We start from the raw sequence: 57,671 nt of genomic DNA on the forward strand, positions 1-57,671 counted from the left end.
ACCGTGTGGCCGGAGGCGACCGTCTTCCGGTTCGAGCCGCCCTCGGTGTACGTGGGTCCGGCGGCCGCGACCTGCGCGTTGCCGGTGTACACCAGCTGGCTGGTCAGGAAGCCCACGTCCGCCCCGGAGGAGGACTCCGAGTTCTCCTGGACGGTCTCGACGGCCCGCCGGTTCTCCTCCAGCTCCGCGCTGTGGTCGAGTCCGTCGAACACGGGTGTCCCGGGGATCAGCTCGACGCGCGCCCGCACCCGCCGGCTGCCGATCCGGACGCTGTCCCAGCCCCAGCCTCCGGCCCTGACCAGGGTCGACGGGGCGGTGGTCGTCATCTCCCCCTTCAGCGCCCGCGTGGCGCGGCCCGTCACCAGCTGCCGGATCCGCTCCCGGCTCGCGTCGTCGAGCCCCAGCTCCCGGATCCGCCGGTCGAACGCGAGCAGCACGTCCGTGGGGTCCAGCGCGTTCACCGCGTACGTGCCGAAGGCGGCGCCGCGCATCCAGGGCTGCGGCGTCCAGAGCCGGTCGGTGTAGCGGGGGACGTCGCCCAGCCCGTCGTCGATCAGCCCCATCCGGTGGGCGCTCTTCTCCGGCAGGTGCCCCAGCAGGCCGCCCGGGCTGGTCAGTGCCGTCCCCGCCGCTCCGGCGAGGGAGCGCGGCACGAGGGCGCCCGCCGCCGCGGCCGTGCCGATCCGGCCCGTGCCCAGCCGGCTGGAGAGCAGCGCGAACCAGTGCTGCACGTCGCCGGCCACCAGCACCTGGTGGGTGAAGCCCTTGCGGTTCATGTCCGCGACGACCGTGCGCACGACGCTGCGGCTGTGCGCGCGGGACGTCGAGAGGGGGTTGGCGACGATTCCGTACGCGCCCATGAGGCCGTGTCCCGGATTCTGCGGGACGGAGTAGACCAGCTGGCCGCCGAAGACGAAGCCGGTGCTGTTGCTGACCTTGCCGGCCGCCTGCCGGGTGCCGCCGAGCGTCATCTCGGTGTCCATGGACATCGGCGGGGTGAGGACGCGCAGGCTCCCGACCGTCGTCGCGTACCGGAAGGTTCCCCACAGCTCGCCGTACGGCCCCTTGCCCAGCAGGCCGCTGCCCGCCAGGCCCAGCGGCCCCGAGCTCTGGTCGAAGCTCGACGTCAGGTACTGGGGGGTGAAGGTGCGGACGATGGCGTCCCGGGTGGGGGCGCCCTCCTTCACCAGCTGCCAGGCGCTGCCCGACGCCGTCCGCAGGACCCGGTCCACCTCCGCGACCAGCGTGGGTGACAGCACCACGTTCACGATGACGAACGGGTGCTGCCGGAACTCCTCGAACTGCGGTGTCCCGCGGTCGGCGAGCCGTCCGGCCGGCTGGCTCGCGTCGGGGCCCGCGGGCAGCACCAGGTCGCCCTTCGCCAGGGCGAGGGCCCGCCCGGCGGCCAGGGGCGTGGGGGCGGGCTCGTCGGACAGATACGGGTTGAGCGCCCCGTCCGCGTACGGGTCCGCGTCCGGCGTGTGCTGTACGGGGACGCCGATGAGCACCTGTCCGGTCATCGGGCCGCCGCCCCGCAGGCGGCCCGACGCCGTCCGGCCGAAGAGCACGTTGACCGGCTCGTCCAGCACCAGCAGCCCCGGCAGCCCGAGGCCGAGACCGCGGATCAGGCCGCGGGGCCGCCAGTAGCCGCTCATGGTCGCGGTGAGGGACAGGTCGTAGCGGTACAGGTGGGTGGGCTGGTTGGTCACCGACATCGGCTCGTTGGTGACCGTCGAGCCGAAGGAGGTCTCCGACTCCCACTGCCAGCCCTGGCGGGCGCCGAGGGTCAGCCCGAGCGTGTTCCGGGGCAGGCCCGCCATCTCGTCGACGTTGTTGTCACGGCCCGAGAACGTGCCCTCGAAGCCCAGGTCCACGCCCCGTTTCACGCTCGTCTGGCCGTCGATCCGGTCGATGCCCTGGGCGCTGAAGCGCATGCCCTCGACGTCCTTGCCCTCGTAGCGCCGCCCGGTCAGCGTTCCGTGGACCCGGACTGTGTAGGAGGTCTGTCCGACGGAACCGGGGTCCGTGAGCCTGATCGGCAGGCCGATCGTGGTCAGCGCCTCCAGGTTCGCGGTGACGTTCTGCTGGGACAGCACGCCGAGGACCTGAAGGGTGTTCTGGAGCGCGATCCGGTACTTGACGGGATCGGTCCACCGGGGCGGCATCGGCAGGCTCTGGGCCGCCTGGAGCACTTGGTCGGGCTTGCGCCTGAGCAGGTCGTTGAAGCGGGTGCGCCAGCCCTTCGGCAGGTTCGGCGGCAGCAGCTGGTCGAGGGGCACCACCAGGTCCTGGTTCAGGTTCGAGACGGCGTCGACCACGCCGTCCGCGAACTGGTCCAGCAGGGTGCGGCCGACGCCGTCCGCCGTGTCCGGGGTGACCCGGGTGCGCAGGCCGTCGTCGAAGGCGAACTCCTTCACCCGGTGCATGCCCAGGGTGCGCGGGCGGTCCACGGTCAGGTAGGGCGGCGCGAACGGCGGGGCGGCGCCGTTGCGCAGGGCGAGGGTGGTCCCGTCGTCCCATCCGGCCAGCCGCCGCGCCTCGGAGCTGGTCATCCGGTCCAGGCTCCAGGTGAGGAAGCGCGTCGGCGGCGCGTCGTCGCCGGCCCGCCGCACCCGCACCGACTTCACGACCAGGAAGAGCGCGGTCCTGGGGCCCTTCACCTGTCCGGCCGACTTCAGGGTGCCGGCCGCGCCGAGTCCGGCCGACCAGGTCCTCGCGTACGCGTACTGGGCGGTCGGTCCGAACTGGAGCCGCAGGTCGAAGGGGGCCGTGCCGGGGTCGTGGAAGTTGAAGGCGGGTCCGGCGACGGCCTGCAGCAGCAGGCTCCTGCCCTGGGCCCGGCTGCGCTCGCTGCGGACCGTCGAGGTGTTGATGTCCCGCATCTCGGCCTGGTCGGTCTCGCCGACGAGGATCGCCGTCCGCGGGATCAGCTCCTCCACGACGAAGACGCCCAGCGGTGACTTCTTCTTGTCGTCGGCGAACAGCGGCGGGGTGGTGATGCGGCCGCGCGCCATCGTGCCGCCGTGCCGCTGGAAGCTGTCGCCGGAGAAGAAGACGTCCAGCTCGGTGTAGGCGGAGCTGCCGGGGAGGGCTCCGATCTGCCGGGCCGCCCAGTCGCGGATCGCCGCGACGGGGCCGAACCCCTCGATGCGGACGAAGCGGTACTGGGAGTTGCGGTCCAGGTCGATGGAGCGGGGGATCCGGCCCGGCTCCGGGATCCTCGTGACGCTGTCGGGCAGGCGGACCAGGAGGCCCTTGCGGACGCCGAAGGAGAACCGGGCGGGCACGGCCGGGTCGGTCTTGGGGGCGAGGGCGAGGGCGGGGGCGGTGCCGGGCTCGGGGTCGATGCCCGTGACGACCCGTCCGGCGGGGTCGGTGACGCGGATCTCGTAGTGGATGTCGTCCAGGAACGCCCGTGACTTGTCCAGCGTCCGGGTCTCCATCTGGTTCATGCGCTGGTCGGTCAGGGTGTAGCCGACCTTGTTGATGAAGCCGAACCGCAGGGCGAGCCGGCCGAAGCCGCCGAACGCCGCGGCACCCGCCGGGCCGATCGGTCCGCCGAGGCCGTACTGGGAGTTGGCCTGCATGTTCTTGGTCAGCCCGAAGGTCGCGGCCGCCCGGTGCATGCTGTCGATCTTCGTCGAGTCGCCGATGCCGTCGTCGAACGGGGCCCAGTTGCCGAGGTGCCGCGCCCTGACCCACAGGACGCGCGCCTTCCCGTCCGCGTTGACGTACGGGAAGGGGCGTCCCTCGCCGTCCGCCAGCGTCTTCGGCTTGTCGCGGAGCGTCCGCCGGACGTCGTCCAGCAGCTGTGTGTGGTCCGCGGGCCGGGCGTCCGGCCTGCGCTCCAGTTCGCGGCCGATGGCGTCCAGGGCCTGTTCGGTGCCGCGCAGGAGGACCGTGCTCTGCCCGAACGTGCTCGGGTTGGCGAGGAGTTGGTCGACCTCTGCGGAGGTCAGGTCGGACGGCAGCAGCGACCGGAGGTCGTCGACGTAGGCGGGCATCCGTCGGCCGTCCTGGAACCGGGCCGGGGCGCGGCGCCTCGGTGGGGGCGCCATGGCGGGGTCGAGGCGCGGGGCGTCCGGAGACGTCGGGGCCGGCTCGGTGGTCGGCGTGACGAGGGCTGTCGTCGGGGGCGGGGGCGGGCCGGGAGGAGTGACGGTTTCGTTCCCGGTCGTGGCCGTGGCCGTGGTGGGTGACAGGTGGGCGTCCGCCGGGGACGCGGAGGCCGGCCGGGCGGCCGACCAGTCGCCGGCCTGCTGCCGACGGCCGTCCGCCATGGGCAGCAGGGAGAGGACGTGCGGCAGCGACGGGTCGCTCTGTGCGAGCAGGCCCACGGGCCCCGGTGAGGTCCACACACCGCGGCCGGTCCCGGCGCCGACGAGGGCCCGCCGGTCGGTGACCTGCGGATCCGTCGGGGCCGGGGTCGGGGTGGGGGTCGTGGAGGCGAGGACGATGTCGGCCGTGCGCGGGAAGTCGTTCAGCGCCGGGTCCACCGCGAGCAGTTCGGCGATCTCCTCGTAGGGGACCTCGGCGCGGAATCCGCCGGGCAGCTCCATGGTGAGGTGGTCCGGCCCGGCCCCGCCCCGCACCAGGAACGGGGCGGGCTTGGTGGTGTCGGTGGTCCACGGCATCTTCGCCCGGCGCAGCGGACGGTGGCCGCCGTCCGGTGCCGCCGCCATGACGAGGGCGGTGCCGACGTCCACCGTCGCGTCCGGCGGCCCCGGCGCCCAGCTCCGGCCGGCCGGGGCGCCCGAGTCGTCGAGCAGCAGGGTGTCCGGCGCGAGGGCGCCCAGGGTCTCCAGGTGGAACGCGCCCAGCGCGACCGGGTCGTCCACGTCGACGCCGACGGCCGCCGCGCGCGCCACCAGGTCCAGGAGGTCGGACAGCCGGGACGGGTCCGGGCGGCCCAGGTGCAGCACCCTGCCGGTGAGGGCGCCCGGGTCGGGGGTCCTGCTCTCCCACTCCAGGGTCTTCACGGTCGCCCAGAGGAACCGGGCCCGCTCGGGCGCCCCGATGGCCGCCCGGTCCGGGTCCAGCCCCAGGACGTGGGCGGCCTCGGCCTTCACGTCCTCGTCCGTGAGACCGTCCAGCCCCTCGGCCACGGTGGTCACGTGCGGCAGGGTCACGAAGCCGGTGAGCACGGCGCCGGGGTTCAGGCGCACGGAGTCGGCGGCCCTGGCCAGCAGGTCCCGGTAGGCGTCGGGTCCCGGCTCGCCGTCCACCTCGCCGTGTTCCGTCGCGCGGATCTCGCGGGCCGCGCGCTCGAACAGGTCCAGGCCGAACGGCACGGTGTCGCGCAGCACCGGGTCGGCCGCACGCATGGACTCCAGCGCGCCGATCCCCGCGAGGAGCTCGCCGTAGTGGCCGTCGTCCTCGATCGCCGCCCCGAACGTCAGCCGCAGCGCGCGCACCAGCCGCAGCGTCCGCTCGCGGACCTCCTCCGAAGCCGGTCCCACCGGGTCGGTGTGCAGGCCCGCCGCGCGGGCGCGGTCGTCGAGCGCGGCATCGGCGGGTTCCGGCCGGTGCTCCACCCACTGGCCGCGCCGGCCGCGCGAATCCATGATGATGTAGTGGGCGACCCGGCCGTCCTTCCCGTATCTGAAGCCGACCTCCTGGGCCGCGCCGTAGACGGTCCGGCCGGTCTCGTTGGCCGCGTGCTGGCTCTGGCTGACGTCGGACAGCGGGTCGGGGACGAACGTGTCCGTGACCAGCTTGCGCCTGCGGGTGAGGCCCGGCGGTGTCGCGGAGAAGCACTCCTGCAGCACGACGGCGTGGTCCTTGGGGAGACGCGCCAGGCTCGGGCGGCGCCTGAGCATGCCGCCCGCCGCCCGCTCCCGCTTCCGGTGACGGGGGTTGGACCGGGTCGGCAGCGCCGTCTCGCCGGGAGAGCCGTGCGCGGCGAAGACGTACACCGGCTTGCCGGCGAACGGGACGGGCCGGTCGTCCTTGGCCCACGTCCCGTCCTGCCGGTTGACGTGGTAGAGCTCGGTCGCCGTCGCCGAGTGCCGGATCCCCGGCAGCAGCCGCACGCGTTCGCCGTCCTCGAACACGGCCCTGCCGATCGGCCCCCGGTCGGTGACGATGGTGTGGGACTGCAGGTCCTGTTCCCAGAAGGGGGCGCGGGCGGACTCCGCGGGGTCCGGCAGCAGGCCGGGAGAGCTGCGGATCCAGTCGGTGCGGTCACTGCCCCGGCCGCTCCGCAGCGGCACGACGTACGGGTGGGAGGCGTTCTGGTCCGGGCCTTCGGCGATGTCCACGTCCCCGTTGGCCGCCCAGACGTCCCTGCCGGTGCGGTCCGCCGCCCGCCGCGGCAGTTCCAGGCCTCCTCCGCCGGCGTCGGAGACGAGCAGCAGCACCGGCACGTCCGCCGGGAGTCCGCTCAGCTCGGTGTCGAGGGCGAGCAGTTCGGCGAACACGTCGAGGGGCACCTCGCGCGGGGCTCCGTCATGGCCGCGCACTACGACGTGGTCACGGTCGCCGTCCGCCCGCACGACGTAGGGGTCCGGGCCGCCGGGCCGGTGCCAGGGCGCGGGCTCCACCTCGTCGCGTGACAGGGTGCCGTCGGTCCGGGGTCCGGTCCTTCCCGTACGGGTGAGGTCCAGCTCGTCGGTCCCGCCCTTGCCCCGGGTCCAGTCGCGGCCGCGGGGGCGCCCGTCTAGGCCGGTGGTCATGGCGTGGGTGGGTGACAGCACGCCCTGGCGGTGGAGGTGGAGCGCTGCGAGGGCGGCCAGACTGCCCGCCGCCTGTGCCTCCTGTGCCGTGGCCAGCCCCAGCAGCCGGCTGCGCTGCACGTTGCTCACCGGGTCGGCGTGGTCCAGGAGCAGCACCCGGCGGGCCACGGCCTCCAGGTCGAGCGGGCCGGACTCCAGCAGGGGGTCGTTCCGGCGGAGCCGGTCGAGGCGCGCGAGCCCTTCGAGGAAGTCCGGGTACAGGGGGTTCGACGTGACGGCGGGACCGTAGATGTCCGTCAGCGGTTCCCGGTACCCGGCTTCCTCGGGGGTGGGCTCCTCCGCCCGGTCCCCGTCCACGCCGTCGTCCTGACGGTCCGACAGCGGGGTGTCGAAGCCGTCCAGCACGCCGTCCAGGTTCGGCAACGGCGTGTCGAGGCCCCCGACCGGTCCGGGGTCGGGAAGGCCGGCGAGGGCGGCGGGCGGCTCGGGCGGGGCCTCGGTCCCGTGGCGGTCCGCGAAGGTGACGTCGTCCACCCCGGTGTCGCCGGTGCCGGGCGCGGTGAGGTCGCCGGGCCGGACGGCCGCCCAGTCGGCCGCCGCGGGACGCCCCGGCGCGCTGGGCAGGAGGGAGGGGACGTACGGCCGGGACGGCCCGGTCGGGGCCAGGCTCACGCTGCCCTGCGAGGCCCATACGGTACGGCCGGTCCCGGCGCTGACGACGGCCCGCGGATCGGTGTCCGGGGTGCCGCCGCCGGCCGGTCCGGTGGCGGCCGGTCCGGTGGCGGCCGCCGGGGCCGCCTTCGGGACGGCCAGGACGACGTCCGTGGTGTCCTGCGGGCGGGTGTTGAGCACCGGGTCGCGGGCCAGCAGCTCGGCGACCTCGTCGTAGGGGACCCGGGCGCGGAAGCCGCCGGGCAGGGTCATGAGGAGGTGGTCCCGGCCGCCGCCCGCCCACACCAGGTAGGCAGGTGATCCGCCGGGGGCGCTCCACGGCGGGCGTTCCTGGCCCACGGCCCGGTAGCCGCCGCCCTGCTGCGGGGCGGCGACGACGACACGGTCGGTGAGCGTGGTCGTGGCCGCGTCCGGCGGGAACGGGGACCAGCGCCGCCCGGTCGGCACGCCGTTGAGGTCGAGCAGCTGGGTCTGGGGCGCGAGGGCGCCCAGGGTCTCCAGGTGGAAGGCGCCCAGCTCGGTCGGGTTGTCCACGTCGACGCCGACGGCCGCCGCCTGGGCGACCAGGTCGAGCAGCTCGGGCCGCCGGGCCGGGTCGGGCCGGTCCAGGTGCAGGATCCTGCCGGTGAGGGCGTCCGGGTCGAGGGTCCTGCTCTCCCACTCCAGGGCCTTCACCGTCGCCCAGAACAGCCGGGCCCGCTCGGCGTCCCCGACGCCCGCCGGGCCGTCGGGGAGCCGCAGGACGCGGGCGGCCTCGGTGTCCGGGTCCTGGTCCGGGAGACCGCCGAGACGCTGCGCGGCAGCGGTGACGTGGGGCAGGGCGACGAAGTCGGAGAGTACGGTGCCCGGCCGCCCGCGCACGGTGTCGGCGGCCCGGACGAGCAGGTCGCGGTAGGCGTCGGGGCCCCGGTCGTCCGGCCGGCCCGCGTGGGCCGCGCGTTCGAACAGGTCCATGGAGAAGGGGCCGAGGCCGCGCAGGGCCGGGTCGGCCGCCCGCATGGTCTCCAGCGCGCCGATCCCGGCGAGGAGTTCGCCGTACCGGCTGTCGTCCTCGATGGTCGCGCCGAAGGCCAGCCGCAGCGCGCGGACCAGCCGCAGGGTCCGTTCGCGGGTGGCGTCCGTGACCGGCTGCCCGGGGTCCGTGTGCAGGCCCGCGGCGCGGGCGCGGTCGTCGAGCAGGGCGCCGGCGGGTTCCGGCCGGTGCTCCACCCACTGGCCGCGCCGCCCCCGCGAGTCCGTGTAGAGGCGGTGGACGAACGTCCCGTCCGGCAGCGTCGCGAAGCTGACCATGTGGGTGCCGCCGTACGCCGTGCGGCCGGTCTCGTTGGCGACGTGCTGGCTCTCGCTGACGACCGCCAGCGGGTCGGGGACGAAGGTGTCGTCGATGCCCCTGCGGGTGCGGACCACGCCCGGCGGCTTGGCGCTCGAGCACGCCTCCATCAGCACGGCGTGGTCCTCGGGGAGCTGTGCCAGGCTCGGACGCCGCCTGAGCATCCCGCCGGTCTCCCGCTGGTGGGTGTGGTGCCTCGGGTCCGTCGTGGTCGGCACCCGGGTCGCGCCGGGCCGGGCGTGGGCGCTGAAGACGTACACCGGCTTGCCGGCGAACGGGACCGGTTCGTCGTCCTTGACCGCGTCCTTGGTGACCGGGTTGTAGTGCCACAGCTCCGACGACTCCGTCGCGAGCTTCAGCGCCGCGATCCGGCGCGGGGCCTCGGAGCCCTCGAACACGCCTCTGCCGATGGTCACGCCCCCGTCGCCGACGACGCTGTGCGACAGCACCTCGCGCTCCCACTCCGGGGCGTCCTCGCGCTCCGCCGGGTCGAGCACCTGGCCGGGGGTGCTGCGGATCCAGTCGGCGCGCGGCAGCCCTTCCCCGAAGAGCAGGGAGACGACGTGCGGCTGCGACGGGTCGCGCTGCGGGGACACCTTCACGGTGCCGTTGGCCGACCAGACCTCCCGGCCGACCCGGTCCGCCGCCTGGCGCGGCAGGTCCAGGCCGCGGGCACCGGCGTCGGGGACGAGCAGCACCACGGGGGTGTCCGGGGGCAGCCCGGCCAGCCGGGGGTCGCGGGCCAGCAGTTCGGCGAACACGTCGATCGGCACCTGGCGCGGGGCGCCGTCGTAGCCGCGTACGACGATCCGCCGGTGGTCGCCCTCCGCCATGACGACGTACGGCTTCGGCTCACCGGGCCGGTGCCAGGGCGCGGGCTCCACGTCGCCGCGGCCCAGGGTGCCGTCGGGCTGCCGGACCACCTTCCCCACCTCGGTGAGGTCGAGGTCGGGGATCGTGGCGTTCGTCCAGTTGCGGCCCCACACGCCGCCGTCGTCGGCGGTCAGCGCCTGGGTGGGGGACAGGACGCCGCGGAGCTCCAGGTGGAAGGCGGCCAGGGCGGCCAGGCTGCCCGCCGACTCCACCTCAGGGTCCATCGCCACCCGGAACAGCTCGCCGCGCTGCGCGTGGGTCACCGGATGGGCGGGGTCCAGGAGCAGCACCTGGCGGGTCAGGGCGTCCAGGTCGAGCGGGCCGTCGCGGAGCGCGGGAACGGCCTGCCGGAGCTGGTCGAGGTGCGCGAGGGTGTCGCGGAGGGCGGGGTGGACGGGGTTCGCCGCGATGCCGGGACCGAACACGTCCGTCAGCAGCCGGTCGTACAGCGCCTCGGTGGCCGGGTCCGGCTCGTACTCGTACTCGGGCTCGGACGCGTCCTGGTCCTCCTCCCAGTCCATGATCATGTCGATCGAGTCCGGGGAGCCCGGCTCGGAGGATTCCCCGGTCGGGATCCCGTCCGGCGCCCGGGAGCTGAGCGGCGTCTCGTCAACGGTGACGGGCTGGGCGGGCGGCACCTCGCGGGAGACGACCGGGGTGGGCTCCGCAGTGGAGCCGGTGGTGGCCGGCAGTTCCTCGGACTCGGTCCGTACGGGCCGGTAGGGCTGCTGGACGTCGGACGTGGGCCGGGTCTCGGCCTTCGGTACCGCGGAGGACGGGCGGGACTGCTCGGACTCCTCGGGTGCGGGGGTACGGACGTCGTCCGGGGCGGCGGTGTCCGGGGCCGACGGCTCGACGGTGACCGCCTGGTCGCCGGACGGTGTGGTCTGGGGCCGTGGCTGCGGGGTGGCGTTCGGCGAGGCGTGGCCGCCCGGGGACGTGCCGTTCGACGGGGCGGGTGCCGTGGGGGGCGCGAGGGGCGCCTGCGGGTTCTGCTGTCGCTGTTCCCGCTCCTCGGGGGTGAACCGGGTCGTGCCGTCGTCCACCGACCGCTGTCGTTCGGTCCCGTCCGGTGCGGAGTTGCTGCCGCCCGTCTGGGCCGAGGGCAGTCCGGAAGCGGCGGAGCCGGCGGTGTCCTGCTTGTTCACCGGCGGGGTGTCGTCCGTGCCGGCGGACCAGTCGGTCCCCGGGCTCCTGATCACCGATGGGTTGAGGGTGGAGAAGACGGTGTCGGTGTCGATGTCGTCCACCAGGGAGTCCCGGTAGGCGTCGTCGTACGCGTTCGGCGGAGAGACGTAGGACGACGGCCTGCCCGCGCCCGTCGCCCCCGGGAGTCCGGGGGCGTTGTTGTCGACGCCGCGAACCGTGCCGTGGTCCGGGAGGGACGAGACCGACGAGACGGACGAGGCATCGCTGGTGTCGCTGAAGACCGACGCGGCATCACTGGTGTCGCTGAAGTCGCTGAAGACCGACGCGGTGTCGTCGATGCCGCCGGCGTGGGGAACCGGGTCGTCGCCGTCCGACCGGTACGGCGACGGCGATGTGGAGGAGGAGGAGGTCGGGACGCTGTAGGGGGCGCTGTACGTGTCGTCGTGGAGGTCCTGGTACGGGCTCGCGCCGTCGTACGTGTCGTCGTACCCGTACCGGTCCTCGTACCCGTACCGGTTGCCGTTCGCGCCCGTGCCGCCGTTCCCGCTGCCACCGCCCGGCAGGTCGTTGACGGAGTCGGAGCCGAAGCCGAAGTTCTGGAAGAACTTGTTGTGAGCGAACTTTCCGCCGAACTCCGCACCGGTGGAGGCCGCTTCGAAGAGCAGACCGCTGAGGCCGGCGCTCAGGAACGTGCCGGGGTTGAGCGTGAACGTGCCCAGGAAGATGAGGCCGGTGAACGCCTCTGCGAAGGTTTCCGCCTGCCCCTCGTTGATGAAGCTGAACGGGAGCTCGGAGGCTTCCTTCCAGAAGTTGTTGTTCTTGAAGTACTTGTTGATGAACCTTCCGCCGACCTCGCCGAAGAGGCCCCCGAAGAGCCCCGCCAACGCGCCGGTCACCGCCGACTGGCCGATGTCCTTCCAGTCGAACCGGATACGCCGGCGCTCCGGGTCGTCCGGCACGGTCATGGAGATCAGCTGCGAGGCGAAGGAGACGAACGCCTCCTGGATCGCCTCCAGCAGCACCGACAGCGGCGTGGGGACGGCGCGTCCCAGCCGCTGGAGGATCAGCAGGATGGTGAGCGCGGTGCGCGCCTTCTGGAGGGCGATCTCGGTGAGGGACGTGCCGCCGGTGAAGACGGCCAGCGCGGCGATCAGAGCCAGTTCGATGTTCATCAGGATGAACTCGATGAGGATCTGGTACTTCGCCTCGGACAGCTTGATGGAGCGGTCCACCTGCCGGGCGCCCAGGTCCCGGAGTTCGTCGGAGAACTTCTGCAGGTGGTTCTGGCCGTTGTCGTCGACGAAGAGCTTCATCGCGGCGACGAACTCGTCGGCGATCCGCGGCGGGAGCGAGCTCCCGGCGGTGGAGATCGCTCCCTTCATCGCGTCGGAGAGGTCCCTGACGTCGTCGGCCAGCCGCTTGTAGGGGTTACGGCTGTCGAAGCCCAGGTCCTCGTTGCCGGTGGCGACGTTCGCGCCCACCCAGACCTCGATGAACTCCCGCAGGCCGGGCGGGAACATGATGGCCATTCAGCGCCTGTTCTCGCTCTCCGAGCCCTGTGCCTCGATGTCGTCCACCGCCTGGGTCTGCGGCCGCTGCACGTGGTCGGCCTCCGCGGCGACCGCGTCGACCAGCGCCATGAACCCACTGGTGATGGCCAGGACCGTGTCCGTCACCTGCTGCTGTTCGCGCCGGACCTGCTCGCCGACCGCGTTGGCGAACTCGTCGTCGCCGCCCTCCTCGCCCCACCAGCCCGCGTACTGGGCGTTGCCGGTCTCGAACCGGGGCAGCATCTCGTCGCCGTGGCGCACGGCGTCGGCGAGGTGCCTGGAACCCTGCAGGATCGCCTGGATGTCGGCGGAGTAGTTGCCGGCCATGGTCACGCGCCCTCCTGCCGTGCCCGTCGTCCGCCGTCCGTGCCGCGGGCCGCCCCGGGCGGGGCGGCGGGTTCCTCGTCGTCCTCGACGATCTCGTCGCGGAGCCTGCTCATCGCCGTGGGCCCCTGCGCCACGGAGGTCTCGCTGAGCAGCGAGCCGAAGACGGACCCCCAGTCGACGCCCATCCGCTCCGGGGCGGCACCGCGCGCGGTCATCCTGGTGAGCGGGTCGAGCGTGGCGACGACCCGGCGGGCCATCTCGGCCCGCGCCTTGTTCGCGGCCTCCAGCACCGCCGCGGAGAGCTGGGCGGCGGCCATGGTCCGGTACTTGCCGTCGAGGAACTCCAGACCGGTCAGCTCGCCCTTCGCACCGACGGAGACCCGGACCGACCGGTCCGCCGAACGCGCGGTGACCGACGCCGCGTCCAGTTCGGCGCGTGCCGAGGCCGCGGCCTGCTCCGCCGCCTTGAGGTGGGCCATCGCCTGGGCCACTCGGTCCTCCATCGGCTGACTCATCCCGGTTCCCTTCTCCTCAGCGTCCCAGGGCCTGCGGCGCGCCGCCCTCGTCGGTGCCCCAGACGTCCTCGTCCTCGGCCAGCCACGTGGTCCGTTCCCTGTCCCCGCTCTCCGTCTGCGGCCTCTCCCCCGCCCCGCCCATGGGTCCCATCGGCGGCATGAAGGGCGTGCTGCTGCTGGTCTGCGTCGACCTGGGGACGACGCGGTGCTCCTCGTCGTCGACGGTCGGCGTGGCGGCGGCCGTCCGGCCGGAGCGGCCGACCCCGGGCTCGATGACGGTCCTGGTGCGCTCGCCGGAGGTGCCGCCGGCCTCGCCGCCCGCGCCGCGCATCATCGGCGGGTACATCCCCGGCGAGCCCGCTCCCGTGCCGGTGCCGCCGGCGGAGGCGTCCACCAGGGCGTCGCTGCCCTGCGGACGGCCGAGCGCCGAGGCGAGGTCGTCCTGGTTGTAGAGGTTGTCGTCGAACACGGAGGAGTACGCGGAACCCGCCGGGCCCGCGGAGCCGCCCGGGTCGTAGGCGGAGAGGTCGGGGGGCTCGGGAAGGTCGGCGATGCGCTGCCGGATCAGCTCGTCGATGTCCTTCTGATCGGCGTTGATCCGGTCGTACTCGGCCTGGATGTCGCGCATGCGCTGGTCGTACTCGGACTTGGCGTCCTTGCGCGCCTGCTCGGCCTCGGTGCGGGCCTCCTCCCGGTCCGCCTGGGCGTCGGCCTTCGCCCGGTCGTACTCGCTCCTGGCCTCGGCCTCGGCGGCGTCCGCCCGTTCCAGGGCCTCCCGTTCGGCGGCGTCGATCTCCGCGATCCGCCGGTCGTACTCCTCGCGGGCCACGTCCTGGTCGGTGCCGGCGGCGATCTCGCGCTGGTACTCCTGGCGTGCCTCGGCCCGCTCCTGCTCGGCGTCCTGCCGCGCCTGGTCCCGCTGCTCCTGGGCTTCGGCCTTCTCCTGCTCGTACTCCTGCCGCGCCGCCGCCTCCTGGCGGTCGGCCTCCTGGAGGGCGGCGTCGCGCTCGGCGCGGGCCTCGGCCTTCTGCTGCTCGTAGTCGGCCTGTGCGTCGGCCCTGTCGTTCTGGGCGTCCAGCCTGGCCTGCTGCTGCTCCCGCAGGGCCTCGCGGCGGGCCTCCTCCTGCTGGGCCTCCGCCCTGGCCTGCGCGTCGGTCTGTTCCTGCTGGGCGGCCTCCCGCTCGGCGGCGGCCTCCGCCTTGGCCGCTTCCTGCTCGCGTTCCGCCTCGGCCTTCGCCCGGGCCTGTTCCTGCTGGGCGGCTTCCTTCTCGGCGGCGGCCTCCGCCTTGGCGGCCTCCTGCTCGGCCTTCGCCTCGGCCTTGGCTGTCTCCTGCTCGGCCTTCGCCTCCGCCTTCTCCTTCTCCGCCTCTTCCTTGGCGGCGGCCTGTTCGGCCTTCGCCTCGGCCTTCTCCTTCTCCTGCTCGGCCTTGGCCTCCGCCTTCTCCTTCTCCGCCTCCGCCTTCGCGGCCTCCTGCTCCGCCTCGGCCTCCGCCTTCGCCCGGGCCTGTTCCTGCTCGGCCTTCTCCTTCTCGGCGGCGGCCTCCGCCTTGGCGGCCTCCTGATCGGCCTTGGCCTCGGCGCGGTCGGCCTCGGCCTGGGCCGCGGCCCGTTCCCGTTCCTTCTTCGCCTCGTCCTGCGCCTTCTGGTTCTGCGCGAGGACGAGCGCCTGCTGCTCGGCCGCAGCCTGCTTGGCTTCGGCCTTCTCCTTCTCGGCCTCTTCCTTGGCGGCAGCCTGCTCGGCCTTGGCCTCGGCCTTCTCCTTCTCCTGCTCGGCCTTCGCTTCGGCCTTCTCCTTCTCGGCCTCTTCCTTGGCAGCGGCCTGTTCAGCCTTGGCCTCGGCCTTCTCCTTCTCCTGCTCGGCCTTGGCCTCGGCCTTCTCCTTCTCGGCCTCCGCCTTCTCCTTCTCCCGCTCGGCCTTGGCCTCCGCCTTCTCCTTCTCCGCCTCCGCCTTGGCCTCGGCCTTCTCCTTCTCCGCCTCCGCCTTCGCTTCGGCCTTCTCCTTCTCGGCCTCCGCCTTCTCCTTCTCCCGCTCGGCCTTGGCCTCCGCCTTCTCCTTCTCCGCCTCGGCCTTCGCGGCCGCCGCCTCGGCTTCCGCCTTCTTCTTCTCGGCGTCGGCCTCCGCGTCCGCGGAGATCTCGGAGAGGGGGCGGTCGTCCTTGTCGGTGATGCTGGTGTCGAACGCCTTCTCGGCCGCCTTGAACGCCTTGTGGATCTCGACGATGGCCTCGGCGCCCGCCGTGCTGAGCCAGTCCTGCACGGACTGCTCCCACCGGCGCACCGCCTCGTCGGCGATCGCCTTCCACGTGGTCATCTCGCTCGGCTTGCCGTACGACTTGCCCTCGATGACGATGTCGTTCTGGAAACCGGCGGTCGACACCACGTAGTTGTGCCAGGAGGTGTACGGACCGGAGCCGCTGGACACCGTCTCGATGTCCGTCTTGTCGTACTGGGTGTCGAAGAGGGCCAGCCGGGCGTTCTGCAGCATGTCGTAGAGCCAGCGCTGCGGATTGCTCTCGGCCTTCCACGCGTTCCAGGCGTCGTAGAGCTTCTGCGCCTGGGCGAGGAGAACCCCCTGGGCCTCGGCGAGCGCCCGGGCCGGCTCGGAGGTCACCGTCACACCGTCGATGGTGACGGCGCTGGTGTCGCCGCCCTTGCCGTTGAGCTGGTCGGCGTAGCCCTCGTAGTTCCGGGCCAGTTTGTGGATGAGCTCCTTGAAGATGGCGGCCGACGTGCCGTCCCAGGAGTCGCTGCCCTCTCCGATGTTCTCGGTGTCCCAGGTGCCGATGGTGACCGCGCTGTCCTCGAAGAACTTGACGACCCGGTCGAAGGCCTTGGCCGATTCCGTGAAGGTGCGCAGGTCGACGTAGTCGGCGTCGTTCACCGGGTAGCCGCGGTTGCTGTACCCGTGGGTCGAGTAGGGCCACATGGTGAGCTGCGAGAGGGCGTCCCTGGAGCCGTAGACGTACCGGACCAGCGCGTTGGTGTTCCAGTCGAGCTTCTCGCCCTCTTTGTTCCAGCCGCCCTTGTCCTTCAGGCGCTCGCTCGTCTTCGTGTAGTCCGGGATCACGTCGTCCCCGCTCGGCGGCCAGTCCTGGCCGGACGCGAGGAAGGTGATGTAGGCGCGGTACCGGTAGAGGTACTTCCCCGGGGACACGTCCTGGGAGTCGTCGCTGGGGCGGTAGAACGGAATGGTGTAGTCGGTGTTGTGCGTCTTCCAGCCGCTCGAGGACAGGAAACCCGACGAGTACTCCGGGCCGCCGTGCTTGTCCAGCCGGACGTGGATCAGCGGGATGCCGTCGTTACCCTTCAGATCGTCGAACAACGTTTTCCGCTCCGGCAGAACATAGCCGGTGAGCATGTCAACCGCTTTTTTCCAGTTGTCGTTGTTGTTGTCCTCGGGGTTGGCCATCGCCGAACTCCGCTACTCTTCCTCTTGGGTGCCACCGGAATTTCCGAGATCACTGTCGACATCTTCGAAGATGTCCATGAAATCGTCCGGGGTGATGTTCTCGAGATTCTTGCCCTGGGCCTTGGCCAACTCGTCGATCGTGTCCCACAACGCCTGTTCGAGGTCCTCGAAGAGAACCGTCTGGTCCTCCAGGATGCGCACGACCTCGCCCGCGCCCTGCTGGATGACCTTGTTCAGGGCTCCCCCGCCGGCCGCGCTGTTCTCGCCGGCCATGAGGCCGATGACGAGCGGCTTCGCGGAGTCGATCGTCGTGGTCGAGATGCTGTCCGCGATGAACGTGATCGCCGGACCGGCGGTCGGACTGTCCTTGAGGATGTTCTCCAGGGTCGTCCGGAAGCCGTCGATCTGGTTATTGATGAAGTTCTTCAGGAATGTGCTGTCGAGGACCGTGACGGCCACGCGATCACCCTTCCGTCACCGGCCGGCGTCAGCGGCTGCCGATCCTGATGTCGCCCCACCGCTGCGACAGGTTCTGCTCCGTGTACCGGTAGTTGGAGGAGATGTCGGTGAGCAGGTGGGAGTGCTTGGCGAGCAGGTCCTTGATGTTCTGGACAGCGTTGTCCCACTTCGCCTGGACCTCGCTGTAGACGTCCCGGTCGTCACCGATCCAGCTGTTGCGGAGTTCGGCCAGCTCCATTTCCAGGTTGGCCAGAATGCTCATGATCGATTGAGACTGGCTGACCATGTCGTCCGCCGCGCCTTCGGCATGGTTGTAGTCGACGTAGATGTAGCCGTCGGAGAAGTCCATCGGATTCCTCTATTCACCGGGAGAACGACGAGAGTGGAAAGGCTCGGGGTCTGTCGGGTGCGCCGGGATCAGTTCGACGACGTGTTGGTGCCGTTGAGCTCGTCGAACACCTGCGTGGAGCGCGAGTACTCCGCGTCGATGGCGTCGTTGCTGGATCCCTGCACCAGCCCGTGCTCCCGCAGGGTGCCGTTGAGCTCGTCGACCATCCGGTCCAGGTTGACCAGGATGGTGTCGACGTGCTCGTCCCACTGCTCCAGCAACCTCTTGTACTTGCCGCCGTCCACGCCGCCGTAATTCGAGGCGAGCGTGTGCGCCGTGGTCTGGACGTCCTGCTGACAGCGCTGAACACCGGAGAATGCCTGTTCCAGCGCCATGATCCCGTTACGGGTCGCGCGTTCTTCGGACTGCTGCATGGCCATGAGAGAACTCCCTTTTCGGCGACACTCACCGGGCTGCGGCCCCCACCTCACTCCGTGGGCAGACAGAGCGCCCCTGCGATCACGACCGACTCACCGGGGGCATGGGGTGGCCAGATGCTATGCAGGCCGCAACTTGTTTGGCAATTACCACCGGAACCGCGAAGTCCCTTATTCGGGAGCTCAATTGAGCAATGACCCGGAATATGCGCCGCTCAAGTGAGCGGCACGGTGATTCCGGCCGGACAGATCGGGCATCGGCACCGTCCGCCGGAGCCCGCCGGGTGTCCGGCTTAACGTGGAGTGACCACGCGGACGCGAAGAATTTCCCTTCCGGACGGCCGCCGGCGGGGCCCGGTCGTCCCCCTCCCGCCCGCTACCGCCCGGGGCACCGCAGCGTCACCCGTGCCTCGCCCTCGGACGCCGCCTCGGGGGTCAGGTCCGGGCCGCTGGGCAGCATCGCCAGCATCGGGGACGGCATCGTCCGCGCCTCGACGCCCTCGTAGCCCAGCGCCGTCACCGCCTCCTGGGACAGCAGGCGGTACTTCACGCCCTCGTCCGTCACCAGGTACGTGGTGTCGCCCAGTGCGCTGCCGCTCGCGCTCAACGCCCTGACCAGCGCGCCCTTTCCGGCCCGTACGGCGATGGAGTCGACCTTCAGGCAGCCCGGTTCGACCTCGGGCGCCGGCGCCTGCACGGTCCGGGGCAGGGCGCTCGCGGGCAGCACCGAGGCACCCACCCGTACGCCGGAGTCCGCGGAGTCGACCTCGGCGCAGGCCACGGAGCCGGTGGCGACGGTGACCGCCGCCGGCGGCTGCGCGGGCAGCTTCGCCGACTGCGCGTTCCGCGCCTCGGGGGCGAGGTGCCCGGCCAGGGTGTCCGCGCCGAGCGTCGCCACGGTCGCGGCGTCCCCGCCGTACGCCTTCTCCCGCGTCCGCGGGTCGCCCAGCAGGAGGGTGGCCCCGGTGTCGGTGAGGGGGACCAGCCCCTCCCGCGTGAGCAGGTGGTGGCGGGCGGCGGAGCCCGGTACGCCGACCTTGAAGAGCTGCCCGATCCTGGTGCTCCGCCCGGCCAGTTCGGGGCCCTCGTCGCCCCGGCCGGGCACCTCGGCGGGGGCCAGGTCGGGTCCCAGCGGGAAGGCGTCGAGGAAGGCCGCGGAGACGGGACGCGGCGTGACGTCGCCGTACCCGAGGGCCTCGGCCGCCTTCGCCCGCTCGTCCAGGCGCAGCCGGCTGCCCTGCCACAGCAGGTACGTGGCGTCGTCCGGGCCGGCGACCAGCACGCCCTCGTTCTCGCCCAGTCGCCTGCCGCCGGGCACGTCCCGCGGGGCCCCGGCGCCCAGCGCGAGTGTCGTGGTCGCCGTGACGACGCCCGTCGTCCGCGGGAGGACGCCGGAGCAGACCAGCCAGGGGGCGCGGTCCAGGTCACCCGTCCCCGGCAGTGCCTCGGGCCCGTCGGGGATGCCGACGGGTGTTCCGTGCGGGGTGCCGGCCAGCGAGGACGTGCCCACCGTGGTGACGCCGATGTCGCCGCCGGTGACCAGCCGGGCCGAGGCGTAGTTGCGCACCGGGCGCAGCCGCCCGTCCAGGTACAGGTAGCGCGCGCCGGTCTGCTTGTCGACGATCAGGTTCTCCCCCGAGCGCCACGAGTCGTTGCCGCCGGGCTTGATGAGCCCGAAGACGAAGGCGCCGGCGCACACCAGCACGGCGACGATCACGCCGATCGCGGCACCGCGGTTGGTCCTGCCCAGCGGGCTCTCCGGGGCGTCCGGTTCGGCGCGCAGCATGGCCGAGGCCAACCGCCCCATGAGGAAGAGGTGCGCCTGTACTTGGTCGCGCTTGCTGTGCATGTCGCCGTTCTCCCGGGTCAGCCGTTGATGCCGCGGAGCCAGCCGTAGACGCCCATCGACCAGAGCGTCAGCGGCAGGATGCTGATGGCGGCGAGTGAGTGCAGCAGTTCGGCCGCGCGCCCCCAGTACGGGACGAGCCGCCGTCCGGGCACGGTCCACGAGGCGATGGTGATCGCGGCGGCCAGCCCCATCAGGCCGGCCGTCAGGACCATCCGGTCCGCCGGGTCGAGGGAGCGCGCGGAGACGAACAGCAGCAGGGCCACGCCCCAGGCCCCGGCGCAGGTCAGCGCGAGCCGCTGCCAGACGTTGCCCAGCCCCCGGCTGTGCAGCAGCAACAGCAGGGAGAGGGCCACGGCGGTGAGGATCTCGGCGAGGCCCGGCGCGGCCATGAGCGCCACCTGGCAGGGCAGGCACACCAGGCCGATGGCGCCGTAGAGGGCGGTCATCCAGCCGTCCGCCAGCGCGGAGCGCGCGTCGACGTCCGAGGAGGAGTACGGGTCGATGCCCTGCTGCAGCTGCTGGACGTTGGTCGGCAGGGGCGGCATCCGCATGCCGGCCAGCCGGAACGACAGGGACGGGACGAACCCGCCGAAGAGCACCACCACGACGGCCACCACGCCGGCCGCCTGTTCCGGCGCCAGGTCCAGGGTGATCAGGGCGGCGCCGAGCGCGCCCGCCGCCGCGACGCAGGCCGCGCCGATGAACAGCGCCGGGTACACGCCGACCGCCGCCAGGGCGAGCACCGCGCCCGCGCCGCCGGCCGCGGACGCCGCCAGCAGCCGCGCGCCGAGGACGGCCTCGCCGTCGGCGCCGCCCAGGTCGCCGCCGGGCAGCAGCCAGCCGGCCAGGGCGAAGTAGGGGGCCGCCATCAGGCCGAGCACCGAGCCGGCTCCGGCGTCCCCGACGGCACGGGAGGCGGAGCCCGCTCCGGCGATCAGCAGCAGTCCGGCGGCCGAGGCGGCGACGGCCCGTGTCCAGCCCGGCGTTCCCGGCATGGCCAGCAGCACGATGCCCAGCGCGAGGGTGGCCGCGGCCAGTCCGCGCAGCAGCCGCCGGCCGGCCTCCGGGCTCCAGCCGTGCGGCCTGCGGCCCATGCCGTCGAAGATGCCGTCGACCAGGTCGTCGATGTGCACCTCGGGCAGCGCCTCGGTGCGCGGCCGCAGATAAAGCTCCTCTCCGTCCCGCAGACCGAGGGAGTCCAAGGTACTCTCGGGGTCGAGCGGTGGACCGCCGAGGCGTTGGAGCACCCAACCTCCGTGCTCCAGGCCGGACTCCTCCAGGCCGTCCCCTCCGTAGCCGATCACCGTGGGCAGCAGATCGGCGACGGGAACGTCGGAGGGCACGGCCAGGTCGACGGTCCTGGCCGGAGCACGTACGGTGACGCGGCACAGGCTCGCCGTCTGAATCTCACTCATGGGTTCGGGGTTCACACTTTCTGGCGGACCACGCCATACGCGGTGGCTGGAAGGTGGCAGCGGCACGCCGGTCGGTCGCCGAATGCGACGGAAAAGCCGGACGGGGCATGCGCCGACGAGTTTGACCGTACGCCGGGCTTTTCGCAACACCACTCCGGGAGTTCAGCGCTACGGAACCCCACGGCAATTCTCCCGCCGCCGCAGCGCGGGACTCTGACTCTTTACGGAAAACCCGCGACGTTCCCGCGAGGTTCCCCGGAATTCCTTCCGAAATCGTTGAGGAGGACGTTCGTTGAGCGTGATCCTGTTCCGCCGGCCGGCCCGCCGCAAAGGGCCGGAAATGCCCTCGGGGGAACTGAGTCTCCAGGAGCCGCCGACACTTCCGGAGGTCGTGCCGGACAGCTCCGCGGTGTGGACGTATCTGCCGATGGCGCTGATGTCGGTCTCCATGATGCTGATGTTCATGCGGCCGGGGATGAGCCGGGACAGCGGCGGATTCATCTACATCGCGCTCGGTGTGATGGTGATCGCGTCGGCGGGCATGATGCTCGGTCAGGTCATGCGCCGCAACGGCGAGCGCAAGCAGCGGATGAAGGGGGAGCGCCGCGACTACCTGCGGTACCTGCGGCAGACCCGGCGCATGGTGCGGGCGTCCATCGTCGAGCAGCAGCGCGCCCTGGCCTGGCGTCACCCGGAGCCCGACGCGCTGTCGTCGCTGGTGCGCAGCACCCGGCTGTGGGAGCGGCGGTCCTCGGACGAGGACTTCGCCGAGGTGCGGATGGGCGTGGGCGACCAGCGGCTGGCGATGAAGCTGACGCCGCTGTCGACCAAGCCCGTCGAGGACCTGGAGCCGCTGTCGGCGCACGCGCTGCGCAGCTTCACCCGGGCCTACTCCACCGTCAGGGACCAGCCCGTCGCGATCTACCTGCGGGCCTGGTCGAAGGTGCTGTTCCGCGGGGACGAGGAGCGGATACGCGCCCAGGTCCGGGCCCTGCTCGGGCAGTTGGCGGTGTTCCACTCCCCCGACGACCTGTGGATCGCGCTGTGCGTCTCGGACGAGCGGCGCTCCGAGTGGGAGTGGGCGAAGTGGCTGCCGCACAGCCTGCACCGGCACGAGGAGGACGGCGCCGGACCGGCCCGCATGATCGCCTCGGCCTTCACCGAACTGGAGAACCTGCTCGGTGCCGAGTTCCTGGAGCGGCCGGGCGCCGACCCCGACGCGGTCCCGGGACGGGAGGAGCCGTACACGGTCGTCGTGATCGACGGCTGCACGGTGCCGGCGGGGCACCGCTTCGACGGCCACGGGTTCCGCAACGCGGTGGTGCTCGACCTGACCGGGGCGCTCGCGTGGAAGCCCGGGCGGACCACGCTGCGCCTGGAGGTGGACGACAGCGGTGTCGCGCTGGTGCGCACCGACCGCGACCGCAAGGAGCAGTCGACGGTGCTCGGCCGGCCCGACCGGCTGGGCACGGCGGGGGCGCTGGCGCTCGCCCGGCTGCTGGCCCCGTACCGGATGAGCGTGGGCGGCGACGACTCCAGGCCGCTCGCCGACGACGTCGAGCTGACCTCGCTGCTGAACATCCCCGACCTGCACCGGCACGACCCGGCCACGCTCTGGGAGCGGGCGACCGGCAGTGCCCGGCTGAGGGTGCCGATCGCGGTGAGCGGTGAGGGCAGGCCGGTGGAGCTGGACATCAAGGAGTCGGCGCAGGGCGGTACGGGACCGCACGGCATGCTGATCGGCGCGACCGGCTCCGGCAAGAGCGAGCTGCTGCGCACCCTGGTGCTGGGACTGGCGCTGACCAACTCCTCCGAGACGCTGAACTTCGTCCTCGTCGACTTCAAGGGCGGCGCCACCTTCCTCGGGCTCGACGAGCTGCCGCACACCTCGGCGGTCATCACCAACCTCGCGGACGAGGTGGCGCTGGTCGCCCGGATGCAGGACGCCCTGCACGGGGAGCTGATCCGGCGGCAGGAGCTGCTGCGCGCCGCCGGGAACTACACCTCCGCGCTGGAGTACGAGAAGGCGCGGCAGTCCGGGACGCCGCTGCAGCCGCTGCCCAGCCTGTTCGTGGTGGTCGACGAGTTCAGCGAACTGCTGGCCTCGCACCGCGACTTCATGGAGCTGTTCGTGATGATCGGCCGGCTCGGGCGCAGTCTCGGGGTCCATCTGCTGCTCGCCTCGCAGCGGCTGGACGAGGGCCGCATGCACCAGTTGGAGAGCCACCTGTCGTACCGGATCGGTCTGCGGACGTTCTCCGCGATGGAGAGCCGGGGGGTGCTGGGCGTGCCGGACGCCTACGAGCTGCCCGCGCAGCCGGGTGCCGGTTTCCTCAAGAGCGGCGTCGACGCGCTCACCCGGTTCCGGGCCGCGTACGTCTCGGGCCCGTACCGGCGGCGCCGGGCCGTCGTGCAGGCGCAGGTGGCGCGTCAGGTGGTGCCGTGGACGGCGGAGTGGGTGGTGCCGCGCGCGCCCGCGGACCCGGATCCGGCGGGCGAGCCCGACGCGCCGGAGCCCGGGCCGGGGGGCGAGGAGGACGGCGGCGGGGAGACGCTGCTGTCGGTGGCGCTCGACCGGCTGCGCGGGGCGGGACCGCCCGCCCACCAGGTGTGGCTGCCGCCGCTGGGCCGGCCGGCCACCCTGGACCAGATCCTGCCTCCGCTGGCACCCGACCCGCGGTACGGCCTGACCACCGCGGACTGGCCGCTGCGGGGGCGCCTCACGGTGCCGGTGGGCGTGGTGGACCGGCCCTTCGACCAGTTGCGCGACCTGCTGACCGTGGACCTGTCGGCGGCCGGCGGCCACGTGGCCATCGCCGGGGGGCCGCAGAGCGGCAAGAGCACGCTGCTGCGGACCCTCATCACCGCGCTGGCCCTCACCCACACACCACGCGAAGTGCAGTTCTACTGCCTGGACTTCGGCGGCGGCACACTGGCCGCGCTGGACGAGCTGCCCCACATGGGCGGGGTCGCGGCACGGGTGGACACCGAGCGGGTGGGCCGTACGATCTCGGAGGTCACCACGCTGCTCGCCCGGCGGGAGCGGTTCTTCCTGGAGCACGGCATCGACTCCATGGCGACGTACCGCAAGCGGCGCGCGGCGGGCGAGTTCCCCGACGAGCCGCACGGGGACGTCTTCCTGGCCATCGACGGCTGGGCCACCGTGCGCCAGGACTTCGACCGGCACATCCCCACCTTCAACGCGCTGGCCGCCCGCGGGCTCAACTACGGGGTCCATCTGCTGGTCACCACCGCCCGCTGGGTGGAGCTGTCGTCCTCGGTGCGCGACCAGACCGGGACCCGGCTGGAGCTGCGGATGGGCGATCCGATGGACTCGCAGATCGACTCCCGGAAGGCGGCGACGATCCCGCGCAGCGCGGGGCGGGGACTGACCCCGGACAAACTGCACTATCTGTCGGCGCTGCCGCGCGTGGACGGGGTCGAGGACGCCGACGACCTCGCGGACGGGGTCGCGGGGCTGGTCGCGGCGATCGGCGAGAACTGGACGGGGCCCACCGCGCCGCGGGTGCGGATGCTGCCGTCGAGCCTGCCGGTCGAGGAGCTGCCGGAGCCGGCGGGCGAGCACGGCCTGCGGATCGCCCTCGGCCTGGACGAGAACGAACTGGCGCCGGTGTGGCACGACTTCGCCGAGAACCCGCACCTGATCGTGGTGGGCGACACGGAGAGCGGCAAGACGAACCTGCTGAAGCTGGTCGCGCGCGGCATCACCGAGCGGTACACGCCCGCCGAGGCGCGGATCATGACGGTGGACTACCGGCGGGAGCTGGTGGAGAGCGTTCCCGAGCCGTACCGGCTCGGACACGCCGTGTCCCTGGACATGCTGCGGGACCTGGTGGACGGGGCGGCGCGGGCGGTCAAGCAGCGGGTGCCCGGCGAGGACATCGCCCCGTCGCGGATGCGGCTGTGCGACTGGTGGCAGGGGCCGCGGCTGTTCATCCTGGTCGACGACTACGACATGGTGGGCGGCGGGCCGATGACGCAGCCGTTCGCCCCGCTCCTGGACCATCTGGCGCTGGGGCACGAGGTGGGGCTGCACCTGGTGGTGGCGCGGTCGTCGGCGGGCGCCGGGCGTGGCCTCAACGAGGCGTTGCTGCGGAGGTTGCAGGAGGTCAACACGCCCGGGCTGCTGATGTCGTGCCCGCCGAGCGAGGGGTACCTCTTCGGGAGCGTGAAGGGGCGGGAGCTGATTCCGGGGCGGGCGATCCGGATCGCCCGCCGGAAGACCCTGCAGGTGCAGACGGGGCTCGTGGGGGACGCGTCGTGAGGCGTCCGTCCCCCACGGGTGAGGACCTGCCCCCCGCGGGGCGGGCCGGTCACGGGTGCGGCGCGGCCCGGGGTTCGCGGGGTGCCTCCCCTGGGGCACGACCGGCCGCGGGAGCGGGGGTGGGGCTAGGGGGCGGTCGGGGGGCGCCAGTTGCGGGTGCGGCCCCGGGGGACGACCGCGGCCAGGGCCGCGAGCAGGAGGACCGTGGCCAGGCCCACGGCCGCGATCGTCAGGGAGCGGTGGTGCGGGGCGGGGTCGGCGGGGACCGGCATGCGGGCGGGGACCGCGCTCGGCGCGGGGGGTTCCGCGCGGTCCTGGACCAGGGACAGGGCGGCGTACGGGTCCAGGCGGGGGGTGTCCGACGGATAGGCGGTGTCGAGGAGGCGGCGGGTGACCTCGGCCGCCGTGAGGTCGGGGTGGTAGGCGCGTACGAGCGCGGCGGCGCCGGCGACGCCCGCCGCGGCCAGCGAGGCCCCGGAACCGATGTAGTGGCCGGTGCCCTCGGGGCCGACGCTGACCATCTCGCTGCCGGGCGCGGACAGGTCGGGCTCGTGGGCGGGCGGCGCGTTCCGCTGCCGTACGCCGCCGGGGCCGAAGTCCACGACGGCGAGCGCGCCGGGCGCCGCGGCCGGCCAGTACGGACCCTCCGGCATCTCGCCGTCGGGCCCCTGCTCCTCGCGGGGCACGGCGTCCGGGGCGGCCGGGGCGACGACCAGGGCGTCGCGCCGGGTGGCGTGGGCGACGGCGTCGGTGAGTTCGGCCTTGCCGACGGGCAGGGCCTGGCCGACGTAGATGACCCGGGCGCCGCGGTCCGCCGCCGTCCGGATGCCGGCGGCCACGCGCGCCACGGAGGGGACTCCGCGGTCGTCGGTGCCGGACAGGGCGAGGATCTCCGCCTGCGGGGCGACCCCGGTGATGCCGCTGCCCTTCTCCGGTGCGGCGGCGATCAGGCCGGCGGCGAACGTGCCGTGGCCCACGCAGTCCTCGGCCGCCCCGCCGACGGCCTGCACCCTGCCGGACAGGCTGGGCACGCCGGTGGCGACACCGGTGTCGACCACCGCGACGGTCACCCCGCCGCCGCGGGAGATCCGCTGGGCGCGGGAGAGGCCGAGCGCCGTCTGCGACCACGTCGCTCCGGTGGCCGTCTGCCCCGAGGCCCCGGTGCAGGGGTTGCCCTCGCCGAGCCGGACGGGCAGCGGGGGCAGCAGCGTGGCCCCCGGATCGCCGGCACCCGGACTCGCCGACGGGGCGGCGGGGGCGGCCGGGAGGGCGAGGGCCGGACCGGCGGTGACCGGCAGGACCACGGCGACCGCCAGCACGAGGCCCGCACTCCGGCCTTTCATGACATTCCGCATGATCCGCATGATAGGCACACAAGATGTACGGCGCACAACGCCAACTACCGCAGCAGCACAAGGAGGTTCGAGGCGTGGCACGGCAAATACTCACGGTCGGCCCGGAACGGTCGGACGGCTTCCAGACGATCGGTGAGGCACTGGCCCAGGCCCGCACCGGGGCGGTGATCCGGGTCCGTCCCGGCCGCTACGCCGAGAACCTCGTCATCCGGCACCGGGTGACGATCGTCGGCGAGGGCGAGCCGGGCACCGTCGAGCTCTGCCCGCGGGACGGCACCGCCGTCACCCTCATGGCCGACGCCGTGATGCTCAGCGCCCTGACCCTCCGGGGCCGCGACAAGGAGGCCGCGGTCGTGGACGTACCGGCCGGCCAGGCCGCCCTCGACGGGTGCACCGTGACCGGCGCCGGATGGACGGCGCTGCTGGTCCGGGGCAAGGGCTCGCTGGCCGCCCGCGGCTGCCGGATCGGCAACCCCGGCGGCGCCGGACTCGTCGACTCCTCGGAGTCCGAGAGCGTCGTCGAGGACTGTGTGTTCGAGAACTTCGGCACCTCCGCGGTGGTCATCGGCGAGACCGCCGGACCCCTCGTCCGCGACTGCCGCATCCGCGGCGCGCGGGCCAACGGCGTCCTGGCGAGCGGCGAGGCCCGGGGCACCGTGGAGGGCTGCGACATCTCCGGCACCGACAAGCCGGCCATCGCCCTGGAGGGCCACAGCTCGACGCGCGTGCTGCGGTGCGCCGTGCACCACGCCTCGGTGGGCCTGCTGGTGACCAGCATGTCCCGCCCGGAGATCGAGGAGACCTCCTTCGAGTCCCTCGCGCAGAGCGGCATCGTCATCTCCGGCGGGGCCGACCCGATGCTGCGCGGGTGCGTCACCCGGCGCACCAAGGCCAGCGGGCTGCTCGTCCTGGACCGCTCGCGCGGCACCCTGGAGGGCTGCTCGTTCCACGGCTCCACCGAGGCCGCCGTGCGGGTCGTCGAGGGCAGCGCCCCGCTGCTGCGGGACACCGTGGTGAGCGACTGCGCCGACACCGCCGGGGCGGTGCAGCTCGCGGACGACTCCACGGCCGAGTTCGAACGCCTGGAGGTCCTGGACGCGGCGGGCGTCGGCATCTCGGTGCGCTCCGCCGCCAACCCCCTGCTGCGCCGTGCCCGGGTCACCGGCGCGGGCGGCCACGGCATCGAGTTCACCGACGACGGCCGCGGCCGGCTCGAGCACTGCGAGGTCGAGTCCGCCGGCGGCTGCGCGCTGAGCATCGACGACGACTCCGACCCCGAGATCAGCGACACCGTGCTCGGCTCAGCCGCCCGCTCGGGCCTGCTCGTCGGCGAACGCGGCCGGGGCACCCTGCGGGACTGCGAGATCGGCGACAGCGCCGACGCCGGGGTCGGTGTGCGGGACGGCGCGGAGATCACCCTGGAGCGGGTCCGGGTGCACGGTTCGAGGGCCCACGGCGTCCAGGTGTCGCGCGGCGGCCGGGCCGTCCTCACCGCCTGTGAGATCACCGGCAGCACGGGCGACGGCGTACGGATCGACAGCGCCGAACCGGTCGACGTCACCCGGTGCGTCGTGCGCGACAACCGCGGCGCGGGACTGCGGCAGAGCCGCGCGAGCGAGCGGCTCACCGTCGAGCTGCTGACCAGCGCGGACAACGGCCTGCCGGACAGCTGGGGCGAGTCGGCCGGAACGGCCGGCGGGGACGGCGCCCCGGGCGGGTCCGGCGAGGAGCCGGAGTTCCGGGGCCCGCTGGCCGAACTGGAGTCGCTCGTCGGCCTGGAGAACGTCAAGCACCAGGTGAACACGCTGGTCAACCTGAACCAGCTCGCGGAGCGCCGGCGACGGCTCGGCATGCCGGTCCCGTCCATGAGCCGGCACCTGATCTTCGCCGGGCCGCCCGGAACCGGCAAGACCACCGTCGCCCGCCTCTACGGCAGCATCCTCGCGGACCTGGGCGTGCTCAGGAGCGGACACCTGGTCGAGGTCGCCCGCGCCGACCTGGTCGCGCAGGTCATCGGCGGTACGGCCATCAAGACCACCGAGGCGTTCACCAGCGCGCTGGGCGGGGTGCTGTTCATCGACGAGGCCTACACCCTCACCGTCGAGGGGACGTCCAACGACTTCGGCCGCGAAGCCGTCGACACCCTGCTGAAACTGATGGAGGACCACCGCGACGACGTGGTCGTGGTGGCGGCCGGCTACTCCGAGCAGATGGAGTCGTTCCTGACCGCCAACCCGGGTCTCGCCTCCCGGTTCACCCGCACCATCGAGTTCGGCAACTACACGGTGGAGGAACTGGTGACGATCACCGAGAGCCTCTGCCACCGGCACCGGTTCGAGCTCGGACCGCTGACCCGGGAGGCCCTCGCCGTACGCTTCGAGCGGATGACGCGCGACGCGACCTTCGGCAACGGCCGCGCGGCCCGCGGCGTGTTCGAGGACATGGTGGACCGGCAGGCGTTCCGGCTGGCGGCCATGACCGACCCGGCGGAGGACGACCTGACGCTGCTGCTGCCGCAGGACGTCGGCGACGCGGAGGCGGCGGCCGTCGGCGGCGGCCCGGCGCAGGACGCCGGCGACGCCTCCGACCCGATGGCCGAACTCACCGCCATGGTGGGGCTCGCCGCCGTGAAGCGGGAGGTCGCCGACCTGGTCAGTCTGCTGGCCAACGCCCGGCAGCGGATCGCCGCGGGGCTGCCCGCGCCCCGGATCAGCAACCACCTCGTCTTCAGCGGGCCGCCCGGCACCGGCAAGACCACCGTCGCCCGGCTGTACGCCAGGCTCCTGCACTCGCTGGGGGTGCTCCCCCGCGACTCCCTGGTGGAGGTGGCGCGGGCGGACCTGGTGGGCCAGTACGTCGGCCACACCGCCCAGCGCACAAAGGACGTCTTCACCAGCGCACTGGGCGGGGTGCTGTTCATCGACGAGGCCTACACCCTGACCCCCGAGGGATCGTCCAACGACTTCGGCCGCGAGGCCGTCGACACCCTGCTGAAGCTGATGGAGGACCACCGCGACGAGATCGTGGTCGTGGTCGCCGGGTACACCGAGGAGATGGCGCGCTTCCTCGCCTCCAACCCCGGTCTGACGTCCCGGTTCTCCAAGTTCGTGACGTTCGAGGACTACAGCACGGACGAACTGGTCACCATCGTGTCCCGGCACGCCGCGGCCTCCGGGTACGAGTGCGCCGACGCCACCGTCGAGGCGCTGCGCGCCCACGTGGACGCCATTCCGCGCGACCGGTCCTTCGGCAACGCGCGGCTCGCCCGGCAGTTGCTGGAGACGATGATGACGAGCCAGGCCCGCCGGCTGGGCGGACTGAGTTCGCCCAGTCTCACCGACCTCACGACGCTGCTGCCGGAGGACCTGCCCGTCCGGCAGGCCCTCGGGCAGCAGCCCTCCCGGTGAAGACGGACGCCCGCCGGCCGGTGCCGGCGGGCGTCCGCTGCGCTGTCGCGTCCCTCAGACGTTGAACTTGACGCTCTCCAGCCACACGTCCGGCTCCAGCGACCCGCCGAACCTCCAGCCCTCGGCCGACTCGCACAGGTAGGCGCCCCAGTCATGCCCGCCGAGCTTGTGGTGGTGGCAGACGTTGCCGTCCGCGACGCCGACGGCGTAGCCGCTGAGGTTCGGCGCGTTCGAGGAGGCGCTGCCCAGCAGCAGGTCCGTCCCGTCGGCCGCACTCGACCACGCGGTCGTCCATCCGTCCTTCTGGACGTACTCGTTGGCGGACACCCTCGTGGCGCCGACCACCGCGATGTTGATGGCCGTGATGGGCCGCCCCTGGCCCGCCACGGCCCCGTCGCACGCCGGGGTCGTCCAGCCGGCGCCCTTCATGTGGACCCGGTAGCAGATGTGCCGGCCGGGGTTCGACGCGGCCAGCCGCTGGGCGGCGTAGGCGGCGGTGTTCGCCGGGAGCCTGGGCGCCTCGCGCTCCTCGGTCCGGGGCTCCGCCTTCTCCGTCTTCTTCTTCTCCGTCTTCTTCTCCGTCGCCCTGGGCGACTCGCTGACCGGGGCCGCCGGGCTCACCACCGGGGGCGCCTTCTCGACGACCGGGCTCGGCTTGGCGGACGGCTTCTTCGTGGCGGGCTCCGGGGTGGGCTCCGCCGGGGCGTAGTCGCCCTTCGGCACCTCCAGGGACTCCTCCTCGAGCAGCGTGCCGGACCCGGCGGCCACCGCCACGTCGTCCTTCTTCTGCCGCGAGTCGTCCGTGGCCCAGATCAGCAGCGGCACGGCGAGGAGGACGACGCCCGCGATGCCGGCGGCGGCGAGCAGGGGCTTCTTCGGGTTCCCGGACGGCGGTCCGTCCGCACCGGCGGCAGCGGCGGTTCCGCCGGCCCCGCCGGCCGCGGTCTCCGCGGCGGCCCGGACGCCGGTGGCCGGCCCGGCGGCGCTCTCGCCCTCCGCTTCCGGCCGCTCCTCCGCTTCCGGCCGCTCCTTCGAGGCGGACGCGACCGGTGCGGAGGCCGTCGCGGCCGGCTCCTCGGCCGCGGCGGCCGGGGCGGCGGGCTGCTCGGGGGCGGTCCCGCCCTCGGCGGTGTCCGGGACCGGCCGTGTCGTCCCCGCTCCCCCGGCCCCGCCCCCCTCGCCCGGTTCCGGCGCGGCCGTACGCCGCGCGGCCGGCGCCAGCATCGGGCCCGGGTCGGCCGCCGCCGACCCGAGGGAGACGGCCCTGCGGACGGACGAACCGCCCGTGCCGTCGGGCCCGTCGGGGGCGGGCGGTTTCTTCTGACTTGCCATCGTTCTCCTCGATCTGTGTGGACTGCGGGGTGATGGGTGGTCGTGCGGCGCGGCCCCGCCCGCTATCCGTCCTGGCCCACGGGCCCGGAACAGCGGTCCGGCCACAGCGGGCCGTCACCGGCGCGGAACCCCTTGGCCAGCGCCTCCTCCAGGTGGGTGAGGGCCTTGAGGTCCAGCCCGCTCAGTTCCTCCGACCCGTCCATGTAGGCGGTCGCGTTCCCGGGGAGCTCGCGCAGCAGGACGACGGAGGGGCCCGCGGGCGCGGTCCGCACCCCCAGGACCCGGAAGCCGGTCCCCGGCACGAAGACGATCTCCTCGTACGCCTCGGAACCGCCCGGCCGGTCGAGCAGGTGCCGTGCCTTGCGTCCGGTGACGGACCAGATGGCGTAGCGCACGGGGGCCCCGGCGGGGAGCGCCGAGGACCCGGCCAGGGCGCTGACCGGGGCGGGGTCGTGCAGCAGCGTGCCGACCGCCGGTTCGGGGCCGTCGGCGTCCCCGCCGCGCAGGGCCACGCCCCGGTAGGAGGGCAGCCGGCGCAGCGCGGACGCCAGACAGCCGGCGTAGGGCAGCAGGCGTCCCTCGCCGGTGCGCAGGTCCCGGATCAACGCGCGGTGGTGCAGCGGCCCTTCCTCGGTGGTGAGGTAGGCGTGCGCGGCGACGAGATCGGTCCGCGCCGCCTCCAGTTCGTGACCGCGCAGGGCGGGCATCCGGGTGAGCACCCGCGACACGGCGGCGGCGTGCCCCTCCCAGGCGCCGCCCGCGGCGTCCCGGAACGCGGCACGCTCGGCGGCCCCGCTGACGTGCCCGGGCACGAACGGGAGGGCGACGCGGTTCGGGGCGGGCGCTTCACCGCTCCGGCTCCGCGGTCCCGTCCCCGCCCCGGTACCCCCGGCCCGGCCGCCGTCCGGCCCCGGCCCGCCCCGCTCACCGGCGGCGCGCCCCGCTCCGCCGACGACGCCGTCGGCCCCGGGGCGCGCTCCGGCCGAGGAGGCGGTCCGGCGTCCCGCGGCCCCCTGACCCGCTCCGCCGTCCGGCGCCGCACCGGGCCCGGATGCCCTCCGCTCGCTCCCGGTGCCGGCCCCGGTCCGCGGCACCGCGGTGGGCCGCTCCTCCGGACGGGTCTTTGAGGACGCGGCGGGCGCGGCCGCCCCGGGCTCCGCTTCTTCCGCGGCGGCCTCCGGTGGCGCACCCTCCGCTCCCCCGGCACCGGCGGCATCCGGATCGCCGGCCGGAGGGGAATCCGGCGACGGGACGGGCCCGCCCTCCCGGAGGGCTTCCGGCGGCGCACCCACCGCACCGGCGACCGGTCGGCCGGGAGCCTCGGCACCGACTCGGACATCCGGCGACGCAACGGACCCGGTGTCCGAAGGCCCGTTCCCTCCGGCGGCCCCACCGCCCCGAAGGGCGTCCGGGGACGCGGCGGGCGGGGGCACCGGTATTTCGGGCTCGGCGGCCTGCGGACCGGTGGCGGCCGCACCGTCGGGCCCGGCCGCCCCGGCGCCGGGCCCGGCGGCCGGAAGGGCAGGGGCCGTACCGAGCGCCGCAGCCTCACCGGCCTCACCGGCCCGCGGACCGGCGACAGCCCGGCCGGACCCCCGCCCCGACACACCAGGCGGCACAGCACTGACGGACCCGCGACCCGCCCCGGCAACAGGCGGAACAGCAGCCGTACCGAGCGCCGCAGCCTCACCCGCCTCACCGGCCTCACCGGCCCGCGGACCGGCGACAGCCCGGCCGGACCCCCGCCCCGACACACCAGGCGGCACAGCACTGACGGGCCCGCGACCCGCCCCGGCGGCAGGCGGGGCAGGGGTGGTACCGGGGCCGCGGGACACGGTCGGCAGAACCTGACCGGGCCTGGCGGCCGACGGGCCGGCGGCGCCCGTACCGGACCCGGCCGCGGGCGGCGCGGCGGCCGGGCCGGACCCGTGGGTCCCCCGCCCGGGCGGGGGGACACGGCCGGGCCCCACCGCCGTGTCGGACCGCACGGGCCGGGCGGCGGTGACGTAGCGGATGCCCGGTATGCCGTGTTCGGCGGCCAGGCGGCGCAGGGCGCCGTCGCCCGCCAGGAGTCTGCCGCGGACCAGCAGGGTGGTGCGCGAGCGGACGTCGGTTCCCAGGCCCCGCACGAGGCGGGAGAGGGCGGGCAGCAGGGTGTCGTCCAACGGCTGTCCCGGCATGCCCAGTTCGATGGCGCACACCTCCGGGTCGACGGCCGGTCCGAGCGGCCCGGGACGGGGGCCGTCCGGTGCCCACAGGGCGAGACCGGCCCGGGTCACCGTCGCCTGCCAGCCGTCCGTCAGCCGTACCGTCCCCCGTTCGCTGCCGCCGAGGAGCCAGTCGGGCAGGTGGAGTTCCGTCGGCCTGGGGACGGGAGCCCGTCCCTCCGAGTCGACCGGCCCGCAGACCACGGACGGCACGAACGGCCGCCAGCTCGGCCTCCCGTCCAGCCCGACGAGCGTCGGCCGGGGAGGCGTTCCGGGCGGTGCGTGGTCGTCGAGCAGCGGCAGCCCGGTGAGCACCTCCACCTCGGTGCCCAGCAGGTCGGCGACCGACTGCCCGAGCCGCAGCAGGTCACGCCGGCCGCCGGGGGCGAGCCGGGCGCGGGCGCGCTCCGCCTCCGGCAGCCCGGCGAGGACGGCGGCGACCTCGTCGGCGGCGACGTCCTCCGCCTGCGGGGCACCGACCAGCACCGTCAGGCGCTCGAAGTCGACGGGCACGGAGAAGCACAGGTCGTCGGGGGCGGGCCCGGGCGCCCCGGCCGGGCGGATCACCACGCCCGCCGGGACACGCTCCACGACACAGCCGCCGGCCGTGCGCGTGGGCACCCGCTCCAGCGCCTCCTCCCAGACGGGCGCCGGCGCACGCCGGCCCGCCTTCCGGGGCTCCGCACCGGGCGTGAACCGCCACCACGCGCAGCCGGGGCGGGAGTCGCCGTGGACGAAGAGCGCGCCCCCGGGCGTGATCAGCACGGCCCCGTCCGGAGCCGTCACCTCCAGTTCCCAGGCGTCCGCGATCCTGCGGGCGACGCTGGGCCGGTCCGGCCGGTCGTCACCGGCGCCGGACATCACGAGCCGGATCCGGTCGGTGCCCCGCGCGCGGAGGGAGTCGAGGAGCGCGCCCAGCCGTGCCCAGTGGTCGGCGTCGGGCGCCCCGCCCCCGGCGGCGGAGCCCACGATCACCGTGACGACGCCCTCCTCCCGCCCGACGGCGCCCGCCACCTCGGCCACGACGTCCAGCGGGAACGAGTCGTCCTCGACCGAGCGGACCAGCAGCACGCCGTCGACGTCCTCGACCGGCGGGCCCCCGGCGCTCCGGTGCCCGGTGCCGTGCGCGCCGCCGGCCGGGCCCGCCGTGCCGCGGCGGTCCGGGCCGGAGCCCGACCTGCGTCCCCGGCCCGGCATCACGGACGACCAGCGGCTCACGCGTCCGTCCCCCGCACCGGGTGGACGGCCTCGGTCAGCACCCGCGCGGCGCGGCCCACGGGCGCGGCGGCGGGGGCCCGCTCCCCGGCACCGCCTCGGACCGCGTCCCGTACGGCGTCGGGTTCCAGCAGCATGCTCACCACGGCCGAGGGGTTCAGATACAGCACATGTCCTTCGGGGATACGCGTCACCAGGTCGTCGACGCCGACGAGTTCGAAGGCGAAGCGCCCCGCGGTGTGCAGGAACACCGACGAGGTGAACACCGGCACGGCCGGCGTCCCGTCCGGCGCCGCCGCACTCAGCGGACCGCCGCCCGGCGCCGTCAGCACGGCCACCTCGCGCCCCGCCAGCGCGGCCGGCACCGCCTCGCCGGGCCCGTATCCGGTCGACGCGAGCTGGACGGCGCGGTCCACCTCGTCCTCCGGTTCGGGCCAGCCGAGCGCGCGCGGGGACGGCCGGTACCCGGGGTTGTCCTCCCACTCGACGATCTCGCCGTCGAGGCCGGACCGCCACCGGCCGGTCATCGCCCACTCCGGGGGCTTCCCCTCCCCGGACCACATCGGGTCGACCACCCCCAGCCAGTGGTCCGGGGCGAGGCGGCCCGCCTCGCGGATGTCGTCCGGAACGGGCGGAAGCGCCTCGTCCTGCTGGCTCATCGCTGTCCTCGTTCGGTGGATCGGGGCGACGGCGCGGTCCGTGCCAGGTCGTCCGGGTCGTCGTGCCGGAGGAGGCGGCGCGCGGTCGTGGCGTCCGTGACGACTCCGGTGAGCAGTCCGGACCTCAGCACGGCGCGGACCGCGCCGGTGCCGCGGCCACCGGCGGTGACGCCGATCAGCTCCGCGACACCACGGAGTTCGGCGGCGCTGACGGCGATCGTGCGGGCGTTCAGCTCGGTGGGGATCACCCGGCCCGCGGCGTCCAGGACGTGGCCGGCCACCTCGGCGCACGCTCCCGCCTCCCGGAGCGTCTCCCGATCCCGCTCGGACAGGGCGTCGTACACCGCGGAGCGCGGGGCGTCCCACGCCCCGATGCCAACGACGGCCTTGGTGACCTGGCCGAACCGGTCCAGTGTCTCGGCGGTGGCGGGCTGGCTGCGCAGCACGGCGGCCGTCACGGCGTCGGGCAGGAGGAACGGGGTGTGCAGCGGGAAAGCCCTGCCCCCGCCCGCCGCGGCCGTACGGCGGACCGCGGTGATCGCGGTGTCATGGGCGAGGTCCCGCCCGTGCACCCCGGTCAGCTGGACCACGTCGCAGAGCGGCAGCCGCGTGACCGCCTCGCTGAGCGCGTCCGCCGCGTGGCTGCCGTCCAGCCCGAGGACGTCGCCCTCCTCGGCGATCTCCGAGAGCAGCCGGGCCGCCGCCGTGCCGAGCCAGCGATCGCCCTGCCCCTGGTCCGCGGACGCCGCCGCACCGCCTTCGCCGCGGCCCAGGTCGACAACGATGCCGTGTCGGAGTCCGAACCGCTCGGTCAGCGCCTGTCCGAGCGGGACGTCGATCTCGGCCGGGACGGTGATGTCGATCCGCACGATGTCGTGGGCCACGGCCGCGTCGAGGAGGCGGGCCACCTTGAACCGGCTGATGCCGAACTCCTTGGCGATCTCCACCTTCGACCGCTGCTCCAGGTAGAAGCGCCGGGCGACGGCGGCGGCGAGGAGCGTGTCGATCGGCGGGGGTAACGCCACCACCTCAGCCGATTCGGGCATGTCGTCTCTCCGCGCTCTCATCGTTCGTCAATTCAAGCCACTTCTCGGGCTAGTTCACCCGTGCGAAGTGAGCAGGATATGACGGAGAAGCGACATCAGAGTGACACCAGGGGCGTGAGTGACTGCTGGGACCGAACTTTCCACGCTCCGGGCGGTCGCCCGCCGGCACCTCGGGGAGCCCCGTGCCGCGCGGCATCGGCGTGAGTGCGTACCGGCCGGCCGCGCGGGTCGGAACGAAGAGCGCTCGTCGGCCGGAGCCGGGTGCTGCCGGGCCCCCGAGTGCCGACGGGAATGAGCAGCGGTCCCGGACCACGGGCACGTGATGTCGTCGGCGCACCTCTTTCATCCTGTGTCGCGGGGTGAAACGAGCTGGTCGGCGGGGGCGTCGAACGGGCGTCACGGCCCAGCGGGCTCCAAGCGGACCCTGCATGTGGCATGGGCGTCGTACCTGGGTCGAGGCTCCCGGCGGACGGACCCTGCCGGCCGGTGTCCCGCCCGGGATCCGCCGTCCAGGACTGCGCGCAGCAAGGCCGGATCGCCGTCGCCGGTGTCCGCCGCTCCTCGCAGGACGGTGCGGAGGCAAGGGCGGTCGGCATGACCGGTGAGGACCGTGGCGAGCGCGACGGCCGCCGTGGTGGCCCCGGCGTCCGCCGCCGGCCTGCGAGAACTCAGGCCGGGAGGCCCAGTTCCCTGGCGATCAGCATGCGCTGGACCTCGCTCGTGCCCTCGCCGATCTCCAGGATCTTGGAGTCCCGCCACATCCGCGCCACCGGGTACTCGTTCATGAACCCGTACCCACCATGGATCTGTGTCGCCTCACGCGCGTTGTCCACCGCCGCCGTCGAGGAGTACAGCTTCGCCACCGCCGCCTCCCTCTTGAACGGCTCCCCCCGCACCAGCCGCGACGCCGCGTCCCGCCAGCCCACCCGCGCCATGTGGGCCCGCATCTCCATGTCCGCGATCTTGAACTGGATCGCCTGGTAGTCACCGATCGGGCGCCCGAACGCGTGGCGCCCACCCGCGTACTTCACCGACTCGTCCACGCACCCCTGCGCCAGTCCCGTCGCCAGCGCCGCGATCGCCACCCGCCCCTCGTCGAGGATCCGCAGGAACTGCGCATAGCCACGGCCCTCCTCGCCCAGCAGGTTCCCGCCCGGCACCCGCACGTCCGAGAACGACAGCCCACGCGTGTCCGACGCGTTCCACCCCACCTTCGAGTACGGCGCCGCCACCGTGAGGCCCGGCGTCCCCGACGGCACGATGATCGACGAGATCAGCGGCCGGCCGTCCGGCTTGCGGCCCGTCACCGCCGTCACCGTCACCAGACCCGTGATGTCCGTACCCGAGTTGGTGATGAAGCACTTCGACCCGTTGATCACCCACTCGTCCGTCGCCTCGTCCCGCACCGCCGTCGTCCGCGTCCCGCCCGCGTCCGAGCCGCACTCCGGCTCCGTCAGCCCGAACGCCCCCAGCATCTCCCCCGCGCACAACCGCGGCAGCCACTGCCGCTTCTGCTCCTCCGTCCCGAACCGGAACACCGGCATCGCGCCCAGCGAGACGCCCGCCTCCAGCGTGATCGCCACCGAGGAGTCCACCCGCGCCAGCTCCTCCAACGCGATCCCCAGGGCCAGGTAGTCCCCTCCCATCCCGCCGTACTCCTGTGGGAACGGCAGCCCGAACAGCCCCATCCGCCCCATCTCCCGCACGATCTCGTACGGGAACTCATGGCGCTCGTACAGGTCCCCGATCTTCGGGGCCACCACGTCCTGGGCGAACTCGGCGACGGTGCGGCGCAGTTCCTCGTGCTCGGGGGTGAGGCGATGGTCCATGGTGTCGTCGGTCCTTAGGTGAGAGGGTTCGTACACGGATCAGGCCTGCCACGTCCCGGTCGGTCGCGAGGCGGCTTCGCGCACCACGTCCGCAGGCTTGCAGGAGGAGAAGCGCACGAGACGGTCGGTGTGCGGGTTCTGCGGGCTGGGGCGGAATGCGGAACAGGCAGCCCAGGGCCACTCCGACGATCGCCGACTCGGCGAGCGGCGTGTCGAAGCAGCGCTGCGGGCCGCACTCCTCGGCGAGGCCCTCGGTCACCCGGAAGACGCCGCCCTGGCGAACCACGTCCTGGCCGAAGACGACGACCCGCTCGTCCTCGGCCATGGCCTCGCGCAGCGCCGTGTTGATCGCTTCCACCATGGTCGCCGCCACGGCTCACTCCTTCCGGGACAGTTCGGCGAGCAGTTGTCCGGCCTGCTCCAGCAGGTCCTTCGACGGCTCGTGCAGTACGTGTGCGAACAGCTCCGCGGGCGGCACGTCAGGGGCGTCGAACACGCCCTCCCTCAGCTCGGCGCACCTGCGGATGGCCCGGTCCCCGGCGCGGTCCTCGGTCTCCTCGTGCCACAGGCCCCGGTGGGTGAGGTGGCGCCGGTAGCGGGGCAGGGGGTCGAGCCGCTCCCAGCGGTCGACCTCCTCCTGTGTGCGGTACCGGGTCGGGTCGTCCGAGGTGGTGCAGCCGCCGGTGCCCGGTCCCGTCAGCGGTGCCCATGGACTGGGTGATGGCCGTCTTCATCAGGGGCCGGCTTGCGGGGACTTCACCGCGCTGAACGGCTCCCCGGTTGCCGGGGTTCGCCGAGAAGACCGGGTCCTCGAAGATCTGCTGGGCGACGGCGTGGCGGGTGGCCGCCCGGTCGGCCGCCGGCGGCCTCTCCGCTTCCGCTCCGGCGTCGGCGGCCAACGGGTCGGAGGCGAACAGCGGTTGAGACAGATCCATGATGTGCTCCTGTGGAGAGGGCGGAGACGGGTGCTCCCGCGGGCGGGCGCGTGTGTGCCCGCCCGCGGATCGGCCGTCAGCCGTCAGCCGTCATGGGGTCTGGTCAGCCCAGCGGGGGCCAGGTGAGGACCGCTTCGTTCTGACGGGTGAGCTTGGACAGCGGCGCGAACCGGAAGTAGAGATCGCGCGCCAGGGCGGGGAAGAAGCCCTCCAGCTGCTCGGTCTCGCTCAGCGCACGGGCCGCGGCGACCAGCCCCTGTGTCCGCGGCCTGCGCTCGTCCTCGTAGCCGCGCAGCGCCGCGACCGGGTCCGCTGTCGCGCGCAGGTGCTGGGCGAGGACGACGGCGTCCTCGATGGCCAGCGCCGCCCCCTGGCCCAGACTCACGAGCATCGGGTGGGCCGCGTCGCCGAGCAGGGTCGTGCGTCCGGTGCCCCACCGCTGGAGGAACGGGCGGTCCTGGGCGGTGATGCGGACGATCGATTCCTCGGGGGTGGCACGGATCGCCTCCCGCACCTCGTCGGCCCAGCCCGCGAAGAGGCCCTCGAGCCCTTCCTTGCCGCGCCGCAGGTGTCCGGAGGCGCCCGGGGGCACGTTCTTCGTCGCCCACCAGTAGGCGCGGCCGCGGCCGATGTCAGCGAGGCCGAAGCGCTGCCCACGCCCCCAGTAGTGCGCTGCGTAGCCCTTGCTCATCCGCGGGTGCGTGAAGGGCACCGTGGCCAGCCAGCACGCGTAGTTGCCGGGCCGCGGTTCGTCGGCGCCCGCCACCTGCCTGCGCACCGCCGAGTTGAAGCCGTCCGCTCCGATCAGGAAGTCGCCCGAGGCGGTCCTGCCGTCCTCGAAGGTGACCTCGACCCCGTCCTCACCGCTGCTGAACCCGGCTGCCGCGGCACCGAATTCGATGACGCTCTCGTCTCCGAGCGCGTCCAGCAGCGTCTGCTGGAGGTCGGCCCTGTGCACGGCGTAGTTCGAGGCCCCCAGCCGGTCCGAGACCTCACGGAACGGGAGGGCCCTGATCGGACGGCCGCGCCGGGTGAGGAACTTGAGCTCGTCGAAGACCTCACCGCGCTTGTCGAGCCCCGGGGCGATGTCGATGTCGAGGGTGCGCAGCGCCAGGACGGCGTTGCACATCAACGACACCGCCGTGGTGCCCGGGCGCAGCTCGGGAGCCCGCTCGAAGACCTGCACCTCGACCCCTGCGCGGCGCAGTGTCGCGGCGGCCGCGAGGCCGCCGATGCCCGCTCCGATGACGAGGGCCTTGCGCGGGGGGTGCTGCGTCATTTCCCACTCCTCTTCGGCGGCCGCCGGCCCGGTCGGCCGGTCATGATCACCTGTGTCACCTTCTCGGCCACGACGTTCACGTGCGGTTCCTCCAGGAGCACCAGGTGGTCACCGGGGACGTCGACCACCTGGAGCCGTCCCGTGGTCAGGTCGCCCCAGCCGTTGGTGGGGTCCGTGTGCAGGCTCTGCGCGGCCCCGTGCATCGGCTGAAGGATCTCCGGCAGTTCCGAGGTCGCACGGAGCAGCACCACGTCCTCGTCGCCCGGTTCGGGCCGGTAGGTGAGGATCGCCCGCCAGTGCGCCTTGAACATCTCGAACAGGCGGCGCACGGTGGTGCGTGAGCTGCCCGCGGGCAGGACGCCCGCCTGTGTGGCGTGTCCGACGATGAAGTCGAACTTCGCCTCCTCCTCCAGGCCGTCCGGCAGCGGGACCACCGGTGCGGTGCCGCCGCGCTCCATCCACAGCAGCTCCCAGAAGAACCACTCCAGCAGCGAGTGGTCGGCGACGTCGGGCCGCTCCCCCTGCTTGACGGCGATCGGGTCGATCAGCACGGTGCCGTGCAGGGCGTCCGGGTCACCGCGCCGCAGCTGTCGCGCCATCTCGAAGGCGATGAAGCCGCCGAAGGACCACCCTCCGATCACGTAGGGCCCTTCGGGGCGCACGCGCCGCACGGCTTCCAGGTAGCCCGCCGCCATCTCGGGGATCGAGCTGAGGGGCTCGGTGCCCGGCACGGTCCCCGACGCCTGGAGCGCGTAGACCGGCTGGTCCTGCGGCAGGTGACGGGCGAGGCGTACGTAGCACAGCACGTGGCCGCCCAGCGGGTGGACCAGGAACAGCGGCGGCTTGTCGCCCTCGGTGCGGATCGGCACGACCGGGTCGAACCGGGCCGCGGAGCCGCTGCCCCGCAGGTGCTGTGCCAGACCGGCGACGGTCGGGGCGGCGACGAACGCGGAGAGCGGGACGTTGACGCCGTAGCGCTTCTCGATCGTCATCACCAGCCGCATCGCGGTCAGTGAGGTGCCCCCGATGTCGAAGAAGTTGTCCCGCACGCCCACCGCGGGCAGTTCCAGCAGTTCCGCCAGGATGCCCACCAGTGCCTTCTCGTGCTCGTCGGCGGGCGGGGAGGCGTCCGACGACGGCGCGGCCAGCGGAATGCGGCGCAGCAGCGCGTCGTCCCGCTTGCCGCTGGGCGTCAGGGGCAGGCTCGCCAGCCACTCCAGGTGCGAGGGCATCATGTAGTCCGGCAGCACCGCGCGCAGTCGGCTGCGCAGCTCGTCCAGGTCCACGACGTCGGCGTCGCCGACGAGGAACGCCGCGAGGAACGCGTCGCCGCCCTCCCGGCGCCGCGCCACCACCGCCACCTCCCGGACCCCGGACGCCGACTGCTCCTCGGCGAGCTTGGCGATCGCGAGTTCCACCTCGGCCGGCTCGACCCGGAAGCCACGCACCTTCACCTGGGAGTCGGCGCGGCCCAGCCATGCGAGGTTGCCGTCGGGCATGACCCGGGCCAGGTCGCCCGTGCGGTACAGGCGGGCGCCCGGCTCACCGGACGGGTCCGGTACGAACCGCTGCTCGGTCAGGTCGGGGCGGTTGCGGTAGCCGTGGGCCAGGCACACCCCTCCGACGTAGATCTCGCCCTTCGCGCCCGGCGGCACCGGCCGCATCAGGCCGTCGAGCAGGTGCAGCTCGATGCCGTCCACCGGCACGCCGACGGGCGGCAGGTCGGGGAAGAGGGCCGGGTCGCCGGTCATCGTGTGATGGGTCAGCAGGTGGGTCTCGGTGGGCCCGTACTGGTTCTCCAGGACCGTGTCCGGCCGCGCCGCGCAGAACCGGCGGATCTCGTCGGTGATCCTCAGCTGCTCTCCGGAGGAGATGACCACCCGCAGGGCAGCAGGGCGGATGCCCAGCGCCTGGGACGTCTCTGCGAGCTGCTGGAGCGCGACGTAGGGCATGAAGACCCGCTCCACCTCCTCGCGGTCCAGGAGCCGCAGCAGGGCCGGCATGTCCTTCCGCTCGTCCTCGGTGAGCAGCTGCAGGGTGCCGCCGCCGCACAGCGTGGAGTAGATCTCCTGGAACGCCACGTCGAAGCTCAGGGGGGCGAACTGGAGGGTCTTGCCGCCCGCCGCACCGCTGGCGGAGGGCACCTGCCAGCGCATGTAGTTGGCGAGCACCCGGTGCGGGAGTTCGACGCCCTTGGGCTCGCCGCTGGACCCGGAGGTGAAGAGCAGGTAGGCGACGGTCTCGCCGGTGATCTCCGGCAGTTCCGCCGGGCCGCCCGGGTCCGGTTCGGTCTCGAGCAACCCGTCCACGTACAGCAGCCGGGAGAAGCCGTCGAAGAGCGGTGCGTGCGTCTCGTCGGTGACGATCCACAGCGGATCGGCCTGGGCGATCATCATCGCGAGCCGGCCCCGCGGGTAGCTGACGTCGAGCGGCACGCAGGTGGCTCCGGCCTTCCCCACGCCCAGGACGGTCGCCAGGGTCTCGGGCGAGCGGTCCATGGCGATGCCGATGGTGGAACCGGTGCGCACTCCGGCGCCGATGAGGCCGTGGGCTATCCGGTTCGCGGCCGCGTCGAGCCGGGCGTACGTCCAGCGGCGCGCACCGCAGCTGACGGCCACCGCGTCGGGCGTACGGGCGACGTGCTCGCCGATCAGCCGGATGACGTCCGCGGGCGCCTCCCCCGCGAGCTGCGCGGCGGATACGCGTCCGCCGCCCAGGAAGGCGAAGTCCACGTCCTCTTCGGGTCGCTCGGTGATCCGCCGGAGGATGGCGACGTACGTCTGTCCGATGCTCTCGATCTGGGAGCGGGAGAAGGTGCGTCCGTCGCAGTCCATGCGCAGCCACAGGCGCTCGTCCACCGGGTCGACCACGGCGTTGACCAGGAGCTTGAAGTTCGTCTCCTCCCAGGTCCTGAACTCGGTCAGCTCCATGCCGGTGCCCTCGAAGAGCGAGGTGAGCACGTGCGGGTGGACGTAGTTGAAGGCCATGTCGAAGATGACGTCCCCGCCGCGGTCCTCCTGGATGGCGCTGAGCGGGTAGCGCCGGTGGGGATGGCTCTCCCGCTCCTGTGCGTACACCTCGCGCGCCGAGTCCAGCCAGGAACGCGGCCGGGCGTCCAGGCGCAGCGGCAGCGTCTCCAGGAACAGCCCGGTGATCCGTTCGGCGTCGGCCTGCTCCGGCCGTCCGCCGGTGACCAGGCCGGTGGTGATGTCCTGCAGGCCGGAGAACAGCCGCAGCGTCAGGCAGTGCGCTGCGAGCAGCAGGGACTTGACCGGCAGGTCGTGGGTGCGCGCCAGGCGGCCCACCCGGTCGGCCAGGCCGTCCGGCAGCTCCACCTGGTGCACGATGAGACCCGTGTCGCCCGCGGCCTCGTACGGCCGCAGGCCGTCGATCTGGGCCAGTTCGGCGCCGTCGAGCAGCCGCTGCCAGTACTGCTTGCTCTCCTGGGAGGCGAGGGCCCGGCGCTCCTCGCGTACGTACAGGGCCGGCGAGGGCAGCTCCCGCGACGGGACGGCGGCGACGGGCTGTCCGGCGTGGTGGAGGAAGTCCTGGAGCAGTTCGCGCACCAGCGTGGCCACGCTCCAGCCGTCGAGGATCGCGTGGTGGAAGCTGAACACCAGCTCCAGGCGGTCGCGCAGGACGTGCATGCGGAACAGGTACAACGGCGGCCGGTCCAGGCGGTACTCGTGGTAGCGCCGTTCCTGGACGTGCCGGTCCACCTCGTCCTGCGCCTCCTGCTCGCCGCGGCCGCGCAGGTCCACGATCTGCAGTCCGCCGTCGGCCTGTCGGTGCACCAGCTGGAGCGGCTCGGAGTAGCTGCCGAGGTCGAAGGCGGAGCGCAGCACCGGATGGCGCCGTACCAGGCCGTCGAAGGCGCGGCGCAGCGCCTGCTCGTCCCACGGCGACCTCAGCGAGTAGCGGAAGACGTCGTGGTAGACGGCCGACCTCTCGTGCTCCCGGCTGTGGTAGAGCAGGCCCAGGTGCAGCCGGGTGGCCGGGTAGGCGTCCGCCAGGCCGGTCAGCCGTGCCCGGTCAACGCCCGAGACCAGGGCGAACGGTGCCGGCGGTGCGTCCTCTTCCTCCCGCGGCGCGGTCGTCGCGGCCGCCGCGAGCGCGGCGACGGTGGGGTTGCGGACCATGTCGGCCAGGGTGAAGTGGACCCCCGCACGCCGTGCCTCCGCCTGGATGCGGAGCATCTGGATGGAGTCCCCGCCCAGGGAGTAGTAGTCCTGGTGGACGCCGACCGCGTCGGTTCCCAGTACGGCCGCCCAGGCCGCCGCGAGCTTCGCCTCGGTCTCGTTGGACGGCGTCTGCGCGCCGGGGTCCGTCTCCACCCTGGGAGCGGGCAGCCGCCGCCGGTCGGCCTTGCCGTTCGCGGTCAGCGGTATCCGGTCGATCCGCACGAAGTACGCCGGGATCATGTACTCCGGCAGGGAGTCCAGCAGTCGGGCCCGCAGGCCGGCCGCCCCCACCTCCTCGTCCGCCACGTAGTAGCCCACCAGGTGCACGCCGCGGCCGGGCGCGGTCCGGTCCACCACGAGGGCGTCCCGCACGCCCGGGCAGGCCGCCAGGCGGTTGCCCACCTCGCCCAGCTCCACGCGGTTGCCCCGGATCTTGACCTGGTCGTCCAGCCGGCCCAGGTACTCCAGGGTGCCGTCCGCCAGCCACCGCGCCCTGTCGCCGGTCCGGTACATGCGCCCGCCCCGCGTGAACGGGTCCGGCACGAACGCCGCGGCGTCCAGCTCGGGCCGGTCCAGGTAGCCGCGCGCCACGCCCACGCCCGCGATGCACAGCTCACCGGCGACGCCGGCGGGCTGAAGGTCCCCGTGCGGCCCGACCACGTACAGCCGGATGTTGTCGATCGGCCGCCCGATCGGCACCCGGCGCGCCTCCCCGTCCGTTCCGCCGGGGCATTCGTAGTACGTGACGTCGACCGTGGCCTCGGTGGGACCGTAGAGGTTGACCAGCCGGGGAGCCGTGGCACCGGCGGCCGCGAACACCCGGTTGAAGCGGTTCACATGAGCGGGTGTCAGCGCCTCACCGCTGCAGAACACCCGGCGCAGGGATGCCGCGTCCGCCACCCGGGCCGGGTCCTCCTCGACCAGGTCGAGGAAGGGCCCGAGCATCGACGGCACGAAGTGGACCACGCTCACCCGGTGGGCTCGTACGGTGCGGAGGATGGCTTCGGGGTCGCGCTCCCCCCGGGGCGGCAACAGCGCCAGGCCGGCCCCGGTGAGCGCCCACCAGAACAGCTCCCACACCGACACGTCGAAGGTCGCCGGCGTTTTCTGCAGCAGGACGTCCCCCGCACCGACCGGGTAGCGGCGCTGCATCCACTCCAGCCGGTTCACCACGGAGCGGTGTTCGATCTGCACGCCCTTGGGCCGCCCGGTGGATCCGGAGGTGTAGATGACGTACGCGAGGTCCTGCGGTCCGCCCAGCGGGACGGGTGCGGCGGGCGCGGTGGACGCCGCGGCCTCCAGGCGCCGTACGGGCACGGCGTCGCCCACCAGGGCGGTGGGCACGGTGCCGCCCAGCAGCACCGCTGCCACCTTGCTGTCCGCCAGGACGAACCGGACTCGCTCCTCGGGGTGGCCCGGGTCGACGGGGACGTAGGCGGCGCCTGCCTTGAGGACGCCCAGGACCGCCGCGACGAGGTGCGGGCCGCGCTCGGCCACCACGGCGACCCGGTCGCCCGTCTGCACGCCGTCCTCACGCAGCTGGTGCGCGATGTGGTTGGCCCAGCCGTCGAGGCGGGCGAAGGTCAGCGACTGTGCGGGGTCGTCGGTGACGACGGCCACCCGGTCGGGCGTCCGTGCCGCCTGCCGCTCGAAGAGCGCGTGGACGGTGGCGTCCTCGGTGAACGCGTGCACCGGGCCGGTGCCCGTCGCGATCAGGGCGGCCCGCTCCTCCTCGCCGATCATGGGGATCTGCGACAGCGGCAGGTCCGCCCCCGCGAGCGCGCCCTTGAGGATCGCCTCGATGTGGGTGGCCACCGACTCCACGGGGAAGTCCGCGTCGAACACGTCCAGGGCGTAGTCCATGTCGACCAGGACGTCACTGGTGTCGTCCAGTTCGTTGACGACCACGGCCAGCACGTCGTCGTCGTGGGCACGCGCCTGCACGACGGTCTCGTACTCCACGCCCTGGACGGCCGGCGGACTGGGCCAGCGCAGATAGGCGATGGTGGTGTCGAACAGCCGCTTGGGGCCGCTCCCCTGGAGCGGTACGCAGCGCAGCAGGTCGCCCAGGGAGAAGCGCTCGTGGGGCTTGAGCTCCCGGGTCGACGCCTGCACCTCGGCCACGAGCTCGCTCATCGTACGGTCCCCGCCGGCTGCCACCCGCAGCGGCAGGGTGTTCGCGAAGTGGCCTACGGTCTGCTTCTGCACAGGGGTGGGCCGGTTCAGCAGCGGTACGCCCAGGACGACTTCGTCGCTGCCGTGCACCCGCGACAGGTAGACGGCGAAGGCGCCCGCGACGAACGCGAAGACCGAATGGCCGCGTGCCCGGATGCTCTCGATGACACCGCGTTCGATCGTGAAGCTGTGGCGGGCGCTGCTGCGGGAGCCGGCCGGGGCCGAGCGGCGGAAGAGGGCCGGGGAGACGCCCCGCAACTTCTCCTGGAAGTAGGCCCGGTCATCCGCGTAGTCGTCCGAGGCGCGGTAGCGGCGCTCGTCCTCCGTGAATTCCAGGTAGGACGGCACGGACGGCTCTTCGAACCGCCCGGTGCTTCGCATCCGGTCGTATTCGGCGCGGACTTGGGACATGAAGAGGTTCAGGCCCCAGGCGTCCGCGACGATGTGGTGCACCTTGACGTAGGAATGAAAGACTCCCTCGGCCTCCTTGAGGACCGCGAGCGTGAACAGCCGGCTGCGTTCCACCTCGAAAGGCACGTCGAACGCGTCCTTGATCCACGCCTCGCAGGAAGCACGCGGCGACGGGGCGTCGGAAAGGTCGATCGTCGGGATGTCGTAAGCCTCATCCTCGACCCACTGGCGCGGAGTCCCCTCCTCCGGGTCGATCCGGATCCGGAACGCATCGTTGCGGTCGACCGCACGGCGCAGGCACGCCTTGAGGAGGTCGACGTCCACGTCACCGGTGAACCGGTCGGTGATGAAGCAGTTGAACTGCGGGAGATCTGGAAAGAGAGAGTTCGCAGCCCAAATATCCTGCTGGTAGGCCGTGAGGGAGTAACGCTCCCGTCGATTCACGATCGCTCCATTTTCCTCGGCTCTTGCCTTCATTTCCTGAGTTGTTCGACTGTCTTCTCCGATGCCCTACGCCCGCCGTGGTCGATGCCATACGCCGGTATCAGCCGCCGTTCTCCGCGGCGATGGTGCTGCCGTGGTACCAGGGGTTTCCCGCAGCCTCGGATATGAGGTTGCGCGACTTCGTCTCCCGCGCCCTGCCCAGATCGAGAGTGAGGTACTGGACGAACTCCAGAGCGGTGAAGTACTGCCGGATGAAAGTCGGCTGGTCGAGTTCGATCTCGGTGACGGTGACCTTCGCGTTCTGCGGGATCGGCGCGGTCAGCAACGACACCAGATTCTTCCGCTTGGCCCGGGTGTACTCGTCCTCTTCCGGGTCGGAGAAGACGAGGATGCTGTGCCTGCGCTCAGGGTCGGTGAGCGTGGCCACCTCGCTGTGGCAGAACTCGTGGAAATAGTTGCGCGTCGCCGGCACCATGGCGATTTCGTTGAAGTGCATCTTGGCCAGCTTCAGCAGGCTCTCGTGCCACTTGGGCGAACCGAGCATGATGATGTTGGCGTTCTCGCTGCGCGCGGCGGCGTCCGCGGCCAGGGCACGCAACTCGGGGGTGAAGTCGGCCCGCAGGTCCTCGGCCAGGGAACGGACCTCGGGCCCGTAGTCCTCGTTCAGCAGACCGAGTTTCAGGAACATGTCAACCAGGATCGAGAAGTACTGGCCCACGTGGAACAGCGGGTACTCGCGGTCCGGCTTGCTCAGCGTCCAGCGCGCGATGGACACGCCGTGCTCCTCGCCCAGCTCGCCGAGCCGGCCGCCCGAGGTGAGCAGCAGCACCCGGTCATGCATGGGGCGCAGCGCGTGGAAGGCACGGACCGGCTCGTTGGAGTAGCCGCTGTACGAACTCAGGATGATGAGCGTGCGCTCGTCCTCGATCACCGCGCGCGGAACAAGGTACTCGAAGTCGTAGTCGTTGAAGACATACACTTCGAGGTCGCTGCGGATCGAGTTGAAGAACACCTTTATCACGTCCGACACGATGGCCGAGCAGCCCATTCCGCTGAAGACGATGCGCGTGAAGTGACCGTCCTTCAGCCTCTTCAGGAGGTCGGAAGAGATGCCGGATATGTCATACTCGTCGAACTTGGTGAACCCTGCGTGGTACTCCTGCTCCAGGAACTCCTGGTAGCGCTCAAGGCGTGATCGCATGAGTATTCCTCTCCTAGGAAGTCAATGGAGTGCCGGCGATTCCAGCAGGAGCGAGCGTGCGCCCCGGTCGTGCACCGAGCGCTTCACCACATGAACTGGCCGCCGTCCACGATCAGTTTCTGCCCCGTGATGTACGCGGCCCCCTCGCCCACCAGGAACTCCAGCGCGTCCGCCATCTCGTCGGTGGCACCTATCCGGCGCTGCGGTATCTCGCTCAGCAACGCATCCATGTACTCCGGCTCGGCCAAGCGGTAGCGCGTACGCATTTCTTCCGTGTCGATCATTCCCGGAATGAGGCAGTTCACGCGGATGCTCGGAGCGAGTTCCATGGCCAGGCACTTGGTGAGATGAAGCATCCCGGCTTTGCTCGAACAGTAGTTGGCGCCGTTCGTCCGGGGCCGGATCGCTGTGGTCGCACCGATGTTGACGATGGAACCGCCGCCGGCCTCCAGCATGGCCGGGGCGAAGGCCCGCGTCATATAGAACGGGCCGGACAGATTGGTGTCCAGTACCCGGCGCCAGTCGGAGTCGGAAATCTCGAGCACCGGACGGTCGATGTTGAGACCGGCATTGTTCACCAGGACCTGCGGGACTCCGTGCTCGGTCCGTACGAGTTCCGCGAGTTCGGCGACCTCGTCCGGGTCGGACACGTCCGACCGTACGACAGACAGCCCCTTCTCCACCTCTTGCCGGGCAAGATTCGCCGACTCTTCGTCGCTGCGGTACGTGGCGACCACCCGGAATCCCATCCGGGTCAGACGGCGACTGAAAGCGAGACCAATTCCCTTGGTTCCGCCGGTAACGACGGCAAGCCTGTCAGGCGAATTCACTCGAACTCCCTTTCCTGGATGCGGCGCCGGGGACACGAACAGGGCACGCCGCCCCGCCCCGCCCCGGCACCGAGGAGGCGGGAAGGCGGGTGGGGTGACGACAGGGGTGACGGTGATGCGGTCCGGATCAGGTGCCGGCAGCGCGGGGCGGCGCCGAGCGCCGTCGCGCGGCCCCGCGCGGAACCGCACGGATGCGTGCAGCTCGCACACACGCGTGCTGCGTGGAGGGATGGGACGGGCCCGTGCATCGGCGCACGGCGCCCGGGTGGGAGATGCGGGAACGCATGGGTGCACGGACGTGAGGACCCGAAGGGTGCGTCCCACGGGCGCAGGGCCCCGTCGAAGCGATCCGGCCGCGCCCTGACGGGCGGGCGCCCCGTGTCAGACGGCCGGAGTGGTCCGCCCGACGGATCGGCGGGGCGGCAGGGGACGGGCCGGATTCACCGGGTGATGGGCTTGCGGGCCCGCAGGATGACGTCGAAGCGGCCCGGGTACTGGCGGTCGATCGGCTCGAAGCCCGCTTCGGTGTACCACTGCTCGAATTCCTGCGCCGTGTAGATACGGCCCTCGGGTGACGCGATCGTCTGGACGTACCCCGCCATGAACGCGGCGTGGGCCGGCCCGGTCTCGTCGTCGTCCTGGGCACACGCGACGATCACCATGTGACCGCCCGGCTCCAGCGCGCGGTACGTCTTCGCGAAGAGGTCGCGGACCTGATCGGGCGACCAGATCTCAAGGAAACGGGAGTAGACGACGCAGTCGTGGGACGAGGGGAACTCGTCCTTCCAGATGTCGGTCCCGACCGCGTCGATGCGCTCGGAGAGGCCCGCCTCGGCGACGCGGGCGGCGGCCATCTCCGCCACGTTGGGCAGTTCGAGGATGGTTGCCCGGAGATGCGGCCAGCGCTGCGCGAAACCGATGGAGTTGGTCCCGGTGCCTCCGCCGACGTCCAGCACCCTCTTGTACGACGAGAAGTCCACGGCGTTGACGAGGTCCTCGACCACCGAGCGGCTCTGGTGCTCCATCATGGCCGTGAAGACCTGCTCCAGGTTCTTGTCCTCCCCGAGGAGCTCGTAGAGCGTGGTCGCCGGGGAATCGGCGAGCAGTTCGCGGTGCAGCCCCTCGTTCTTGTTGCTCACCAGCGACTCGTGGAGCCAGCCCATCGGCTGGTACAGCATCTCGTGGGTGTAGCGGACGATCACCGGCATGAACGCGTCCTGGTCGCCGGCCAGCAGGTCGGTGGCCGCGGTGTTGTGGTAGCCGTCGCCCTCCTTGCGTACGAGGCCGAACGCACAGCACCCGAGGAGCAGCACGTGTCCGGCACGTTCGTGCAGCCCGAGCTCGGCGGTGATCTCGTCAAGACTGCTGCCCGGCCGGTTCTTGAGCAGGGTGAAGAGTCCAAGACGCAGGGCGGCGTGCATGAACGGGAACCTGAAGCTGGTGTACACCAGCTCCCACAGCTCGTCTAAGGCCGTCTCCGAAGATTCCTTCACGGTTTGTCCTCCACGTTTCTTGCAGGTCGCGAGCAAGCGCTTTCGGCCATGGAGCAGTCGAGTTCCGCAACGTCCGGTTCTCTCCGGCCGGTGCTCCCCGCGGAACAGACATACGTCGTGCCGCAACCGCTCACCCGCCCGTCAGTCCGCCCGAGGCGGGCGTATCACCACCGCACCGGCAGCTCTCGCACCCCCCGGATCAGCATCCCCGGGAGCCACTCCCCCGGCTCCCCGTCCGCCGCCAGGTCCGGGCAGCGCTCCAGGAGCGTGCGCAGCGCCACCTCGCCCTCGAGGCGTGCGAGGGGGGCGCCCAGGCAGAAGTGGATCCCGTGTCCGAAGGAGAGATGGTTCCGGGCGTCGCGCCGTCGTACGTCGAAGCGGTCCGGATCGGGGAAGCGCGCCGGGTCGCGGTCCGCGCCGGCCATGGCGATCAGCACGATGGCACCGCGCGGCACCCGTACGCCGCCGATCTCGGTCTCCTCCAGGGCGATGCGCGGCGTGGTGGTCTCCACCGGCCCGTCGTAGCGCAGCGTCTCCTCCACCACCCCCGACGCCAGCCCCGCCGGATCGGCCCGTACGGCCGCCAGCTGCTCGGGGTGCGCGAAGAGCGCGCGCACCGCGTTGCCGATCGTGTTGACCGTCGTCTCGTGCCCGGCAACGAGCAGCAGGAAGGCCAACGAGACCAGCTCGTCCTCGGTGAGCCGGTCGCCGCCCTCGTCGACCGTGTGGACGAGGGCGCTGAGCAGGTCCTCCCCGGGGTTCTCGCGCTTGGCGGCGATGAGCCCCATGAGATACGGCATGACCTGCTCGTACGCCTCCTTCTCCGCCTCGGGGCTGGTGGGCGCGAGGGTCTCGTTGGACCAGGCGTGGAAGGCGGCGCGGTCCAGGCCGGGGACGCCGAGCAGTTCGGAGATGACGATCATGGGGAGCGGGGAGGCGAACGCGTCGATGAGGTCGGCGCGGCGCGCTCCGTCCGCCGTCATGCGGTCCAGCAGCTCGTCGGTGATCTCCTGGACGCGGCCCCGCATCCCCTCGACCCGCCGGGCCGTGAACTCCCGCGCCACCAGCTTCCGCAGCCGGGTGTGGTGGGGCGGGTCGCTCATCAGCATGTTGGAGTTGCCGAGCATGTTCAGGGCGTACGGCGGGCTCCAGCCGGTCTGCCGCCACTCGCGCTGCCAGTCCCGGCTGAGCTGCGGGGCGGTGAAGGCCTCGCGCGCGGCCTCGTACCCGACCACGAGCCACACCCGGCCCCTGTCGGGTGTGATCACCTGGTGCACCGGACCGCGCTCGCGCAGCCGCGCGTAGGCGACGTACGGGTCGGCGGTGAAGTCGGGGCTGAGCGAGGCGAGCACCTCGATCCCGCCGGGGCTGTCGGGCCGGCCGGCTAAGTCGGGTATCGCGGGATCGGCGGCGGCTTTCTCGATCTCGGTCACGACGGAATTCCCTTCCCTCAGGCCCGGGTCACCAGCCCCCGCCGACCACTCCGAGCACGGCACCTCACTTAACAACGCCGAAGCGGGCGTGCTGCTTCGCCCCGTCACGGCCGTTCACATAGATGGTTTCTGCGGTCACAGATGGAACACCAAACCCGGTGGTCGCACAAGATGTTCAAGGTTCTCGCACCCGCACCAATGGCGTGAATCATGCGCTGCGCAACCGCTGAATCCCTGGCCACGCGGCCGGATGGTCAGGACGCGGGTGAACACAGGTCCGCCCAGTGACTTGAAGTCGCCTGATGGAAACTCTGGCATCCGGGACCCCCGCTCAACTCGAACATCGCGACGCGACGGCCGGCGGTTCGTAAGAACTCCTGAAATCGCGTCGCCGACCCGCGGGAGAACTGCCGCCGAATTTTCCGGAACACTCACGAATTTCTGACATGCCGCTGAGCCCGGCGAGATACTTCTTCGCTTGCGCCGGGCTCACGGTGTTCGGAACGGTGCGCGGCGCTCAAGCACCCGGCCCCGGTCCATGGGACCGGGGCCGGACCGCGGCTGCGCGGCTGCCCCCAGGACGCCCGCGCGGCCGCACACCGAGACGGCGGCGGCGTGAAGGCACCAAGGGGCGCGGGGAACGGGGCACGGAAGGATCCTGCGAAAGCGCAGGAGGAACGGGAAGAGTCAGCGGACCCCTGCGACCGAACGCGGGGCCACCACCTGGTCGACGATCCCGAACTCCAGGGCCTGCTCCGCCGTGAGCACGCGGTCGCGCTCGATGTCCTCGTGGACCTTGGCGGCATCACGGCCGGTGTGGCGGGCGAGGAGTCCCTCGACGAGCTCTCGCTGGCGCTGCACCTCGCGGCCGTGGATCACCAGGTCGGAGACCTGGCCCTGGCTGCCGGGGCTGTGCGGCTGCCTGAGGACGACCCGGGCCCCCGGCAGCGCCAGGCGCTTGCCGGGCGTGCCCGCGGCCAGGATCACGGCGGCCACCGAGTTGGCCTGCCCCAGGCAGACCGTCTGGATGTCGGGCTGCACGAACTGCATCGTGTCGTACACCGCGGTGAGCGACGTGAGGTCGCCGCCGGGCGAGTTGATGTAGATGGAGATGTCCCGCTCCGGATCCAGGGACTCGAGGCACAGCAACTGGGCCATGACGTCGTTCGCCACGACGTCGTCGAGCTCGTGGCCGAGGAAGATCACACGCTCCTCGAAGAGCTTCGCGTAAGGGTCGTACTCCCTGGTGCCCTGCGCGGTGCGCTCGACGAAGCGCGGCGTCACGTAGCGGCTCTCAGGGCGCAGACGGCCGGATCCGGACGGACCCGCCGCTGGGGTGGACATGGACGTGCTCACTGGACTTGGCCCTTCTGGGGGATGGCCGAACGTGCCGGTCAGGAAGGCGACTAGGCGATCGATCCCTGGGCGGGGTGATTGTCGCCCGACGTCAGGACCTCGTCGATCAGGCCGTACTCCTTGGCCTCTCGGGCGGTGAACCAGCGGTCCCGGTCGGAGTCGCGCGTGATCGTCTCGGCGTCCTGGCCGGAGTGGTAGGCGATGAGCTCGGCCATCTCCTGCTTGGTGCGGATCAGCTGGTCCATGTAGACCTTGATGTCGGAGGCCGAGCCCCCGAGGCCCGCCGAGGGCTGGTGCATCAGGATCTTGGTGTGCGGCAGCGCGAAGCGCTTGCCCTTCGTGCCGGCGGTGAGGAGGAACTGCCCCATGGAGGCACAGAATCCCATCGCGATGGTCACGACATCGTTCTTGATGTACTGCATCGTGTCGTAGACAGCCATACCCGCGGTGACCGAGCCACCCGGCGAGTGGATGTACAGGTAGATGTCACGAGTCGGATCCGAGGCGAGCATCAGCATCTGCGCAGTAATGCGGTTGGCGATTTCGTCGTCGACTTCCTTGCCCAGAAAGATGATCCGGTCGTCGAGAAGGCGATTGTAGACCGCATCCACGCCAATGCCGTCACCGTTGGCGCGGGCATAGGGCATCATCTGCTGTGCTTCGAGAGGCAACTGCCGATTGCTCATCCGTTCCACTCCTCTTGTTCGCGCGCGGCACCTTTGGCGGGACTGGGAGTCCGTCCGTCGATCCGGTGCCCACCGGGCGTAGAGACAGGTGCGCTCACCCCCGCCCCATGCATCGTAAAGCTAACACGTAATTCATCCTGCACCGTTGGGCAAAGGCGAGCGCTTCGCTGAGAGCAGAGGACGCGCACCGCGCTCAAGTGGCTTGAAAATAGGGGGATACATCTCCCTCTCCCGGGAAAAGAAGGCCCGGGCCGCGAGCCCGCCCACTCATTCATGGGCACATAGGGGAACAATCGGCGCCCGGATCAAGCCAGAACGAAATGCCGGCCCACCCGCCCACGAACAACGCACTGCCCGTTCCCCGGTGGCGACTTCATGATCACAGGTCCCGCGCGAGAGGGATGCCGACCCCGGTGTTCACTGCCCCATCTCCTTACTCTGCGTCAACACCGGTACGCACGCGACGTCAGCCGTCCGGTCGACCCACAGGCGGCAATCCGCGCAGGAAGACTGCACGTCAGACGCGCACCGAGCCCTCACCCTCGGTGGCAGCGGCCGTCCGGAACAACGCCTCGGTCATTACGGTCTGTTCGCATGACGACGGTTACGACGCGCACGGTCACTTATCCGGCCGACGGCCTGACCATGGTCAGCCACCTCGCGCTCCCGGCCGGCAGCGGCCGTCGGCCCGCGGTCCTGATCGGCCCCGAGGGACCGGGGCTGAACGACTTCCAGCGGCGCCGCGCCGACGCCCTGGCCGAACTCGGCTATGTGGCACTGGCCTTCGACATCAACGGCGGACGCTGGTTCACCGACCCCGCGGAGATGCTGGCGCGCGCCACCCCCCTGCTCCGCGCCCCGCGGAGGATGCGGGACATCGGCCACGCGGCCCTCGCCGTCCTGCGCGCCGAACCGCGCACCGACCCCGACCGGATCGCCGCCATCGGTTACGGCACCGGGGGCGCGATCGTGCTCGAACTCGGCCGCGACGGCGTCGACCTGCGGGCGATCGGCACAGTCAACGCACTCACCACCGGTCGGCCGGGCGAGGCGGCACGCATCCGGTGCCCGGTGTGGGCCGGGGTCGGATCGGAGGACCCGATCATGCCTCCGGCACAGCGCGAGGCGTTCGCCGCCGAGATACAGGATGCGGGTGTCGACTGGCGTCTCGTGCTCTACGGCGGCGCCGTGCACGCCTTCCACCACCCTCCCGTCGACCAGCCGGTGGTCCCCGGCGTCGCCCACCACCCGCGGCACGCACAGCGCGCCTGGCGCGACGTCGTGAACCTGCTCACCGAGTGCTTGCCCTTGGCGGAATGACGCACAGGGGGCCTTCCCCCGGCGGGAAGGCCCTGTGGGTTCCACCGATCGGACGGCGCAACCGAGGTGGGTGCTGGGATGCTGATCGGCGGATCGATATTCGGGACGGCAGGCGGTAGCACGGCTCCGTGCCCGGTGGGGCCGAGGAGCCGGCCCGGCTGCGGGCCGGGAACCAGACGGCTGCCGAAGGCGGCGAAGGAGTGGCGGCCGGAGCGGAAGATCCCGCGCCGGGCAGCCGCCTGTTTCGCACGGGCGGTGCAGTGAGCCCCCACCGCTGCAACCTCGTTGCCGAGGACCGCGCCGTGTTCGATGTGCAGCGGACATGCCGGGTCCTGGGTGTCTTTCGCTCCGGCTGCCACCGGCACCGGGCCACCGCACAGGCCCGCACCGCACGCCAAGCCGATCGGGCCGCCGCGGCCGCCGGGATCCGGCAGATCCGCGCCGGCCGTCACGGCGCCTGCCGGGCCCCGCGGATCCACGCCGAACCAGGGCCCGGCATCGGGAGATCCACCGCAAGCGGGTCGCCCGGCCGATGCGTGTCGACCACATCGTCGGCCGTCATCCGCGGCGCGAGAGCGGACCACGAGCGCGGACAGGACGGCCCCGCCCGCACCGGACCCGGTGATGCGCGACTTCACCGCCACGGCGTTCGCCCCCCGGCGGTGCGGCGACCTCACCCGTACCGTTGCCGGCTCGTCGCGCAGGTTCCCGGCGGCGTCATCGGCATCCGCTGTCCTCGCGTGACCGGCTGGTCCGTCGCCGACCACCCGCGCACCCGGCTCGTCACCGACGCACGCCTGCGGCGGCCGGGACGACGGAGTCGCCTTTCGCGCGGGCAGCGGCACCCGGTACGTCAGCCGGGACTTCGCCGGGGTCTGCCGCCGGCACGGCATCCGCCGCAGCACGGGGCGTATCGGCTCGAGCTCCGGCGAGGCCCCGGCCGAGTCGTCAGGCGCACCGCCTCGCCATCACCGTGAAGGCGCACGCGCCCAGCAGGTCACACAAGGGCTTCGTCCGCCGCTCGTGCTTCAGCAGGTACGCGGTCGCCTCTGTGCGGCGAGGTCGTGCCTCTCGCCGCCGGACTCTCCCCGGTCACCGCCTGGCTGCTGGTTCCCGACAGGACATCGTCCCTGCGAGGTGATGTCTCGAGTGACCACCACACCACCCAAGAGGCACACCTCTCGAACCAGCAGGTCAGACGACCTCTGCGAGCCGTTCAAGGCTCGCGGGGCGCTCCACGGCGCGCGCTTCGGGACACAGGTCGAGCACCGCCGGCCACCTGGGAAACCCAAGAAAGCAGCAGGTCAGAGTGCCTTTGCAGCAGGCTCGAGAACAGCCACGCACTCCACGTGGTGCGTCATCGGGAACAGGTCGAACACCCGCAGCGTCCGCACCCGGTACCCCCCGTCCCGGAAGTACCCCAGATCCCGCGCCAGCGCGGCCGGGTCGCAGGCCACGTACGCGATCCGCCGCGCGCCCAGCGACGCCAGGTGGGAGACCGTCTTGCGGCCGGCCCCGGCCCGCGGCGGGTCGAGGACGACGAGGTCGACCTCGGTGATGCCGGTGCGCGGGAGCACCGACTCGACCTTGCCCTGCTCGATGCGG

28 protein-coding genes and 1 pseudogene (2 of these 29 running past the window's edge) are annotated in these 57,671 nt (G+C 72.6%); 3 read left to right on the forward strand and 26 right to left on the reverse strand.

Translation table 11 applies throughout. The features are described from left to right. The 9 genes from ACIF8T_RS15210 to eccD all read right to left on the reverse strand — a co-directional run. Positions 1-12,227, reverse strand: the 5' end (the start) of a protein-coding gene (locus tag ACIF8T_RS15210; RefSeq protein WP_400035061.1) for a lonely Cys domain-containing protein. Its footprint begins 12,397 nt before the window's first position; the window shows 12,227 of its 24,624 coding nt (coding positions 1-12,227); it begins with the start codon at positions 12,225-12,227; its stop codon lies off the left edge, out of view. Beyond that, positions 12,228-12,581 carry a hypothetical protein gene (locus tag ACIF8T_RS15215; RefSeq protein ID WP_400035063.1) on the reverse strand — a complete coding sequence of 118 codons (354 nt, stop codon included), beginning with the start codon at positions 12,579-12,581 and terminating at the stop codon, positions 12,228-12,230. After that, positions 12,578-13,090 (reverse strand): YbaB/EbfC family nucleoid-associated protein, encoded by a 513-nt coding sequence (locus ACIF8T_RS15220; RefSeq protein ID WP_400035065.1) that lies wholly within the window; start codon positions 13,088-13,090, stop codon positions 12,578-12,580. The genes ACIF8T_RS15215 and ACIF8T_RS15220 overlap by 4 nt, the downstream gene beginning before the upstream one ends. 16 nt (positions 13,091-13,106) lie before the next feature. Further along, positions 13,107-16,499: an AAWKG family protein gene (locus tag ACIF8T_RS15225; protein ID WP_400035067.1), complete on the reverse strand. Its 3,393-nt coding sequence runs from the start codon at positions 16,497-16,499 to the stop codon at positions 13,107-13,109. 12 nt (positions 16,500-16,511) lie between these two features. After that, the gene (locus ACIF8T_RS15230; RefSeq protein WP_400035069.1) at positions 16,512-16,958 is read right to left on the reverse strand and encodes a type VII secretion system-associated protein; all 447 of its coding nucleotides are present in this window, start codon (positions 16,956-16,958) and stop codon (positions 16,512-16,514) included. Between the two features lie 28 nt (positions 16,959-16,986). Then, positions 16,987-17,307 carry a WXG100 family type VII secretion target gene (locus tag ACIF8T_RS15235; protein ID WP_400035071.1) on the reverse strand — a complete coding sequence of 107 codons (321 nt, stop codon included), beginning with the start codon at positions 17,305-17,307 and terminating at the stop codon, positions 16,987-16,989. 68 nt (positions 17,308-17,375) lie between these two features. Beyond that, positions 17,376-17,720: a hypothetical protein gene (locus ACIF8T_RS15240; protein ID WP_400035073.1), complete on the reverse strand. Its 345-nt coding sequence runs from the start codon at positions 17,718-17,720 to the stop codon at positions 17,376-17,378. Positions 17,721-18,099: 379 nt separating this feature from the next. Next, the gene (gene eccB, locus ACIF8T_RS15245) at positions 18,100-19,572 is read right to left on the reverse strand and encodes a type VII secretion protein EccB (RefSeq protein WP_400035075.1); all 1,473 of its coding nucleotides are present in this window, start codon (positions 19,570-19,572) and stop codon (positions 18,100-18,102) included. 17 nt (positions 19,573-19,589) lie between these two features. Continuing rightward, positions 19,590-20,987, reverse strand: coding sequence for a type VII secretion integral membrane protein EccD (gene eccD / locus ACIF8T_RS15250; protein ID WP_400035077.1), 1,398 nt, complete (start codon positions 20,985-20,987; stop codon positions 19,590-19,592). A 340-nt stretch (positions 20,988-21,327) separates the two neighbouring features. Between eccD and eccCa the strand changes: the two genes are divergently transcribed. Continuing rightward, positions 21,328-25,272, forward strand: coding sequence for a type VII secretion protein EccCa (eccCa, locus tag ACIF8T_RS15255; protein WP_400035336.1), 3,945 nt, complete (start codon positions 21,328-21,330; stop codon positions 25,270-25,272). Between the two features lie 125 nt (positions 25,273-25,397). On the opposite strand, the gene ACIF8T_RS15260 is transcribed toward eccCa, so the two are convergent. Next, positions 25,398-26,627: a S8 family serine peptidase gene (locus tag ACIF8T_RS15260; protein WP_400035079.1), complete on the reverse strand. Its 1,230-nt coding sequence runs from the start codon at positions 26,625-26,627 to the stop codon at positions 25,398-25,400. Positions 26,628-26,701: 74 nt separating this feature from the next. Here ACIF8T_RS15260 and ACIF8T_RS15265 point away from each other — a divergent pair, with 74 nt between their 5' ends. After that, positions 26,702-30,034, forward strand: a complete 3,333-nt coding sequence (locus ACIF8T_RS15265) for a right-handed parallel beta-helix repeat-containing protein (RefSeq protein WP_400035081.1) — start codon at positions 26,702-26,704, stop codon at positions 30,032-30,034. Between the two features lie 54 nt (positions 30,035-30,088). On the opposite strand, the gene ACIF8T_RS15270 is transcribed toward ACIF8T_RS15265, so the two are convergent. From ACIF8T_RS15270 to ACIF8T_RS15340, 15 genes and pseudogenes are all read right to left on the reverse strand, one after another. Beyond that, entirely contained in the window at positions 30,089-31,366 is a 1,278-nt protein-coding gene (locus tag ACIF8T_RS15270; RefSeq protein WP_400035083.1) for a hypothetical protein, read from the reverse strand. A 62-nt stretch (positions 31,367-31,428) separates the two neighbouring features. Further along, positions 31,429-34,791 (reverse strand): hypothetical protein, encoded by a 3,363-nt coding sequence (locus ACIF8T_RS15275; protein WP_400035085.1) that lies wholly within the window; start codon positions 34,789-34,791, stop codon positions 31,429-31,431. Continuing rightward, positions 34,788-35,447, reverse strand: a complete 660-nt coding sequence (locus tag ACIF8T_RS15280) for a type VII secretion system-associated protein (protein WP_400035087.1) — start codon at positions 35,445-35,447, stop codon at positions 34,788-34,790. The genes ACIF8T_RS15275 and ACIF8T_RS15280 overlap by 4 nt, the downstream gene beginning before the upstream one ends. Then, on the reverse strand, positions 35,444-36,493 hold the full coding sequence (locus ACIF8T_RS15285; RefSeq protein WP_400035089.1) for a sugar-binding transcriptional regulator: 1,050 nt from the start codon (positions 36,491-36,493) through the stop codon (positions 35,444-35,446). The genes ACIF8T_RS15280 and ACIF8T_RS15285 overlap by 4 nt, the downstream gene beginning before the upstream one ends. A gap of 668 nt (positions 36,494-37,161) precedes the next feature. After that, the gene (locus ACIF8T_RS15290) at positions 37,162-38,322 is read right to left on the reverse strand and encodes an acyl-CoA dehydrogenase family protein (RefSeq protein WP_400035091.1); all 1,161 of its coding nucleotides are present in this window, start codon (positions 38,320-38,322) and stop codon (positions 37,162-37,164) included. Further along, positions 38,216-38,683 carry a hypothetical protein gene (locus tag ACIF8T_RS15295; RefSeq protein WP_400035338.1) on the reverse strand — a complete coding sequence of 156 codons (468 nt, stop codon included), beginning with the start codon at positions 38,681-38,683 and terminating at the stop codon, positions 38,216-38,218. The genes ACIF8T_RS15290 and ACIF8T_RS15295 overlap by 107 nt, the downstream gene beginning before the upstream one ends. 153 nt (positions 38,684-38,836) lie before the next feature. After that, a pseudogene (locus ACIF8T_RS15300) lies at positions 38,837-39,022 on the reverse strand (thiamine pyrophosphate-dependent enzyme); the annotation flags it as partial. Between the two features lie 338 nt (positions 39,023-39,360). After that, positions 39,361-40,536: an FAD-dependent monooxygenase gene (locus ACIF8T_RS15305; RefSeq protein ID WP_400035093.1), complete on the reverse strand. Its 1,176-nt coding sequence runs from the start codon at positions 40,534-40,536 to the stop codon at positions 39,361-39,363. Continuing rightward, positions 40,533-47,747 (reverse strand): amino acid adenylation domain-containing protein, encoded by a 7,215-nt coding sequence (locus ACIF8T_RS15310; protein ID WP_400035095.1) that lies wholly within the window; start codon positions 47,745-47,747, stop codon positions 40,533-40,535. Before ACIF8T_RS15310 ends, ACIF8T_RS15305 begins: the two co-directional genes overlap by 4 nt. Positions 47,748-47,847: 100 nt before the next feature. Next, complete coding sequence (locus ACIF8T_RS15315; protein WP_400035097.1) at positions 47,848-48,948, reverse strand: SIS domain-containing protein; 1,101 nt, start codon at positions 48,946-48,948, stop codon at positions 47,848-47,850. 83 nt (positions 48,949-49,031) lie between these two features. Beyond that, entirely contained in the window at positions 49,032-49,778 is a 747-nt protein-coding gene (locus ACIF8T_RS15320) for an SDR family NAD(P)-dependent oxidoreductase (RefSeq protein WP_400035099.1), read from the reverse strand. Between the two features lie 440 nt (positions 49,779-50,218). Next, the gene (locus ACIF8T_RS15325; RefSeq protein ID WP_400035101.1) at positions 50,219-51,271 is read right to left on the reverse strand and encodes a methyltransferase; all 1,053 of its coding nucleotides are present in this window, start codon (positions 51,269-51,271) and stop codon (positions 50,219-50,221) included. Positions 51,272-51,435: 164 nt separating this feature from the next. Then, positions 51,436-52,629, reverse strand: coding sequence for a cytochrome P450 (locus ACIF8T_RS15330; protein ID WP_400035340.1), 1,194 nt, complete (start codon positions 52,627-52,629; stop codon positions 51,436-51,438). A gap of 762 nt (positions 52,630-53,391) precedes the next feature. Beyond that, positions 53,392-54,048, reverse strand: a complete 657-nt coding sequence (locus ACIF8T_RS15335) for an ATP-dependent Clp protease proteolytic subunit (RefSeq protein ID WP_400035103.1) — start codon at positions 54,046-54,048, stop codon at positions 53,392-53,394. A 62-nt stretch (positions 54,049-54,110) separates the two neighbouring features. Then, complete coding sequence (locus tag ACIF8T_RS15340; RefSeq protein WP_400035342.1) at positions 54,111-54,707, reverse strand: ATP-dependent Clp protease proteolytic subunit; 597 nt, start codon at positions 54,705-54,707, stop codon at positions 54,111-54,113. Between the two features lie 633 nt (positions 54,708-55,340). Here ACIF8T_RS15340 and ACIF8T_RS15345 point away from each other — a divergent pair. After that, positions 55,341-56,066 (forward strand): dienelactone hydrolase family protein, encoded by a 726-nt coding sequence (locus ACIF8T_RS15345; RefSeq protein WP_400035105.1) that lies wholly within the window; start codon positions 55,341-55,343, stop codon positions 56,064-56,066. 1,304 nt (positions 56,067-57,370) lie between these two features. Here ACIF8T_RS15345 and ACIF8T_RS15350 read toward each other — a convergent pair. Then, positions 57,371-57,671, reverse strand: partial view of a class I SAM-dependent RNA methyltransferase gene (locus ACIF8T_RS15350; protein ID WP_400035107.1) — the 3' end only. The gene runs 1,028 nt beyond the window's last position; the window shows 301 of its 1,329 coding nt (coding positions 1,029-1,329); its start codon lies off the right edge, out of view; it ends in the stop codon at positions 57,371-57,373.

This window comes from Streptomyces sp. NPDC085946 (assembly GCF_044540485.1).
Lineage (GTDB): Bacteria > Actinomycetota > Actinomycetes > Streptomycetales > Streptomycetaceae > Streptomyces.

What these genes read in the sequence shown, in the direction of transcription:
- ACIF8T_RS15220 (WP_400035065.1), bottom strand. Translation starts at nt 13,090, where the DNA reads ATGAGTCAGCCGATGGAGGACCGAGTGGCCCAGGCGATGGCCCACCTC.
- ACIF8T_RS15225 (WP_400035067.1), bottom strand. Translation starts at nt 16,499, where the DNA reads ATGGCCAACCCCGAGGACAACAACAACGACAACTGGAAAAAAGCGGTT.
- ACIF8T_RS15235 (WP_400035071.1), bottom strand. Translation starts at nt 17,307, where the DNA reads ATGGACTTCTCCGACGGCTACATCTACGTCGACTACAACCATGCCGAA.
- ACIF8T_RS15240 (WP_400035073.1), bottom strand. Translation starts at nt 17,720, where the DNA reads ATGCAGCAGTCCGAAGAACGCGCGACCCGTAACGGGATCATGGCGCTG.
- eccB (WP_400035075.1), bottom strand. Translation starts at nt 19,572, where the DNA reads ATGCACAGCAAGCGCGACCAAGTACAGGCGCACCTCTTCCTCATGGGG.
- eccD (WP_400035077.1), bottom strand. Translation starts at nt 20,987, where the DNA reads ATGAGTGAGATTCAGACGGCGAGCCTGTGCCGCGTCACCGTACGTGCT.
- eccCa (WP_400035336.1), top strand. Translation starts at nt 21,328, where the DNA reads ATGCCCTCGGGGGAACTGAGTCTCCAGGAGCCGCCGACACTTCCGGAG.
- ACIF8T_RS15260 (WP_400035079.1), bottom strand. Translation starts at nt 26,627, where the DNA reads ATGCGGAATGTCATGAAAGGCCGGAGTGCGGGCCTCGTGCTGGCGGTC.
- ACIF8T_RS15270 (WP_400035083.1), bottom strand. Translation starts at nt 31,366, where the DNA reads ATGGCAAGTCAGAAGAAACCGCCCGCCCCCGACGGGCCCGACGGCACG.
- ACIF8T_RS15280 (WP_400035087.1), bottom strand. Translation starts at nt 35,447, where the DNA reads ATGAGCCAGCAGGACGAGGCGCTTCCGCCCGTTCCGGACGACATCCGC.
- ACIF8T_RS15285 (WP_400035089.1), bottom strand. Translation starts at nt 36,493, where the DNA reads ATGCCCGAATCGGCTGAGGTGGTGGCGTTACCCCCGCCGATCGACACG.
- ACIF8T_RS15290 (WP_400035091.1), bottom strand. Translation starts at nt 38,322, where the DNA reads ATGGACCATCGCCTCACCCCCGAGCACGAGGAACTGCGCCGCACCGTC.
- ACIF8T_RS15295 (WP_400035338.1), bottom strand. Translation starts at nt 38,683, where the DNA reads ATGGTGGAAGCGATCAACACGGCGCTGCGCGAGGCCATGGCCGAGGAC.
- ACIF8T_RS15305 (WP_400035093.1), bottom strand. Translation starts at nt 40,536, where the DNA reads ATGACGCAGCACCCCCCGCGCAAGGCCCTCGTCATCGGAGCGGGCATC.
- ACIF8T_RS15315 (WP_400035097.1), bottom strand. Translation starts at nt 48,948, where the DNA reads ATGCGATCACGCCTTGAGCGCTACCAGGAGTTCCTGGAGCAGGAGTAC.
- ACIF8T_RS15335 (WP_400035103.1), bottom strand. Translation starts at nt 54,048, where the DNA reads ATGTCCACCCCAGCGGCGGGTCCGTCCGGATCCGGCCGTCTGCGCCCT.
- ACIF8T_RS15340 (WP_400035342.1), bottom strand. Translation starts at nt 54,707, where the DNA reads ATGCCCTATGCCCGCGCCAACGGTGACGGCATTGGCGTGGATGCGGTC.
- ACIF8T_RS15345 (WP_400035105.1), top strand. Translation starts at nt 55,341, where the DNA reads ATGACGACGGTTACGACGCGCACGGTCACTTATCCGGCCGACGGCCTG.